This window comes from Marinobacterium alkalitolerans (genome assembly GCF_017776525.1).
Taxonomy (GTDB): Bacteria; Pseudomonadota; Gammaproteobacteria; order Pseudomonadales; family Balneatricaceae; genus Marinobacterium; species Marinobacterium alkalitolerans.
Genome location: NZ_JACVEW010000015.1, coordinates 1 through 57,671, shown reverse-complemented (window position 1 = coordinate 57,671; position 57,671 = coordinate 1). Strand labels below are relative to the sequence as shown.

Here is a 57,671-nt window from a genome sequence, read left to right as displayed (position 1 = left end):
TTCAAGTACCTGAAGGCGTTGATGAAGCACAGATCCGCGCTCGATTGCTGGAGAACTACAACCTTGAGATTGGGGCCGGGCTCGGCGAGCTGGCCGGCAAGGTATGGCGCATCGGCCTGATGGGCAGCTCATGTACCCGTCGCCATGTCATGCTCTGCATCGACGCACTTGAAAACACACTGTCTGAAGCAGGTGTTTCACTTCCCTCGGGTGCAGCCGCTGCTGCAGCCGACGTCTATTATTCTGCGGAGGCATAACATGGCCAAGGTTGCATTCATTGGTTTGGGCGTCATGGGGTTTCCCATGGCTGGACACCTGGCGAGTGCCGGGCACGAGGTGTGCGTATATAACCGCACGGCAGCAAAAGCCGAGAACTGGTGCAAACAGCACGCCGGTCGCCACGCCGCCACACCGGCAGAAGCCGCAAAGGGGGCCGATGTCGTCTTTACCTGTGTTGGCAATGACGACGATCTGCGCCAGGTTACGCTGGGGCAGGATGGTGCGCTGAGCGGCATGTCGGCAGGCAGCATCCTGGTCGATCACACCACGGCATCTGCTGATGTGGCGCGAGAACTGGCACATGAGGCCCAGGCTCGCAATATCGACTTTCTGGATGCACCGGTCTCCGGCGGCCAGGCTGGTGCCGAAAATGGCCGCCTCAGCGTGATGCTCGGTGGCGAGCAGGCAACCTATGACCAGGCCAGCAAGGTATTTGACTGTTATGCCGCCTCTCACCGCCTGCTGGGCCCGGCCGGATCTGGTCAGCTGGCCAAAATGGTCAACCAGATCGCGATTGCAGGACTGGTACAGGGACTTTCTGAAGCCGTGCATTTTGTCAAACAGTCCGGTCTTGATGGCGAGGCCGTGTTTGATGTGATCCAGCACGGCGCTGCAGGCTCCTGGCAGATGGTGAACCGTCACAAGACCATGCTGGAAGGGGAATACGATTTCGGCTTTGCCGTTGACTGGATGCGCAAGGACTTGAATATCGCGCTCAATGAGGCCCGTAAAAACGGCGCCCAACTGCCGGTAACCGCACTGGTTGACCAGTTTTATGCCGACGTTCAGGCCGGCGGCGGTGGGCGGCTGGATACTTCAAGCCTGCTCAAAAGGCTTGAGAAGGGGCAGTAAAGCCCCGATAATGCCCGGCCTGAGGCCTCCGGCATATTATGACTATAAAGGTACAGTTCTATGTTCAATATTGATAAATACAGCCTGATCTCTTTTGCTCCCAGCATCATGATTGTTGCTGCCATGCTGGTGATCACCTTCTTTGGCGTACGCTTCATGAAGCGCGAAATGGCAAAGGACGCTCGCAAGGCAGGTGAAAACTGATCACCGCTGATTCAGTCAGGGCCGGTGATACCGGCCCTCAATTCATCTGAAAACAGGACCGTCATGAGCCGCAAAAATACTCGCACACAACAGGTAGAACGCCGACAGGACCCTGAGCGCCACCCTCTGCTGTCCGACACGGATATCAACAAGATCCTGGTGAACGGTGCCCAGATCTCGCTCAGCAAGCTGAAGCGTGCGCGCTCTTTCGATGCACGGCTCTATTATTACGCCGAAATTGGCGTATATCTTGAAGTATCCCTGTCTCGTGGCGCAGGCATTCTGGACTCCACCCGGGAGCAGCTTGAAGCTATCCATACCGAGGCAACACACATCCACATGGATGCCAACAAGACTCTGAATACGGTTTCCTGAGCCAGCAGGATGCATCATTGACGGTGACTAGCGGTTTTGACAGCAAGGCTTTTCTGAAAAACCTGACACGCCGCCCCGGCGTGTATCAGATGTTCGATACAGAGGGTGCAATCCTCTATGTCGGAAAGGCCAAAAACCTGAAAAATCGCGTCAGCAGCTATTTCCGAACATCAGGGCTCTCTCCCAAAACGCAATCTCTGGTGGGCCGAATAGCTCATATTGAGGTGACGGTTACCGGCAGCGAAACGGAAGCCTTGCTGCTGGAACAAAATCTGATCAAGCAGCAGCGCCCTCCTTACAACATTCTGTTGAGGGATGATAAATCCTACCCCTACATCTTCGTGTCAGACCGTGACAGCTATCCGGCAATTCGGTTTCGTCGCGGTTCGGGTCGACAGAAGGGGCGCTATTTCGGGCCTTATCCCAGTTCCAATGCCGTCAAGGAAAGTCTTAACCTGCTGCAAAAGGTCTTCCGAATTCGGCAGTGTGAGGACAGCTTTTTCCGCAACCGTTCACGCCCCTGCCTTCAGTATCAAATAAAGCGCTGTACTGCCCCTTGCGTCGGCATGATTTCGGAACAGGAATATCGTCAGGACGTGAAGCACGCAATGCTGTTCCTGGAAGGGCGCAACCACGAAATCATGCAGCGCCTTGCCGAAGAGATGGATGCCGCATCGCGCGCGCTGGACTTTGAGCGCGCCGCCCAACTGCGCGATCAGATATCAGCGCTACAGCAGGTACAGGAACGTCAATACGTCAGCAGTCAGGAAGGCGATGCGGACATCTTCGGCTGTGCCGTGCAGCCGGGCGGTGTCTCCATCCATGCACTGTTTGTCCGGGGCGGGCGTGTTATTGGCAGCAAGGCCTACCACCCGCGAGTTTCAGTGGAAGATGGCATTGGCGATATCCTGTCATCCTTCATTGCCCAATTCTACCTGACAGGTCCGCGCGAAATTCCGGCTCTGGTCATCACGCCGGAACTGCTGCCCGATCAGGACTGCCTGCAAGAGGCGCTGGTACAGAAGCGGGGCCGCAAGGTTGCCATTCAGCACAGCGTTCGAGGTGACAGAGCAGGGTGGCAAAGGCTGGCCCAGACCAATGCGGAACATCAGTTGAGCAGCCACCTGGCCAGCAAGCAGAATATCTACAACCGCTTTCTGGCCTTACAGGAAGTGCTGGGCCTTGATCAGCCCCCGCAGCGACTTGAATGCTTCGATATCAGCCATAGCTCTGGTGAAGCTACGGTTGCCTCCTGCGTAGTCTTTGACCGTGAAGGGCCCAAGAAATCTGATTACCGCCGCTTCAATATTGAAGATGTGACGGCCGGTGATGACTATGCCGCCATGCATCAGGCGCTCCTGAAACGCTACACCAAGGTCAGGAAAGGGGAAGGCGTCTTGCCTGACCTGCTGGTAATCGACGGCGGCAAGGGCCAGGTGAAGCAGGCCATGCAGGTACTGGAGGAGCTCCAGCTTCAGGACATCATGGTGATCGGTATCGCCAAGGGGCCAACCCGTAAGGCCGGCTTTGAAGTGCTGGTTTCGGGCGATACCGGTGAAGAAGAGGTGCTGGCGTCTGACTCGCCTGCACTGCACCTTTTACAGCATATACGGGATGAGTCGCACCGATTTGCGATCGTCGGCCATCGAGCCAAAAGGGGCAAGGCGAGACGCCAGTCAAAGCTGGAAGACATCCCCGGCATTGGCCCCAAGCGCCGCCGTGAATTGCTGAAGTACTTTGGCGGCCTGAAAGAGGTCGAGCGCGCCAGTGTTGAAGAAATCGCAAAAGTCTCTAGTATTAGCCGGGCGCTTGCACAGGACATATATGCAGCCCTTCACCCCGATTCATAAGTGGACATAACGGGACACCCCATTGCGAACTATCAAGATTCCCAACCTGCTGACGCTGATACGCATCATCCTGATTCCTGTATTCATTCTGGTGTACTACATGCCGTACAGCTGGTCACCCTGGGCAGCCTCCGCCATTTTCGGGCTGGCGGCGATAACGGACTGGTTTGACGGCTACCTGGCGCGCAAGCTCGACCAAAGCTCCCCCTTTGGTGCCTTTCTGGACCCGGTGGCTGACAAGCTGATGGTAGCCGCAGCTCTGGTCATTCTGGTTGAGAGCTTTGCATCTCCCTGGGTGACCATTCCGGCAGTCGTGATTATCGGGCGCGAGATCGTCATTTCGGCGCTGCGTGAATGGATGGCAGAAGTAGGGCAGAGAGCCAGCGTTGCCGTTTCAATGATCGGCAAGATCAAAACCACGCTTCAGATGGCTTCAATTCTGGTGATGCTTGCCTTTCCGCTCTACTCACCACTGTCGTGGGCAGGGATTGTCGCGCTATACGGTGCCGCCGTACTGACGCTCTGGTCCATGTTTATTTACCTTCGCGCCGCCTGGCCCCATCTGAGCGAAGATATTTAAGTAAGTGGTTAATTTTTAAGCAATTTTTTTAAATATTTTTTTGTAATTATGTTGACACCCAACCAGATCTCTCTATAATACGCACCAACATTGAGACGCGGGAATAGCTCAGTTGGTAGAGCACAACCTTGCCAAGGTTGGGGTCGCGAGTTCGAGTCTCGTTTCCCGCTCCAACTCAATGTTAAGGCTGGATGGCAGAGTGGTTATGCAGCGGACTGCAACTCCGTGTACGCCGGTTCGATTCCGACTCCAGCCTCCATTTTATTGAGCATTTTCAAAGTGCTCAATAAAATGGAAAACACCTCCTCGCTTCATCCCTACACGCAAGCACATCCCATACTTTCATATAGAAGCTCATAAAAAGCGTTGGGCGCCAACTACACGTCAGCACCCGTAACAGACTACTTCCATTGCTGCGGTGAATAGCTGAATGTCGGCAATGACAGGCGCCAGTAAATGGCACAGACCCGCAGCAGAATACCGGCACCAAACGAAACTGCCAGATTGATATCCGCGTGTACGCCCAGGCGTTCAAGCTGCAGATAGAGCACACCTACCAGCAACGATACGCTGGCATAGAGCTCATGCCTGAATACCACCGGCAGTCTTTGGCAAAGAATGTCTCGCAACACCCCGCCACAGATACCTGTAATCATCCCGGCCATCAGTACTACGACAGTAGGGTAGTCAAGGCGCAGCGCCACGCTGCATCCAATGATGGTAAAGGCAACCAGCCCCATGGCATCAAGCAGGAGGAATACACGGTGCAGGTGATGCATGAATCGAGACAGGATCACGGTCAAAAGACCGGCCGATACCGTAAGATAGATATACTCAGGATGCTGGGTCCAGGTCACCGGGAAGTTGCCCAGCAAAATGTCGCGAATGGTGCCGCCGCCCAGTGCGGTAATAAACGCAATCACACAGACACCAAAAATATCCATGTTACGACGTCCTGCCGCAAGGGCGCCTGACATGGCTTCAGCTGAAATGGCGATAAGGTAAATGTAGAGAAGCACGGTTCAACCCTCCTGAAAGAGTTATTTCCGTCTCTCCCTCTGTCCGGTTACCTGAGAGTTTACGCAGGATTCTGCGCTGCCCCTTCGGTGGGTCTGTAAGACCGCTCTCCAGTCGACGATTAGGTTTGGCGTCACAGTACACTTGCCTGAGCGATTATGGGAGTTTGCGCCTTCGGCGGGGTATTGCACCCTCTCTCCTGTGACAGCTGGCATTATAATGCCAAGCGGATACTTGTCCAGAACTATCAGGAGCGGCGCTTGATATCCTTCATCAGCCCCGTGAGATCAAGCCCTGCACTTTCGGCCATGGAGTCAAGGTCAGTAAAAACAGGTGGAAAGCTGGGCTTATGGCGCTTTTCAGCTTTCTGCTGTTCTGCACGCACCTGTAAATCCTGGGTGATCTGATCCAGCTGGGTTAATTCCAGCTCCATTAAAAAAGCGGACACATCGGTGTCTGACATATAAGCCAACCCGGCGAAAGCCTGTTAGAAAGCTAAAACGACACATCAAATAAAAAGGTGGGGGAACGCATAATACGTAAACAATTGGTGCCCGGAACCGGACTCGAACCGGTACAGCCAAAGGCCGAGGGATTTTAAATCCCTTGTGTCTACCAATTTCACCATCCGGGCTTTTACGCGATTACATTAAAAGGAATTGCAACCTTTTTAATCAATGCGTTAGGAGGGCGTATTTTCCCGTTGAAACCATGAAAAGTCAAACAGGAAAACGCCCAGAGCCATCAAATACGCGCCATACAGGCCGCTGTATCCAGCATCCGATTTGAAAAGGCCCACTCATTGTCATACCAGGCAAATACTTTAACCATTCGACCGAGAACTTGAGTTTGAAGGCTGTCAAAAACACAGGACGCACTATGGTGATTGAAGTCGATCGACACCAGTGGTGTGGCATTGAATTCTATAATATCGCGCAGTCGTCCGTTTGCAGCCTCTTCAAGCGCTGCATTAATTTGCTCAACTGACGTCTCTTTCAATGCCGTAAATGTCAGATCCACCAGAGAAACATTGGCGGTGGGAACGCGCACGGCCAGACCGGACAGTTTTCCGTTAAGCTCAGGCAACACCAGACCGACCGCACTGGCAGCACCGGTTTTGGTAGGAATCATGGATAACGCGGCTGCGCGGGCACGGTACAGGTCGGCATGGTATACATCGGTCAGGTGCTGATCGTTGGTATAGGCATGGATGGTCGTCATCAGCCCTTCTTCAATACCGACCGCCTGATGCAGCACCTGCGCAAGAGGGGCCAGACAGTTGGTGGTGCATGAGGCATTCGACACCAGTCGGTCGTCTGCAGTGAGCTGCGCATGGTTGACACCAAAAACCACGGTGGCATCCATCTCCTTGCCGGGCGCAGACAGCAAAACCTTCCCGGCACCCTGATCAATGTGCTGCTGCGCCTTGCTGCGCTCTGTCATCTTGCCAGTGCATTCAAGCACGATATCAACACCCAGATCCTTCCAGGGCAGGGCAGAGGGGTCTGCCTCCCTGAGCATGGGAATACGGTATTCGCCCACCACCAGCACATCACCGTCGACTGCAACTGGCCACTGAAAGCGGCCATGAACCGAGTCGTACTGTGTCAGATGCGCACTGACTGCGGCGTCGCCCAGGTCATTGATCGCGACAACTTCAAATTCTCCCTGCCGACCCGACTCAAACAGCGCACGTAGAATATTGCGCCCAATACGACCGTATCCGTTGATGGCAATTCTGATGGGCATGAGATCACTCCTTTGCTGAAACCACTCACCTTGATACTAGATGAAAAAACCGGGCAGGTAACCTTGATTCAGCTTGTCTTCAAGGAGTTATGGGCATACATTAGGCTTTAATACATATTAACAATACGTATCCAGTATCAAATGGCCAAAAAACAAGACACCCACAGCCGCGCCATGGCGATCGCCGATGAGCTTCTGGAAGAAGGCATTCGACCGACACAGCAAAACGTTCGCGAACGACTGGGAAGCGGAAGCCTGACAACCATCAATCGCGCACTGAACGACTGGTGGCATACTCTGTCGGAGCGCGTTCAGCGCCGAAACCAGCACCCCGAGCTGCCTGAGCCGGTTGCCAAGCTGGCCAGCCAAACCTGGGATCGCGCACTGGCCTATGCCGAAAACCGCTTTGAAGCGCAGCGCCAGGCGATTGAGCAGGAGCACAAGCGCCTGATCGAGCAGGCTGAATCCAGCCGGTCCGGAGGCGAGCAGGCGCTGTTTGAATCTCATCAACAAAATGCCCGCCTGTTGGAGCGCTGCGAGCAACTGGCAGACGAGAAGCGCGCACTGGAGCGACAGGTACTGGAGCTTGAAGAGACCAATATGCGACTGAGCAGCGAGCGCGACAACCTGAAGCGCGAAGTCAAGCAGCTGCAGCATATCGGACAGGAAGGCAACGCCCACTCGGAAGCGATGATTGAGCTTCGCGTACGAAGCCGTGTCCAGGAAGAAGAGCTCAAGCGGTTGCGCGAGCAAAACCATAGTCTTGCAGGTGAAGTCGCTCGCCTGAGAGCAGACAAGAGTTAACGTTGTTCATTCAAACTAACGGTTAACCATTTGATAATGGAAATATATATTCCAAGTGAAACCAGCGTTCAGGACGTCACGGACCGCGTTCGAGCCTGCGAGCAGGGCGACATCCTGACCTGCTCCGACGAAGCGCTGTTCGAAGTCATCAAGGCCGTTATGGTGCGTGACAAGCTGGCGGGTTTGACCATACAACTACTTGATTCTGACCAGTACGTACGCCGTAGCATTACCAGCAAACGGCGCGGCACTACTCGCCCTGATCGCTTTACCGACCGACAGGAAGCCGTCCTGCGCGCACTGGAAAAGGTACTGGCACACTGCGAGAAAGAGGGGATAAACCTGATTGGATTCAGTGATGAACTGGTCGCAATTCCTTCTCACCTTGATGACGGCTCAGGCATATCGGCAGCAGCGCTGGACCTGGACACGTCCGGCGTATACCGTGGTGCCGATTCGCGTCAGGCTATACCAAAGATCTAGCCAGTCAGTCGCCGTGATTTGATACCCTGTACCGGTTTTCTGCTAAGGCCCCGTGTATGAGTTCCAAGATCCGCATTTTACTGGTTGATGACCATTCCATCGTCCGTGCAGGCTTCCAGCACATGCTACTGAAAGAAGCCGACATGGAGATTGTTGCCGAAGCCGAAAATGGCGGCGAGGCCGTGGAGATGTACCGCCAGATCAGACCCGATGTGGTCGTTATGGACTTGGCGATGCCGGCCGACCGGGAAAGCCAGGAAGCCTCATCGACAGCAGGCGGGCTGGATGCCATCAAGCGCATCATCGTGGAAGATCCGTCCGCCCGGATTCTGGTCCTGACCATCTGGGAAGCCTCGCCGTACCCGGCACGCGTTGCAGACGTGGGCGTTAAGGGCTACGTCACCAAGCGCTGCGCACAGAACGAGCTGGTTCATGCCGTGCGAGAAGTGTATGCCGGCCGATCCTACTTCTCATCCGCCGTTCGCGGTCAGATCACACAGGACGGGGAGGCTGGAGCAGAAAGCTCTCCGCTGTCACAACTGACACGCCGCGAACTGGAAATCTTCACCATGCTGGCAGAAGGCCGCAGCGTAAACACCATTGCGGAATCCATCTTCCTGAGCCCCAAAACCGTCCACGCACATCGAGCCAACATCCTGCGCAAACTGAACCTCAGCAACGGGTCGGAACTGATTCACCTGGCTCTGCGCAGCGGCATTATTCAAACCTGAGTTGCGAAGACTACCGAATGAGGCGCCAAGCGCCTCACGTCCGTCCATAGTATATTTAACATAATATACATTATGCGAAGTTTAATATTGCGTAAGAATGGCGTATTCAGGATCAACAAGTGCTTACCAACAAGCTTCAGATTGCTCTCGCCGTTTTACGCATTCAGTGCCGATAACCTGATTTATCGGCACCAGCCTTAATGGCCAACCGTCACGTCCTGGAATCCGGTTTTTAGACACACACTTGATAGCCGCTGGAATCAAATTACCGGACTTCCTGCGTCCACCATTTGGTTGCGTTACTGGTTCAGCGTGCCGACCGTTCGGACCTGCGTGTTAGTAACGCCTGCAACCTCGGGTCGCTTTCAGCACGACTCGAGATTCGCGACGCCTCTATTCACAGAGGCATCAAGCCGTTTCTTGAGTACGGTCGCGATCATACCGGGCTTTCACGCCGTGCTGCTCGACCACTAAATCAGCCTAAAAACAATCAAAACAATCATTTAAATCCAATAATTTCAAACCACTTCAACTCAAACCGGAACAACAAAACACCTGACTGCTTCAGGCTATATCATTTGCAGTCACCAGATGACGCCCGTTATCGAGCCCATTTCAGGTCGTCATTGATACTTGCTTACAAGTCTTCACCACTCACCATTAACCGATCCAGCTTCTTGCCGGTCGCAGATTCATGGCGTTCGATCTGACTGGTATGAAGGTAACGGGATGTGGTATCGATGCTGTCGTGCCCGGCATCAGCTTGTACGTGCGACAGTGGCCGCCCATTGAGATTGATATCGTGCGTGATCCCGGTATGACGGATACTGTGCGCTGTCATGTTCCGCATTTCGGCCGCATCTTCACCGAACCCGTCTGCCATCGCTTCATCGGCAGCGGCCTGGATCAGCTCATCAATCAAATCACGAATCTGTCGAATACCCAGGTTGGCATTAACCATCCCGGCGCTGCGTCCGCGCGTTCCGGCACGCTGCCTGACGAACAGTGGCGTTTCTTCCCCGGGCGACGGCAAGAGGCTCAACCCAAGATGTTTGCGGTAGCGCTTCAGCGCACCCAGTAACGCTTTGGATACGGCAACAGTACGTGATTTCCCGCCTTTGCTTCTGGGCACCAGATAGCTCCAGATACCGGTACGACTGTCACGCCTGAACTGCCCCATCACTGGCGAGAAGCCCGGCCTTGCCGCCACTTCTGAAATTCGCAGATAACAGGCATACATGAGACTGACCAGAAACAGGGTCCGCTCATGCTCACCAGAGGCTTCGGCACGCGCCCTGGCGGTTGACATGACATAGGACCACTGCAGCTCCGAAAACGCCTTAACGGGCTCAAACCCTTCCTGTTCACGTGCCGCCGTCATTGAGGATCTTAGCGACCCACTCCTTAGCACCTGCCGTGCCGGATTACGTTCCGTCAACTCCTCGTCAATCAGGTAGCTGTAAAATGCGGACAATACGGACAGCTTGGTTTTCAGCGCCGTATCGCTGATCTGATAGGCCAGCACCTGCCCTCCTTCCTTCTTGCCAAGAAAAGGCTTCCAGTTCGGGTTTGGCAGACGCTCACCGCTGTGCCTGTCTTCACGAAATTGCGGTGTATTGAAGTAGCCAATCAGCTCTTCAGGGGGAGATTCACAAAAGGCGATATACTGAAAAAGCTCACGCCGTTTTACCTCCAGCGGGCTGACCTTCTGTATTTCAAAGCACCAATACAGATAGGTGGTCAGTTCGCTGCGATAGGTTTTGTAGTTATTGCTGTTGTTACGGTGTTCCAGTAACCAGGCGCAGGCATATTCATACACCAGCGCGGCATCGGTTACCTGATGCAATGTAACCCGGGTCAGGTAGCTTGTGACCGTGTCATTCCCGAGCTCCAGAAAGTCTGGGGCATCGAATAGCGGAATAGGCATTTACATTTATTCTCAATGTCTTAAATGATATTCCTATAAATTACATTAACCTTTGGCTGCTGTCAGATCTTTTCCGATCACAAGATATGAATTAATATATTAGAAATCGTTAATTCAGGAGTGTTTGATGAACATCATCAATTTCACGCCCCTTCCAGCGCTCGCTGGCGGCGCATTAATTGGACTGGCAGCCGCACTATTGCTGCTCGCCAAAGGCCGTATCGCCGGTATTTCAGGTATCGCCGGCGGGCTGTTTTTTGCCGAGCAGAAGCATGACTGGGGCTGGCGTGTCTGCTTCCTGGTCGGCCTGGTGCTGGGTGGCCTTGTATACCAATGGTCAGGTCTGGGCGTCGGCGTTTCTCATATCAGCGCCGTCGTCGATACCCCCTTTCTGGTTGCCGGCGGCTTGCTGGTGGGTATCGGAACTCAAATAGGCACCGGTTGCACCAGTGGACATGGCATTTGCGGGCTGGCACGCAGAAGTCCTCGCTCTCTGGTGGCCACGCTCTGCTTCATGGGAAGTGCGATCGTAACGGTCTACATTATCCGCCACCTGCTGGAGGTATCCTCATGAGTCCGTTTCTGCGACTGGGATCTGCCCTGCTGGCGGGCATTCTGTTTGGATTGGGCTTGTCGGTAGCCCAGATGATCGATCCGGCCAAGGTGATCAATTTTCTGAACATTCTCGGAGACTGGGACCCGTCTCTGGCCTTCGTGATGGCTGGCGGCCTGGCCGTGAATGCCGCGATCACCCCGCTTATTCTCAAGCGGAAACGCCCCTTGCTGGCCGAGCACTTTCGTCTGCCCGAGAAGCAGGAAATTGATGGTCGTATTATCGTGGGCGGTATTATTTTTGGTGCCGGCTGGGGAATCGCGGGCTACTGCCCAGGCCCAATGATTACCTCCCTGAGCTTCGCCAACGCGGATATTCTGACAGTCGTAGCCGCTTTTCTGGTGGGCACGGTGGGAACCCGAGCCTTTCTTGCTTACAAGGGCTAATTCGGAACGAGGGATGCAGCCGCCACGCAAATCCGGTTGCGCCCCTCGCTTTTGGCTTGATAAACGGCCTTGTCAGCCCTTAAAAGCGGTGCATCCGTTGCCTGATCTTCTGCCGTAAGGGTGCTGACGCCAATACTGGCAGTTACATGGATGTCCGGGTATTCATCCAGCAACATCAGCTCGACAGCAACCCTGATCCGCTCAGCCAAAATGCAACTGCCCTCTTCATCCGTCCCCGGCAGCAGCAAGGCAAATTCCTCACCACCGATGCGGCCCAGAATATCTATCTGCCGCAACTGCTGACTGGCCACCCTGGCAAAGGATCTGAGCACCTCGTCACCCGCCGCATGGCCGAATTTGTCATTCACCTGCTTGAAGTGGTCCAGGTCAATCATCAACAGCCCGCACACACTGCCAAAACGCTTAACCCGTCCATGCTCCTGCTCAAGGCGCTGCATGAAGTGACGCCGGCTTGCCAGCCCGGTCAGCATATCCCGCGTAGCCAGCCTGTGAAGCTCCTGCTCACGGATCTTCTGTGGGGTGATATCCTGAATCATGCCTGTCGCGAGCAGCACACCGGAATCATCGTGCTGGAAGTCAGCAACCGTGCGCACCCAGCGCTCCTCGCCATGCACCAGCAGACGGTGCTCGATATCGTACTTGTCACCATTCATGCCCGCATGCCAGGCATTTTCAACCTGATCTCGATCATCAGGATGTACACAACTGATAAAGAGCGCGTAATCGGCCTCGACATCGTCCGGCAACCCCATGATTCGGCGCGCCTCACTGGACAGGGTCATCATGCGGTCAGCAAAGTGGTACTCCCAGCTGCCCACGTGACCGATGGCCTGAGCACGCCTGAGGGTCCTCTCACTTGCTGCCAGCGCAGACTCTGCATTCTGCTGCGCACTGATATCCACGAGCGCGCCATGCAGAATCTGTCGTCCGTCATCCAACTCAACCACGCGACAGCGATCTTCAATCCAGACCCAGCGGCCCGAACGGTGACGCAGACGGTACCGACGGCGCTGAACGTCACCCAGGGGCACATTGAATTGATCGTCTTCCTGCATGCGCTGATAATCCTGAGGGTGCAGGTTGTCCACCCACCAGTTTTCAATACCAACGATTTCGTCAGCAGCATACCCTGTCAATTCATGACAATTGGGTGACATATAATCTGTCGTAGTCCCGGGCAAAGTGACGCTGTAGGTCACCACAGGCGAATCTTTCAGCACGGCCAGCAACTGCAGGTTGGCTTTTTGTGCATCAGACGTGGCGCGATCAATACGCCTTTGCATCAAGTTTCTCAACCGATGCAACAGCAGCAGCAACAACATCTGAATCAGGATATAACTGCCGAACAGCATCCATTCCAGCTGAGCAATACCCTGCTGGTGCTCGGACCATGCGCCCGTGATGTCATGCCAGCTGATAACAGAGCCAGCAGGCTGGCCGTTTTGTTTACCAACATAGTCGTACAGCGGAATGCGAACCAGCATATACCGGCGTTGATCGTAAGCGAACGTGGACACCTCGGTTTTATCCGATTCTATCGGTTTCAGGTCGATCACACCGGCATGGAGCCATTCGGCCAGCAACGGGCTGGTTGCGCTTTCAAAATAACACTTGCAGCCTGACGCCATCGCTGGCTTGTAGTTATCCCAGACCACTCCCTCTACCCGGGCACTGTTAAGCATCACGGCCAGTTCGCCACCGATCAGGTCGGACAGATCATTCAGCATGGTCCCGAGCGCGATGCCCGCTTCCAGCGATCCTATGTAGTCCTGAGTACCATCCTGACGGGTATACCACACCGGCACAACGCCCCTGATGCCTGAATAGATGCGGCCGATCTCAAACCCGGACAGCGGCTTTCGAATACGGTTGGCATCGACAATGATTTGCCGAATGGGGCTCAGGTCATCGCCATATTTTTCCGGCGCATGCACACGCAAGAATGAGGTGGCGGGCGGGATATGGAAATGCAGCTGTCTCAAGTCATGTGAGGCCTGCATCTGCTGCCAGGATGCAGCCACTTCACGAAACAGCGCCAGCCGAAGGCGTTCGGTTTCGTCACCGGTACTGTCAGCCTCCACTTTCATCATCCGGGCACCATAGTTGAACAGCTCCTGAACCTCAGGATCTGCTGCAACAAAGCTGGCCAGCAACTGCATCTGGCTCTCCTGCTCCTGCAGTGCCACGGTGAAGCTGCGCCGAGTGGTTTCGGCCTGACTGTTTAGCTGCTGCTCGAACAACCTGTCCTCCTGTGCACGCTGAGACAGCGCAACACCCAGAAACACGAGCGCAAGCAGAATACTGGAAAGAGCAACGAGTGTACGAAAGCTGATAGTCGCTAACCTGATACAAGATGAATGTCTTTAGGCAAGTGTAACCTGATCTCAAGGCAAAGGCAGCCTGTTAGCGCTCCTCTTTCGTCTATAAAAAAGCGGCCGAGGGTTACCCGTCGGCCGCTTCGTCGAGTCACACCATTATTAACGGCTGACCAGACCGCGCTGATCCATCAGCTCTTCAATCTCGGACAGACTGCTCGGATCGTCGATGGTAGATGGAACGGCGTAGTCCTGTCCGTCCGCAATCTGGCGCATCAATTTGCGCAAAATCTTGCCCGAGCGCGTTTTCGGCAGGCGCTGCACCACCAGAGCCCGGTTGAAACAGGCAATGGGACCGATCTCCTTGCGGACCATCGCTACCAGCTCTTTTTCCAGCGCCTCTTCTTCAACGTCAGCACCATCCTTCAGCAGAACCAGCCCGATGGGAACCTGTCCCTTGAGATTGTCGTTAATCCCGATCACCGCACACTCAGCAACCGCCGGATGGTCAGCCACGATCTCTTCCATCTCGCCGGTAGAAAGACGGTGGCCCGCTACGTTGATCACGTCATCTGTACGCCCCATGATGAACACATAGCCTTCTTCATCCTTGTAGCCACCGTCACCGGAGGTGTAATAGCCCGGCAGTTCAGACAGATAGCCGGACTTGAAGCGCTCATGGTTGTTCCAGATGGTCGGCAGGCAGCTCGGCGGCAGCGGCAGTTTGATGGCAATGGCACCCTGCTCACCCGCCGGCAGTTCATTGCCTTCAGGGTCCAGAATCTGGACGTTGAAGCCCGGTACCGGCAGTGTTGCAGAACCGGGTTTGGGCGCCTTGGGTTCGATACCCATCAGGTTGCCGCAAATCGCCCAACCGGTTTCGGTCTGCCACCAGTGGTCGATCACGGGCTTGCCGGTTTTTTCGACGGTCCAGTGATAGGTTGGCGGATCCAGGCGCTCACCGGCCATGAAAATGATTTCAAGGCTGGACAGGTCATACTTGCCGATCTGCGTACCTTCCGGATCTTCCTTCTTGATCGCACGGAAGGCCGTGGGCGCCGCAAACAGTCCCTTGATCTTGTACTCTTCACACAGACGCCAGAACGCACCGGCATCAGGGGTACGTACAGGCTTGCCTTCGTACACAATGGTAGTAGCACCCGCCAGCAGCGGTGCATATACGATGTAGGAATGCCCTACGACCCAGCCCACATCAGACGCGGCCAGGAATACATCCCCCGCCTCGATGTTATAGATCGCCTTCATGGAATAGTTCAGCGCTGTCGCATGTCCGCCGTTGTCGCGGACCACACCCTTGGGCTTGCCCGTCGTACCCGAGGTATACAGAATGTACAGAGGATCGGTGCCCTTCACCGGGACACAGTCTGCAGGCTCGGCACTGGCAACAGCCTCGGCCCAATCCAGGTCCCGCCCCGGGATCAGTTCCGCTTTCGCCTGCGGGCGCTGCAGCACGACACAGGCATCCGGCTTGTGCGCAGACTGCTCGATGGCCTCGTCCAGCATCGGCTTGTATTCGATGACTTTGGCAACCTCAACACCACAGGAAGCGGTTACAATCACCTTCGGCTCGGCATCTTCGATGCGCACAGCCAGCTCGTGCGGCGCAAAACCACCGAATACAACGGAGTGGATCGCACCCAGTCGTGCTACGGCGTACATGGCGACCAGCGCTTCAGGCACCATCGGCATGTAGATGACAACACGGTCACCCTTTTGCACACCCTGGGCCTTCAGCACGCCCGCAAATGCCGCCACCTGGTCACGCATCTCACGGTAGGTCAGAACACGCTTGGAGTCGGTTACGGGCGAGTCGTAAATCACGGCCGGCTGATCCGCACGGCCATTCTCGACATGGTGATCCAGTGCCATGTAGGCCGTGTTCATCTCACCATCGGCAAACCACCGGTCGATCCCGTTTTCGTCTTTGGAAAGAATCTGCTCCGGTTTCTTGAACCAGGGTAGTTCGGCTGCCTTTTCGGCCCAGAATGCCTCAGGGGCTTCAACAGACCGCGTGTACTCTGCGTGGTAGCTCATTGCAACGTCCTCTAACTCTCGGATTGTAGCAGTCATTGCTTTATTTATTGTCGACACTTCGTGTCTTTAGGAGTGCACTCTAACGAAAGTTAATCCCGAACGAACTAAGACAAAAGGATGAAAGGCGCTTAATAATGCTGCCAGATAGCCTTTTCAGGCCTCTATACAGCTCTTTTTTCAGACTTTGGTATAATGAACGGCAGGAATCAAAACACCAGGTTGTCGACACAAGCCCTTTTTAATAGGGGAACATACTAGACCCGAATTCACCGACATCGCTCTGGCGGGAATACGCTTTTCTCATCTTTTCAGGCCAATTTGAACGAGCTATTCACAGTCAGCATCAAATAATTTCAATACACTATGACTACCCCTCAGGCAGAGAGCCTGCTGTTTGGACTACAATAGCCATCCTCAAACTCGGTCACTGCAATGGAAGTACACGTGAAAAACAATTCTCTGCATGCGCACCTCAGCCAGACTCTGAACCAACGCATCCTGATGCTCGATGGCGGCATGGGCACCATGATCCAGCAGCGCCAGCTATCCGAGGAGCAGTTCCGTGGTGACCGATTCGCCGGCTGGCATCTTGATGTCAAAGGCAACAACGACCTGCTGGTGCTGACACAACCGGACCTGATTCGCGAGCTGCATGTCGCCTATCTGGAAGGCGGCGCCGATATCATCGAGACCAACACGTTTAATGCCACGCGCATCGCGATGGCCGATTATGAAATGGAAGCCCTGTCTCGCGAAATCAACGTGGCGGCTGCCCGCCTGGCGCGCGAAGCGGCCGACCAGGTCTCGCGTCAGACACCGGAGCGCCCGCGCTATGTTGCCGGCGTACTGGGCCCGACCAACCGCACCGCGTCGATCTCGCCGGACGTCAACGATCCCGGTTATCGCAATGTGACCTTCGATGAGCTGTTCGAGGCTTACACGGAAGCAATTGACGGGCTGGTAGAAGGTGACGTCGACCTCATCCTGATCGAAACCATCTTCGACACCCTGAACGCCAAGGCCGCCATCTATGCGCTCGAGGATTACTTCGAGCAGAACAACCTGCGCCTGCCGGTCATGATTTCAGGCACCATTACCGATGCTTCAGGCCGCACCCTGTCCGGGCAGACCACTGAAGCCTTCTGGAACTCCGTACGCCACGCCCGCCCGATCAGCATCGGTCTTAACTGTGCACTGGGGCCCAAGGAGCTGCGCCAGTATGTCGAAGAGCTGTCGCGCGTCGCCGATACCTTCGTCTCCGTTCATCCCAACGCCGGCCTGCCCAACGCATTCGGCGAATATGACGAAACCCCTGAGCAGATGGCGGAAGAGATCCGCGAATGGGCGCAATCCGGTTTCGTGAATATCGTGGGCGGCTGCTGCGGCACCACACCCGAGCATATTCGCGTCATTCGCGAGGCCCTGCTCGACCAGGCTCCGCGCAAGATTCCGGAACTGCCCGTCGAGTGCCGTCTCTCCGGCCTGGAGCCGATGAACATCGGCGCCGAAACCCTGTTCGTCAACGTAGGTGAACGTACCAACGTGACCGGCTCCGCCCGTTTCCGCCGTCTGATCAAGGAAGGCGACTACGAAACCGCGCTGGAAGTGGCGCGTCAGCAGGTCGAGAACGGCGCCCAGATCATCGACATCAACATGGATGAAGGGATGCTGGATGCCGAAGCGGCGATGATCCGTTTCCTGAACCTGATCGCCTCTGAGCCGGACATCTCCCGCGTCCCGATCATGCTCGACTCCTCCAAGTGGGATGTGATGGAAGAAGGCCTGAAGCGCATTCAGGGCAAAGGCGTCGTCAACTCGATCAGTCTCAAGGAAGGCGAAGAGAGCTTTATTCGCCAGGCGCGCAAGATCCTGCACTACGGTGCAGCCGTGGTGGTTATGGCCTTCGATGAAACCGGTCAGGCCGATACGTACGAGCGCAAAATCGAAATCTGCGAGCGCTCCTACCGGGTGCTGGTCGAAAAAGTCGGCTTCCCGCCTGAAGACATCATCTTCGACCCGAACATCTTCGCCATCGCCACGGGTATCGAAGAGCACGACAACTACGCCAACGACTTCATTCAGGCCACCGGCTGGATCAAGAAACACCTGCCTCATGCCAAGGTATCGGGCGGCGTTTCCAATGTCTCCTTCTCCTTCCGCGGCAACGACAAGGTGCGGGAGGCGATCCACTGTGTCTTCCTCTACCACGCCATCAAGCAAGGCATGGACATGGGTATCGTTAACGCCGGCCAGCTGGCGATCTATGATGACCTGCCGGACGACCTGCGTGAACATGTAGAAGATATCGTGCTCAACCGACGCGAAGACGGCACCGAGCGCATGCTGGAGCTGGCAGAAAAATACCGCGGCGGCGCCTCCGAATCGTCCGTGAAGCAGGACCTTGAATGGCGCACCTGGGATGTCAACAAGCGTCTGGCACACGCACTGGTCAAAGGCATTGCCGACTACGTGGATGAAGATGTGGAAGAGTGCCGACACCTGTACGACCGTCCGCTGCAGGTCATTGAGGGCCCGCTGATGGATGGCATGGGGATCGTGGGTGACCTCTTTGGCGCCGGCAAGATGTTCCTGCCACAGGTGGTCAAGTCCGCTCGCGTAATGAAGAAAGCGGTTGCCTACCTGATGCCCTTCATTGAGGAAGAAAAAGCCGACAATGCCAGCAGCTCAGCCGGCAAGGTCATCATGGCGACAGTAAAAGGCGATGTGCACGATATCGGCAAGAACATCGTGGGGGTCGTGCTCCAGTGCAACAACTTCGAGATCGTTGACCTGGGCGTCATGGTACCGGCTGAAAAGATCCTGCAGACGGCACGTGATGAGAATGCCGACATCATCGGCCTGTCCGGCCTGATCACCCCGTCTCTCGACGAGATGGTCCATGTGGCCAAAGAGATGCAGCGTCAGGGCTTTGATATTCCGCTTCTGATCGGCGGCGCGACCACGTCCAAGGCACACACGGCCGTCAAGATCGAGCCCAACTATCACAACAACCAGGTGGTGCATGTGACCAATGCATCACGCTCGGTCGGCGTCGCATCAGCCCTGCTTTCTGAAAGCAAGAAAGACAACTATATCAAAGAGATAAAAGAGGAATATCAGGCAGTACGCGAACGCCATGCTGCGCGTCAGAATGACCAGCGCCGTGTCACGCTGGATGCCGCCCGCGCCAACAAGCAGCCGATCGACTGGCAGTCCTATCAGCCACCCGCGCCCGTTAAACCCGGCATCCACGTATTTGATGATTACGATCTGGAAGAGCTGAGCCAGTGCATCGACTGGACCCCCTTCTTCCAGTCCTGGGAACTGGCTGGCCGTTTCCCGCGCATTCTGGATGATGAAGTGGTGGGAACCGAAGCACGCAAGCTGTACCAAGACGCCAAGCTGATGTTGCGCGACATTATCGACAACAAGAAGCTGCGTGCCCGCGGCGTGATCGGCCTATTCCCGGCCAACAGCGTTGGTGATGACGATATCGAGCTGTACACCGACGACAGCCGTGAACAGGTACGCATGAAGGTGCATCATCTGCGCCAGCAGACCCAGAAAGTCGAGGGTCGCTACAATCATTGCTTGAGCGACTACGTGGCACCGAAGGAAACCGGCGTGCAGGATTACGTTGGCGCCTTTGCGGTCACCGCCGGCATCGGTATCGACAAGCTGGTGGAGCAGTACGAGGCAGATCACGATGATTACAACAGCATCATGGTCAAGGCCCTGGCCGACCGCCTGGCCGAAGCCTTCGCTGAGCGCATGCACCAGCGCGTGCGTACCGAGTTCTGGGGCTATGCGGCGGACGAGGATCTGGACAACGATGCCCTGATCCGCGAGCAGTATCAGGGGATCCGTCCGGCACCGGGATATCCGGCCTGCCCGGACCACACCGAAAAGGCGCTGCTGTGGGAACTGCTGGACGTTGAGCACAATGCCGGCATGCGCCTGACGGACAGCTTCGCCATGCTGCCCACTGCTGCCGTCAGCGGCTGGTATTTCAGCCACCCGGATGCGCGCTATTTCGGTGTCGCCAAAATCAGTGAAGATCAGGTGGAAAGCTATGCCCATCGCAAGGGGATGAGCATGGAGGAAGCCGAACGCTGGCTCGCGCCCAACCTGGGTTATGAGCCGGAACAGGGCTAAAGCCTGCCGGGGCGCCCCTCTGGCGCCCCGCTCTATTTCCCGCCACACCATTCGATGTCGCGTTACAACACCTTCTTAGCCGCCACTTAGGCCAAAGGTCGCGATACTTAGCCCTAAGTCGATACTCTCCGGGTATGAAATCGCCCCCTCAGGCTTTATAATTTGTAGCCGATTTACAAGCGCCAGGCTCTATCTGGACAGCGCAGGGTGATTATCCATCGCCCGAACGAGCCCTTGGCAATCCAGCCATAAATCATTTCGGGGAAAAACATGCCTACAAAATCAAAAATCATCTATACCCTTACTGATGAAGCACCGGCACTCGCGACCGCGTCGCTGCTGCCGATCGTTCGTACCTTCGCTTCCTCAGCCGATATTGAAGTTGATCTGAGCGACATCTCTCTGGCTGGCCGTATCCTGGCTGCCTTCCCCGAGCGCCTGACTGAAGAACAGCGCGTTGAAGACGGTCTGGCTGCTCTGGGTGAGCTGACCAAGGACCCGCACGCCAACATCATCAAGCTGCCGAACATCAGTGCTTCTGTTCCCCAGCTGCGTGCCGCCATCAAGGAACTCCAGGGTCAGGGATACGATGTTCCCGAATACGTAGAAAACCCGAAAACCGAAGAAGAGAAAGACGCCAACGCCCGTTACGCCAAGATTCTGGGCAGTGCGGTAAACCCGGTTCTGCGTCAGGGCAACTCTGACCGTCGTGCGCCGGCGGCCGTTAAAGCCTTTGCGCGCAAGTACCCGCACTCCATGGGCGAATGGAGCAAGTCTTCCCGCTCCCACGCCGACTACATGCGCGGCGGTGACTTCTTCTCCAGCGAACAGTCCATCACCATGCCGGAAGCCGGCAAGGTTCGCATCGAGTTCACCCCCAAGGGCGGCCAGACTGAAGTCAAGAAGGAGCTGGACCTTGAGAAAGGTGAAGTTCTGGACAGCATGTTCATGAGCGCCAAGGCGCTGGACGCCTTCTTCGAAGACACGCTGCAGGATTGTAAAGAAGCCGGCGTCATGTGGTCTCTGCACGTGAAAGCGACCATGATGAAGGTCTCTCACCCGATCGTTTTCGGTCACGCTGTACGCGTCTTCTACCGCGAAGTATTCGAGAAGTACGGCGAGCTGTTCGACGAGCTGGGTGTTAACCCGAACAACGGCATGAGCAGCGTCTACGAGAAGATCAAGACTCTGCCGCAGTCCAAGCAGGACGAGATCGAAGAAGCGATCCACGCTTGCTACGAGCACCGCCCGGAAATGGCGATGGTCGACTCCGTCAAAGGCATCACCAACCTGCACGTACCCAGCGATGTAATCGTGGATGCGTCCATGCCGGCCATGATCCGCAACTCCGGCAAAATGTGGGGCCGCGACGGCAAGACCAAGGACACCAAGGCCGTTATGCCTGAGTCCACCTATGCCCGTATCTACCAGGAGATGATCAACTTCTGTAAGACCAACGGCGCCTTCGACCCGACCACCATGGGCAGCGTACCGAACGTTGGCCTGATGGCCATGAAAGCTGAAGAGTACGGTTCTCACGACAAGACCTACGAAATTCAGCAGGACGGCACCATGCGTGTTGTTGATGCCAACGGCAACGTTCTGATGCAGCACGACGTTGAGAAAGGCGACATCTGGCGCGCATGCCAGACCAAAGACGCGGCTATCCGCGACTGGGTCAAGCTGGCCGTTACCCGCTCTCGCCAGTCCAACACTCCGGCCGTTTTCTGGCTGGATCAGGAGCGTGCGCACGACCTGGAGCTGACCAAGAAGGTCGAAGAGTACCTCAAGGAGCACGACACCGAAGGTCTGGACATCCGCATCATGTCCTACAACGAAGCGATTCGCTTCTCCATGGAGCGCATGATCCGTGGTCAGGACACCATCTCCGTGACCGGTAACGTACTGCGTGACTACCTGACCGACCTGTTCCCGATCATGGAACTGGGTACCTCTGCCAAGATGCTGTCCATCGTTCCGATGCTGGCCGGCGGCGGCATGTACGAAACCGGTGCCGGTGGTTCTGCGCCCAAGCACGTACAGCAGGTTGAGCAGGAAAACCACCTGCGCTGGGACTCACTGGGTGAATTCCTGGCGCTGGGCGTTTCTCTGGACGAGCTGGGCATCAAGGAAGGCAACGCACGTGCTCAGGTGCTGGCTCAGGCTCTGGACAAGGCAACCGAACGTCTGCTGGAAAACGGCAAGTCTCCGTCCCGCAAGGTTGGCGAGCTGGACAACCGTGGCAGCCACTTCTACCTGGCCATGTACTGGGCACAGGAAGTTGCTGCACAGACCGAAGATGCCGAGCTGGCTGCCGAGTTCAAGCCGCTGGCTGACGCTCTGACCCAGAACGAGCAGGCCATCGTTGATGAACTGAACGCGGTTCAGGGCAAGCCGGCCGAGCTGGATGGCTACTACCACGCCAACCTGGACACCATCTTCAAGGTGATGTGCCCGAGCGCAACCTTCAACAAGATTCTGGATGACTTCAAGAAGTAATCCACTTCCCTTGTGATGGTATTAAAAAACCCGGGCATCGCCCGGGTTTTTTTGTTTAGCCTGCCCTGGCTTTTGCCTGCCCTCTCAATGTCAGCATGCCACCCAGCACAACCAGCGCCATCCCGCCCAGGGTCAGCCAGCCAAGCGACTCATCCCAGATCAGCCAGCCCGCCAGCGCCGCAAAGGGAATGGATGCATAGGTGAAGGGCCCCAATACACCCGCCCCTGCCAGACCATAGGCACGGCTCAATAACAGCTGCGCCAGCGTTGAAGCCGCTGCAAGTGCCAGCAGCCACAGCCAGTCAGTCGCACCCGGCATGACCCAACTGTTCCAGGCCGGTATGGCCGCAAAGAGCGACCCGAAGAGCGCAAAATAGAACACGATCTGCTGAGGTGATTCAGTGGAACGCATGGCACGAATACACACCTTGGCCGTAGCCCCCAGTGCCGCCCCCACCAGCGCCACCACAACGGCCAGACTGAATGACGCCGTGCCGGGCTGCAGAATCAGCATCACGCCCATGAAACCGACCAGAATGGCCCAGCGCACTGCCGCATTGATCCGCTCCTGCAGCCAGAAAAAGGCGATGATCGGGACGAAAAACGGCGATGTCTGCTTCAACAACGCCGCCTGCGCCAGCGTCAGGTTTGCCCAGGCGTAGTAGAGGCAGGACATGGCCGTCACACCGACCAGTGCACGCAGCAGGTGCAGATGCAGGCGTTGTGTGGGCAATCCGCGTCGCCCCTTCCGAATCATCCAGGGCAGCATCCAGAGAAGGCCAAGACTGTTGCGCAGAAACACCAGCACTTCGGTGGGCAAATGATCACTGAGTTGGCGAATAATGATGCCGCTGGCTACCAGTGCCCATTCGGACAACAGTATCAACAGCGCTCCCTGCACCAGAGGAGTGGTCATCACATCTGATTCTCCACAAACAAAAAGGCCACCCGCAGGTGGCCCCAGACAAGGTGACGCCGATTATACGTCAATACGCTGCAATGTATCCGGCAGTGATTCGGCTGTCTTGGCATTGGTCACGACCGCGATGCTGGCCATTTCCGGCTTCAGATAGGTTTTTGCAACACGCTTGAGGTCATCCAGCGTGACCGACAGGATCTGCTGTCGGAACGCACGGCGTACGTCCGGTGTACGCCCGAACAGCGAGCTGTGATAGGTGGACTTGGCTTCGCCAGCCGGAGATCCCGGCTTGTCCATCGAGCTGATGACTCCGAGGATAGCTTCCTGCAGGCGCTGCTCCTCGTTCTCGCAATCGAGCAGCCAGTCAACCGACTTCACAAAGTCAGACAGGGTTCCTTCGACCCGCGGGTCACGATAGGAGAAGAAGCGGAACACGCCATCGCCATTATCCTGACCGGCCCCGGCACCGTAGGCGCCCCCCTGCTCCCGGATGGCACGGTGGAGATATCCATTACGCAGGAAATCACCCAGTACCGTCAGCGCGGCGGCATCCGGATGCGAGGTGGTCACGGTCGGGAAGGCCGTGGCACAGAAATTCACCTGAGTATTGGTCAGCCACAACTGCCCGACAGACTGACGGGTTCTGGGAAGCGCCAGCGGTGCAAAATCAGCCGATTCAGGCATTGACCAGTACTGTTCTACCTGTGACAGAACGGCCGCCTCATGATCTTCCTCCGCGACCAGCAGGAAACGCCGCGGAGCCGCTTTCATGCGCTCATGCAGCGCCGCCAGCTCATGCCCCAGCGCCTTGAGCGCTTCTTCAGACTGAATGCGCTTGTCCAGCGCCTTGGCCCGACGCACGCCTTCAAGGCCTCGGGTACGATGGCTGAAGCTGGCAACCGGCGCCAGATTGGCACTGGCCGCCATCATGGCCAGCGCATGTCCGGAGCCGGTAATCCCCTGCTCACGCCGTGCACGCTGCTGAGCGACAATCTCACGGATACGGCCGGTTTCATCAAAACGCGCCTGCTCCATGGTTTCAGCCATCAGCGAGGTCAGCTTTTCGCTGTTCACACTCAACGCCTTGCCGGACATCACCAGGTAGCCGGAGACGGACTGTTCATCATCAATTTGACCACGCAGGCTGGTGTAGGCGTGCAGACCGCCGGTCACCTGGCTTTGATAAGCCTGGTTGGCACGGTAATCACGTTCACCACAGCCCAGCTCGGTCAGACAGTAGGTATAGAGCGGCAACAGGGCCTGTTCGGATTCATCCAGATCCGGCAGGTCCACAATGACCTGCTGATACACCAGCCCGTTGGTGCCCGCGTTGAACAGCGTTGTATTAGCGGGCCCCGAGGCCAGCTCGGTTGCGGTCGGCAGATTCAGCTCCGCCGGTACATCCTCCAGCGTGACACAGGGCAGCACACTGTCATCATCGATCTGGGCCTGACGGGCTTCCAGAGCCGCCGCACGGTCAATAATTGCCTGCTTCTCGGTATCAGTGAGGCCGGACTTGATCTGAGCCAGACGGGCCGCCTCCGCAGCTTCGCGGCGGTCCGCCATCTCGGCATCCGGACGCAATGTCAGGCGTACGCGATGCGGGTTGTCGAGCAGCCAGCGGCGAATCAGGCCCGGAATGAAGTTTTCGTCCTTGATCAGCTCACGCAGTTTCTCCAGTGCCGGGTCAATGTCCAACACGCCAACCGGGTTGCCACGGTGAATGGCAGCCGGCATGGAAGCAAGGATCAACTGCAGCCCGAAGGGATAGCCATCACCCGTGATCTCACGCTGCGCCAGCTCCAGCTGGTGCAACTGGGCCTCAACCATCTCCATCGGCACGCCCTCCCGGGCCACCTGCTCAAGCGTGTCCAGCACCAGTGTTTCGAAGGCCGCCGCGTGTTCGGGCTCACTGCCCTCCAGCCCGCACAGGAAGCTCATCTCGCGGTTGGAATCTTCCAGCCCGCACAGAGGCGATGGTGCACTGCCCAGATCGGTTGATTCCAGTGCTGCACGCAGGGGCGAGCTGGAGTTGTCCAGCAGCACGCGCGTCAACAGATGAGCCTGCATCAATTCGTCCAGATCGATAGAGCGCGGCAGCAACCAGCCCATTACATGGTGGGTGGACTGGCTGATATCGTCCTGCGTGAGGGCATAGGCCTCTTCCACACGGACCGGCGCGAAGTAGCGCTTCTCGTCCTCGACGGCAATCTGCTCGTCACGGCGCTCGAAACGCGCCAGCGCATTTTCTTCAAAGCGTCGATGCAGCTCTTCGACCGGAATGTCACCAAAGGTCATGAAGACCGCATTGCTGGGGTGGTAGTGACTGCGATAGAACTCGCACAGATCCTCATAGGTCAGATCCGGAATGCAGTCAGGATCACCGCCACTGTTGTGGTGGTACGTCGTGGTCGGGAACAGGTACTTGGTCAGGGTTTGCCAGAGGGTGGCCACCGGCGAACTCATTGCCCCTTTCATCTCGTTGTAGACCACGCCCTTGTACACCAGATCCGACTCGGGGTTATCCGCTTCGGCAAATTCAACCCGATGCCCTTCCTGTGCAAAATCCAGAGGATCAAGACGCGAGAAAAAGGCCGCATCCAGATACACGTCCAGCAGGTTGAAATAGTCTTTGCGGTTCTGGCTTGCAAAGGGGTAGGCCGTCCAGTCGCTGCTGGTAAAGGCGTTCATGAAGGTATTCAGCGAGCGGCGGGTCATCATGAAAAACGGATCCCGCACAGGGTAACGCTCACTGCCACACAGTGCAGTGTGCTCCAGGATGTGTGCGATACCGCGTGAGTCTTCGGGCACGGTACGGAAGGCAACCAGAAACACGTTTTCATCATGGTCGGTTGCGATGTGGTAATGACGGGCACCGGTTGCCTTGTGCTCGAACTCGGCCACTTCCACGTTCAGGGCATCAATCTGTGTATTGCCGAGAAAATGAAATGCGGGATGACAATTGTCTTGTTGCATGAAAGGCCTATCCACTTTAACGAATTCTCTGGGTTTTACTGCATTGTAACCATTACCGATCATCATTGCAGTGCACTTGCCGGGCAGCACTTGCCACGCCCTGAATCTTTTTTGTGCGGCGCACAAAAAAGTGCTTGACTGGCCAAATTCTGTTCACTAGAGTGACGTTATGTTGCATTGCACAAAACAGCAATGGCAGTTAATCACAATGAGAGGTGATGAAGATGTACGACAAAATGAAAGAATCCATGCAGCCGATGGTCGATATGGCCGAAATCAACAAGAAGACCACTGAGAAGCTGATTGCTCTGCAGTCCTCTTACGTGTCTGACTTCGTCAACGCCAGCCTGACACAGATGAAAACTCTGTCCGAGGTTCGCGAACCCAAGGCGGCTCTGGAACTCCAGGTCAAGTACCTGAAAGAGATCGAAGCCAAGCTGACCGACGTTGCCGAGAAGGAAATGGCTGCTCTGGTAGAAGCCAAGGAACAGCTGACCGGCCTGGTTGAAAAAAGCGTTGCCGAAATGGGCGACATGAAAGACCTCAAGGACATGCCGTTCATGGCTGAGCTTGAGAAGTTCATGAAGCCGATGGACATCACTGCCAAGAAATAATGGATCGGGTGGCGTTTGCCACCCCTCCACTTTCGGCACCCGATCTGCTGCAGCGCAGCAACCGACAGGGAACGTTCACATTCGCATCAATAGTTTCAAGGTGACAAGCATGTACGACGTATTCAAGGAAATGCAGGAAAAAATGAAGCCGGTCACCCAGCTGACCGAAGCCAACCAGAAAGCGGTCGAGACCATTTTCGCACTGCAGTCTGAGTATTTCACCAACTGCCTGAACGCTGGCCTGGCTCAGGTTAAGGCGCTGGCTGAGGTCAAGGAACCCAAGGAAGCGATTCAGCTGCAGATGAGCTACCTGAAAGATCAGGAAGCCAAATGGACTGAAGTAGCCGAGAAAGAGCTGGCTGCTCTGACTGAAGTACGCGAACAGATGTCTGCGCTGGTTGAAGACAGCCTGATGTCTCTGGGTGATGCCCCCTACTTCGACCCCAAACAGTTTGAAATGCCTGCCATGGACATGTCAGCTTTCGATCTGAGCAAGTTCATGCCGAACGTGGATACCACTGCTGCACAGCCGAAGAAACCGGCTGCCAGCAAGCCGGCCGCCCGCAAGGCGAGCTCGGCATCTGCATCTGCCTCTTGATACCTGCTGACTGCAGGTTGATCTGAATGACCGCCTTCGGGCGGTCTTTCTTATTCAGGCCTCAGTTACTGAGCCAGCTTCGGCAGGCGCCCCTTGAGCCCCATCGCAAACGCCATGACCTGATTACGTGCCGGTGGCAAGTGCCCGGCAATGCCCAGCCCCGCATTACGCAGCAGCTTCAATGGCGCAAAATCGTTGCTGAACACACGGTAGAAGCCATCCATCACCTGCATCATCAGCAGGTTGTGCTGGCGACGCTGCTTTTCGTAGCCCCGCAATACCGCCAATTCACCCGGTGAACGCCCTTCAGCGTGCGCCTGCAAAACCGTTTCGGCCAGCGCTGCCGCATCCAAAAGCCCGATATTAACGCCCTGACCGGCCAACGGGTGAATCATGTGCGCGGCATCCCCTGCCAGCGCCAGACCTTCCATCACATACTGCTGAGCATGCTGACGGCGCAGGGCGAAGCTGCCCCGCCCCTGAAGTTCGGTCAGCTGGCCCAGCTCTGTCGGAAAGGTCTGATGCATCTGGTCAAGAAAACGATCATCCGGCAGGGCCAGCAGGCGTTTGACCTCATTCGGGGTGTTATACCAGACCATAGAGGCGTTATGGCCACTCAACGGAAGAAACGCCAGTGGTCCGGTGGGTGTGAATTGCTGCCAGGTAATATCCTGCTGCGGGTAGGCCGTGGATACACCGGCGACCAGTGCGTGCTGGTCATAGTCCCACTGGGTCACGCCTATGCCTGCCGCCTGACGCACTTGAGAGTCACCGCCATCCGCCGCCACAACGAGTCGACCGACCACTTGTTCGCCCGACTCCAGCTCAACCAGCGTGGCGCCCGGTGAATAATCAATTCGGGCGGTTTTCGCCGGGGTAATGAGATCGATATTATCAAAGGCTTTCAGCCGCTCCAGCAGTGCCAACTGGATAATGCGGTTCTCGACGATATGCCCCAGGTGATCATGGCCGATGGCAGTGGCATCAAACTCGGTTGCGGCGCGCCTGGCGTCCTGCTCCCAGACCTTCATGCGTCGATAGGGGCAGCTGCGCCGGGTCTGAATGCCCTCCCAGGCACCCAGGTTCTGCAGAAAACGCTCGGATGCAACGCTCAGGGCCGAGACCCTGAGATCATGCGGCTGCTCTGGCGAAAACGCCGGGGGAAGGCTGCGCTCAAGTACGGCAACGGAGAGCCCGCTGTCACCCAGGGCACAGGCCAGTGAGGACCCGACCATACCACCGCCCACTATCAGAACATCGTAACGCGTTTTCATGCTGGCGCTCCTTAAAACCGATGATGCTGCCAATTTCGCGCCAGTATACCCGATGGGTTTCATCACGGCTTGCGCGAGGTCAGAAACGGAACGAAAAAGCCCCGCAAGTGCGGGGCTTTTGGCAGGGAAGCCGACTGACTCAGAGTTCGGTCACGCCGCCCATGTAAGGCTGCAGTGCTTCGGGGATACGCACCTTGCCGTCTGCCGTCTGATAGTTTTCAAGCACGGCTACCAGCGCACGCCCTACCGCCAGGCCAGAGCCGTTCAGGGTATGCAGCAGCTCAGGCTTGCCGGTCTCCGGGTTACGCCAGCGGGCCTTCATCCGGCGCGCCTGGAAGTCACCCATATTGGAGCAGGATGAGATCTCGCGGTATTTGCCCTGACCCGGCAGCCAGACTTCAATGTCGTAGGTCTTGGCGGCGCTGAAGCCCAGGTCACCACCGCAGAGAATTACCACGCGGTAAGGCAGTTCAAGCTTCTGCAGAATTGCCTCGGCGTGGCGGGTCAGTGCTTCCAGTGCATCCCAGGACTTGGTCGGCTCGACCACCTGAACCAGCTCAACCTTGTCGAACTGGTGCTGACGAATCATGCCGCGAGTATCACGGCCGGATGCGCCCGCCTCGGAACGGAAACACGGCGTATGACAGGTGTATTGCAGGGGCAGGCTGGCCGCATCGACGATTTCGTCACGCACCGTATTGGTCACCGGCACTTCGGAGGTCGGGATCAGATAGTAGTCACGCTCCCCGAACGGAATGCGAAACAGATCCTCTTCAAACTTGGGCAGCTGACCGGTGCCCTGCAGCGAGTCCGCGTTCACCATGTAGGGAACGTAGATCTCTTCGTAACCGTGCTCGCTGATATGGGTATCCAGCATCATCTGCGTCAGCGCGCGATGCAGACGTGCCACCTTTCCCTTCATGACGGCAAAACGGGAACCGGTCAGCTTGGCAGCCGTTTCAAAATCCAGTTCACCGTTCTTTTCACCCAGAGCAACATGGTCCAGCGGCTCGAAATCAAATTCTTTCGGTGTACCCCAGGTACGCACTTCGACGTTGTCGTCTTCGTCGTCACCTTCCGGCACGGATTCGTGAGGAATGTTGGGCACACCCAGCAGCAGGTCATCCAGCTGTGCCTGGACCGCGTTCAGGCGCTCCTTGGCCGCATCCAGCTGGTCACCCAGATTTTGCACTTCGGCCAGCAGCGGCTGAATATCTTCGCCGGCCGCCTTGGCCTTGCCGATACTTTTCGATCGGGTGTTACGCTCGTTCTGCAGGGTCTCGGTTTCGGTCTGAATAACCTTGCGCTGATTATCCAGCTCGACAAACTGCTCCACCGGAAACGCGTAGCCCTTCTTCTTCAGCAGATTGGCCACCTCTTCCGGGTTGGCACGTACAAATTTGGGATCCAGCATGAGATCAAACTTACCTTGTTGTCAGAACAAACGGGTCAACCACAATCCGGCACCAAGTGCCGCGATGCACAATAAAACACTCAATGATATATAAATCAGCGCCGACATGACATGCCCTTCACCGATCATGGCCACGGTTTCCAGCGAAAACGTGGAAAAGGTCGTGAAGGCCCCAAGGAACCCTACCATGATGAGCGGACGCAGCTCCGGTGACAGGCGGGCCTTTTCCAGTACCAGCACGAACATGACGCCCATCAGGAAAGAGCCGAGCACATTGACGGTCAGCGTGCCCAGCGGAAGCGGATGCTCAGCGTTGTTAAGCCAGCCACTGACCCAGTAGCGCCCCAGTGCGCCCAGGGCGCCTCCCAGTGCAACCGCCAACAGATGCATCATCTCCGACTCCTGTAACGCTGTTTGGGGCTGTTCTGGTCCTGTTGCCTCAGCCGCTGCAGCTTTTCACGGATCTTGATTTCCAGTCCGCGGGGCTCCGGCTCATACCAGCGCCGATCCGCGATGGCTTCCGGCAGATAGTTTTCACCGGCAGCGTAGGCATCCGGCTCGTCATGCGCATAGCGGTACTCCGCGCCGTAACCCAGGTCTTTCATCAGACTGGTCGGCGCATTGCGCAGGTGCTCAGGCACGGGGTGAGAACCTTCCTTGCGAACGTCCGCAAGGCACTGGTTAAAGGCCCGGTACAGGGCATTACTTTTGGGGGCGCAGGCACAGTAGACCGCCGCCTGAGCAATGGCGCGCTCTCCTTCGGCCGGGCCGACCCGCTCGAACGCATCCCAGGCCGACAGTGCCACCTGCATGGCACGCGGATCGGCATTGCCGATATCCTCTGAAGCGATGGCCACCAGTCGGCGTGCCACATACAGCGGGTCCGCGCCGCCATCGAGCATGCGGCAATACCAGTACAACGCGCCGTCAGGCGACGAGCCGCGCACCGATTTATGGAACGCCGAGATCATGTCATAGAAGTGGTCACCGCCCTTGTCGAAACGACGACCACCGGCCTGCAACACTTCTTTCAGCACCTCTGGCGTGACCTGACGCGAACCATCCGGCTGCTCCTGGGCCAGATCACTGGCGATCTCCAGCAGATTCAGCGCCGTACGGGCATCGCCATCGGCAGCCAGCGCCAGCTGTTCACGCATGTCCAGAGGGATCTGCAAGGGCTGTGCACCCAGCCCCTGCTGCGCATCTTCCAGTGCCTGCTCAATCACCTGCAGCAGCTCTTCCTGAGTGAGGGAGCGCAGCAGATATACACGGGCACGGGAGAGCAGCGCGTTATTCAGTTCAAACGAGGGGTTTTCAGTGGTAGCACCAATGAAAATGACAGTGCCATCTTCCACGTAGGGCAGAAAGGCATCCTGCTGCGATTTGTTGAAACGGTGCACTTCATCCACGAACAGAATGGTCTTGCGCCCGCTCTGCGCTTTCACCTGCCGCGCCTCATCCACGGCCTGACGAATCTCTTTTACGCCGGCAAGGACAGCCGACACTGTCATGAAGTGCGCGTCAACCTGATGGGCCACCAGTTGCGCCAGCGTGGTCTTGCCCACCCCCGGCGGCCCCCACAGGATCATCGAGTGGATAGCTCCCTGCTCCAGCGCCTGGCGCAGTGGCTTGCCGGGGGCCAGCAGATGGCTTTGGCCGATGTAACGCTCCAGCTGTGTGGGGCGCATGCGCGCCGCCAGCGGCTGGTAGCCCCGTCCCGGTTGATCAAACAGGTCCTGCATCAGAACCCCTGATCCAGAATGACATCCACCCCTTCAGGCGGAACGAAATCAAACACGCCATCGGGCAGTTCCGGATCATACTCCAGCCCGTCCAGCACCAGCATGCTGCGCTGACCCAGACTGTCCTGCATGGACAGCTCGGTAATACGTCCCTGCTCGAAAAGAAGGCGAATACGGGTAAAGGTGCTGTTTTCCGGCTCACGCGGGACCAGCTCAAACAGGGCAACACCGGAGGCGTCTTCGTCGATCTTGCTGATGGCAAAATCCTTGCCCAGAGTCTGAATCTGCCCATTCAGAATCATGGCAGGGGCACTGTTACCCTGCTGGTCAGCCGGTTTTCGGGTGACCTGCTCCAGGTCGGGGTCGTACACCCAGATATACTGACCATCACTGATAATCTGCTGCTCAAACGGCGTTTCGGTCACCCAGCGAAAACGGTTGGGCCGCTGCACCACGAAGTGCCCATTGGACTCTTCGGCACGGTTACCGCCTTCATTGAGCGAAAACTGCACAAAATCAGCCTGCGCAGACTCATGCCCGGACAGCAGCATCTCCAGCTCCTCAACCGGGCCTGCTTGCAGCGAGAGCGGCAACATGAGCGCACAGGCGCTGATCAGTTTCTTCAACATCATCATCAATCCCTCGGGGGTGGCGGTGCCAGCACTTCGCGCTGGCCATTACTGCCCGCTTCGGAGACAACACCGGCCGCTTCCATCGATTCGATCATGCGCGCCGCTCGGTTATAGCCGATCTTGAGTTTGCGCTGAACGCTGGAGATGGACGCCTTGCGTGATTCGGTCACAAAGGCCACGGCTTCGTCGTAGAGCGGGTCCTGTTCGTCATCAAACAGATTACCGGCAGTGCCGGCATCACTGCCGCCATCGGACAGAATTTCTTCGATATAGTTCGGGGTGCCCAACAGCTTCCACTGTTCGACCACGCGGTGCACCTCATCATCGCTGACAAAGGCACCATGCACGCGGTTGGGAATGCTGGTGCCGGCCGGCACATAGAGCATGTCGCCGTAACCCAGCAGGCTCTCCGCGCCGCCCTGATCCAGAATGGTGCGGGAATCGATCTTGGACGAGACCTGGAACGCGATTCGGGTCGGAATATTGGCCTTTATCAGGCCCGTAATCACGTCCACGGACGGGCGCTGGGTAGCCAGAATCAGGTGGATGCCGGCCGCACGCGCCTTCTGGGCTATGCGCGCGATCAGTTCTTCAACCTTTTTGCCCACCATCATCATCATGTCAGCGAACTCGTCGATCACCACCACGATGTAGGGCAGGGCTTCCAGAGCCGGTGCCGGCTCGCCCTCGGGGTAGCCGTGCTCCTCCGGCTTCCAGAGCGGGTCGGGGATCGGCTCTCCCCTCTCCTGAGCGGCCACCACCTTGTCGTTAAAGCCACTGATATTGCGTACGCCCATCTTGGCCATCAGCCGGTAGCGACGCTCCATCTCGGCCACACACCAGCGCAGGCCACCCGCGGCCTCTTTCATATCGGTGATCACGGGTGTCAGCAGGTGCGGGATCCCCTCATAAATGGAGAGTTCCAGCATTTTCGGGTCTACCAGTATCAGGCGCACCTCTTCCGGCGTTGCCTTCAACAGCAGGCTCAGCAGCATGGCGTTGACGCCCACGGACTTACCGGAGCCGGTGGTACCCGCTACCAGCAGGTGCGGCATCTTGGCCAGGTTGGCCACGACCGGATTGCCCGCTATATCGTTACCCAAGGCCAAAGTGAGCCGCGAGGACGCTTCCAGATAGGGCTTCGCATTGAGCACCTCACTGAGCTGAACGGTCTGGCGTACTTCGTTGGGAATTTCCACCCCAACGACCGATTTGCCAGGGATGACCTCAACCACGCGCACGCTGGTGACGGCCATGGAGCGCGCCAGATCCCGCGAGAGGTTGGAAATCTTGCTCGCTTTCACACCGGGCGCCGGCTGCAGCTCAAAGCGGGTGATGACCGGACCCGGGTTGACCTCAACCACCTCGGCCTTGACGCCGAAATCGTTCAGTTTGACTTCCAGCAGGCGTGACATCTGCTCAAGATCGTCCTCACTGTACCCCGGCTCCTGCTGCAGTGAAGGCGGGTCCAGCAACTCAAGTGACGGCAGCTTGGGCAACTGCTGGCGCTTATGCGTCGGTTCAGGCTCATTCTCCTCTGCCAGCGGCTGATGCGTCTGGGACAGCGGCACGATCTTGAGGCTCTTGCGTGCCTCAGGTGTCAGTGGAGGCTCATCACTCGATGCCTGCTTTTCGAATTTGACCTCAGGGCGGGGCCTTTCAGCCTCAACCGTGCCGGAGGCAGCAGTTTCAGACGCCTCGGCCAGCGCCTGATCAAACCGCTCGGCCTCTGCCGGGGCTGACGCAACGTCAAAGCTGACCGGCTGATCACTGTCTGTGACCGGTGTATCGCTGAGGGTCGGCTCCCGTTTGGTGAACAGTTCCGGTTCAGGCTCATCCACCGGGGCGTCCTGCCAGGTGTCCGTTGCCGGTTCGGTCTGCACGCGTGGAGTTCGCTGAACCCGCTCGGTCAAGGCCTCATAGCCCTTGAGAATACCGGCACCAATCCGCTCCAGCGCATCGCGCCAGGAGACTTCAAGGAACAGCGTCAGCCCCAGCAGCAGAGTGGTCCAGAGCAGCACACTGCTGCCCGCCACACTGAACCAGCTGACGCTCCAGTCGGACAGCGCCTCCCCTACCAGGCCACCCACGGTAAAGGGATAGTGCAGGCCTTCGTTCGACAGATGAATGGAGGCCAGTGCACACAGGCTGAACAATGTCAGCACGGCCCCGAGCGTACGCAGCATGGCGAAGGGCACACCGTCCAGCAATCCCACCTGGCAGCGGCGAATAAAGCGCCAGATCGGGACCACCAGAAAGGGCGGCAACAGGTATGCACCGATGCCCAGTGCCGAAATGGCACCATCTGCCAGCCAGGCGCCGGCAGCACCGGTAAAATTCTGAATATCGGGCTGATAGGCCAGATGAGACCAGCCCGGATCCCTCGGGTCATAGCCCAGCAACGCCAGCAACAGAAACAGGTTGGCGCCCACAAGTACAATCAACGAGCCTTCTCTGGCGATGTTCATCAACTGATCAGCCAGTGGAGCGGCTTTGGGGGGGCGTTTCTCACTCAATACGACAATCCTTACACTTGACGATGCTCAACCGTAAAAAATACCACATTAGTGGGCAGGACAACGAGTTCCAACGTAGAACGGCTGCGTTGGACAATCGAGTTGTTCAGGTTTAGAGTCACCTGCATTCAGTTTACCTGACACTATAATTGTCTCAGCTTACGATCATCTTAATCTGGATACCCGACATTCATGAGCGAAGTACAACACCATCGTTTGATCATTCTGGGCTCCGGTCCTGCCGGCTACACCGCGGCTGTTTATGCCGCTCGTGCCAACCTCGAACCGGTTGTCATCACCGGCATGCAGGCTGGTGGCCAGCTTACAACCACGACTGACGTGGACAACTGGCCGGGTGACGCCGACGGCGTTCAGGGTCCGGAACTGATGCAACGCATGCAGGCTCATGCCGAACGCTTCAATACCAATATCATCTTTGACCATATCCACACGACCGAGCTGCAGCAGCGCCCCTTCCGCCTCAAGGGTGATATGGGCGAGTACACCTGCGACGCGCTGATCATCGCGACCGGTGCATCGGCTCAGTACCTGGGCCTCGAATCCGAAGAAGCCTTTATGGGCAAGGGCGTCAGTGCCTGTGCGACCTGCGACGGTTTCTTCTATCGTGGCCAGAAGGTTGCTGTTGTCGGTGGTGGCAACACGGCGGTTGAAGAGGCGCTCTACCTGTCCAACATCGCTGAAGAGGTTACCCTCATTCACCGCCGTGACAGCCTGCGTGCCGAGAAGATCCTGCAGGACAAGATCCTTGATCGTGCCGAGAACGGCAACATCAACATCCTGTGGAACCACCAGCTGGATGAGGTACTGGGTGACGACTCAGGGGTCACCGGCCTGCGTCTGCGCAGCACTCAGGATGACAGCACTCAGGAACTTGCGGTTGCGGGCGTGTTCATTGCCATTGGCCACAAGCCCAACACCGACCTGTTCAAGGGCCAGCTGGACATGACTGACGGCTACCTGAAGATTCAGTCCGGTCTTGAAGGCAATGCCACTCAAACCAGTATCAAAGGCGTGTTTGCCGCAGGCGATGTCTGCGACCACATCTACCGCCAGGCCATCACCTCGGCCGGCTTTGGCTGTATGGCGGCGCTGGATGCTGAAAAATATCTGGATGACCTCGATAGCTGATGATTCCATGGCTGGCTGACGACAGCCACGACTTCCCCCCGCTCGAGCAGGCTCTGGATGAGCCCAACGGCCTGCTTGCAGCCGGCGGGGACCTGTCACTGGAGCGCCTCATCAAGGCGTATCGCAGCGGCATCTTTCCTTGGTACAACCCGGGCGAACCCATCCTCTGGTGGAGCCCTGATCCACGCTGCGTGCTCTGGCCGGAAGATCTCCATATCTCCCGCAGTCTGCGCAAACGGCTGCGCAAGCAGGACTACCGTGTCACCTTTGACACCGCGTTTCACCGCGTCATTTCGGCCTGTGCTTCCCCTCGCCCCAACCAGGATGGTACCTGGATCAGTAACGATATCTTCTGCGCCTACCTGAACCTGCATCATCAGGGGTATGCACACTCTGTTGAGGTCTGGATTGATGACGAGCTGGTCGGCGGACTCTACGGCCTGGCACTGGGAAAGATGTTCTTTGGAGAATCCATGTTCTCGCGCCAGCGTGACTGCTCCAAAATTGCCTTTGCCTGGCTGACCCGACAGCTGCAATACTGGGGATATGAGCTGATCGACTGCCAGGTGTACAACAACCATCTGGCCAGTCTTGGGGCTACCGAGATAGCCCGCCCTGATTTCATATCAGAGCTGAACCGGCTTTGCCGTCAGGCCAACGCGCATGACTGGCGGTTTGATATCGATCCTGAGGTGTTTAACGGAGAACGGCATGAGTAGCCTGCGAACACTCAAGTTCTATGCCACCCCCGTCCATGACTGCAGTTATCTGCCGGATATGCAGGCACGCACACTGTTCGTCGATCCGCGTGCCAACGTCAGCAAACATCTGTACAGCCAACTCTCCGACCTTGGCTTCCGTCGCAGCGGCAGTCACATCTACCGCCCCCACTGCGAGCATTGTCAGGCCTGTATCTCGGTCCGTATCCCCGTCGATGCGTTCAAGCCCTCCAAGACCCAAAAGCGTATCGAGAACCGCAACCGCGACCTGCTGGTTCGCTCTGTCCCCTGCCAGCTAACGGCCGAGTACTACGCCCTGTACGAGCGCTATATCTGCCAGCGCCACAAGGACGGCGACATGTACCCGCCGACGCCGGAGCAGTTCGTCAATTTTCTGATTGAAGGCAGTCAGGACAGCTGCTTTTATGAGTTTCGTGCTCCGGACGGTCAACTGGTGGCTATTTCGGTGTGCGACCGGCTTGAGCAGGGCCTGTCGGCTCTGTATACCTTTTTTGACCCCGACCTTGACCGCAGAAGCCTGGGTGTCAACGCCGTCCTCTGGCTGATCCGGGAAGCACAACACGCCAACCTGCCCTACCTGTATCTGGGATACTGGGTCAGAAATTGCCGCAAAATGAATTACAAGACCGCCTACCGCCCGCTTGAAATGCTGCTGGACGGGGAATGGCAGCGCATGCACAGCGCCCCTGGGCACGATTAGATTTTGAATTCAGCGCCGGAATCAGGCAAAATATTGCGCTTTCCAACAGGCAACCAAGCCTTAAAGGTAGGTAGTGAATGGCTAAAGAAGATTCTTTTGAGATGGAAGGGACGGTCATCGATACCCTCCCGAACACCATGTTCCGTGTCGAGCTGGAAAACGGCCACGTCGTAACCGCTCATATCTCCGGTAAAATGCGCAAAAACTACATCCGCATTCTGACTGGTGACAAGGTCAAGGTTGAGTTGACGCCTTACGACCTGAGCAAAGGCCGTATCGTATACCGCGCCCGCTAATCAACCGGCGCGGCACCGGACGGATGGCAGCCCTCAGGCTGCCACCGTTGCCACCTCCAGCGACAACTTTCCGTCTTCTCCAACACCGATTTCCACGTCGCCACCCGATTCTGCTAGGTCTCCGAACAGAATCATCTCGGCCAGCGGCTTCTTGAGCTGATCCTGAATCAGGCGCTGCATCGGGCGAGCCCCCATCTTCTCATCGTACCCGTTTTCGGCCAGCCACTGGCGAGCTTCTTCGTCCACATGCAGTACGACATGCTTCTCATCCAGCTGCGCCTGCAACTCGGTAAGGAACTTGTCGACTACACCCTTGACGATATCCAGTGTCAGCGGCTTGAACTGAATCACGGCATCCAGACGGTTGCGGAATTCAGGGGTAAACAATCGCTTCAGCGCTTCCATGGCATCGGTACTGTGATCCTGAGTGGTGAAACCGATAGAGGGACGGCTGTGCGCTTCAGCCCCGGCATTGGTGGTCATCACCAGAATCACGTTGCGGAAGTCTGCCTTGCGGCCGTTATTATCGGTCAGCGTGCCGTTATCCATTACCTGCAGCAGCAGGTTGAACACTTCCGGATGCGCCTTTTCGATCTCGTCCAGCAGCAGCACACAGTGCGGCGATTTGGTAATGGCCTCGGTCAGCAAGCCACCCTGGTCAAACCCTACATAGCCCGGAGGTGCGCCAATCAGACGTGAAACCGTGTGGCGCTCCATGTACTCGGACATATCAAAGCGCACCAGCTCAATGCCCAGAATGCGGGCCAGCTGCTGGGTAACCTCGGTTTTACCGACCCCTGTCGGACCGGCGAAGAGGAAACTGCCGACCGGCTTGTTGGGCTCCTTGAGACCTGCGCGTGAAAGCTTGATCGCAGACGCCAGCGAGTCGATCGCCTCATCCTGCCCCAGCACCACCATCTTCAGATTGGTTTCAAGCTTGCGCAACTGCTCCTTGTCGGAGGTCGATACGCTCTTCGGCGGAATTCGCGCAATCTTGGCCACAACCGATTCCACATCGTGCACATCGATAATCGTCTTGCGCTGCTCTTCCGGCATCAGGCGCTGATAGGCACCGGCCTCATCGATCACATCGATCGCCTTGTCAGGCATGTGCTTGTCATTGATATAGCGGTCTGCCAGCTCGGATGCCGCACGCAGCGCCTCGTCGGTGTACTCCACGTCATGGTGCTCTTCAAAGCGGGACTTGAGCCCGCGCAGAATGCGATGTGTGTCGTCCACCGTGGGTTCAAGCACATCAATTTTCTGGAAGCGACGTGCCAGCGCCCGATCTTTCTCGAAAATGCCACGGAACTCCTGGAAGGTGGTCGACCCAATGCAGCGAATCTCACCTGAGCTCAGCAGTGGCTTGAGCAGGTTGGACGCATCCATGGAGCCACCTGAAGCAGCACCGGCACCGATGATGGTATGGATTTCATCGATAAACAGAATAGCCTTGGGCTGCTGTTTGATTTCATTCAGCAACGCCTTGAGGCGTTTCTCGAAATCGCCACGGTACTTGGTACCTGCCAGCAAAGCCCCCAGATCCAGCGCGTACACCACACTGTCGGCGATGATCTCGGGCACCTTGTCTTCAATGATCAGCTTGGCCAGACCTTCTGCAATCGCCGTTTTACCCACCCCGGCTTCACCGACCAGCAGCGGGTTGTTTTTGCGCCGGCGCGACAGAATCTGGACCACACGCTCTACTTCAGAGTCGCGCCCCACCAGCGGGTCCACACGCCCCTGCGCAGCCTGCTGGTTCAGGTTCACGGCATACTGCGCCAGCGCGCTCTTGCCGCTTTCGCCTCCGTCTTCACCTTCTGCCAGGCCCTCGACGTCCTCGGACTCATTCTCGTTGATACGGGAAATGCCGTGCGAGATGTAGTTCACCACATCCACCCGCTCTATGCCCTGCTGCTGCAGCACAAAGACCGCATGGCTCTCCTGCTCGCTGAAGATGGCAACCAGCACGTTGGCTCCGCTCACCTCCGTTTTGCCGGAGGACTGCACGTGGAATACCGCACGCTGCAGCACCCGCTGAAAACCCAGCGTCGGCTGTGTTTCCATATTGGGAATATTGTCCGGCAGCAATGGCGTCGTTTCGTCGATAAAGGACGAAAGCTGGTTGCGCAGCCTGTCCATATCGGCTCCACAGGCATTCAGCACTTCGGCTGCCTGACGGTTATCCAGCAGTGCCAGCAACAGGTGCTCCACCGTCATGAATTCATGGCGCTTGTCCCGGGCGGACCGGAAAGCAACGCTCAGGGTGTCTTCCAATTCTCGATTCAGCATGGCATGCGCCTCCGTCAGACCGACTCTACTTCACACAGCAGCGGATGCTTGTTCTCGCGGGCGTACTGATTGACCTGTGCGGCTTTGGTCTCCGCAACGTCCCGGGTATATACCCCGCATACGCCCTTACCCTGAGTATGGACCGCAAGCATCACTTGTGTCGCCTTTTCCTGGTCCATTCCGAAAAAAATCATCAAAACTTCCACCACAAAGTCCATTGGGGTGTAGTCGTCGTTCATCAATACCACCCGGTACATCGGGGGACGCTTGAGTTGGGGCTTGGCCTTGGCAGTCGCCAGCTGGCCATCCCCATGATCATGGTCATCGTGGTGCTCTTCACTCGCCCGCGGTTCGGAACTCATCAGCCTCGACTCTTGAACCTGTTGCAGCAACATCTCCACCTTCGATATTAGTCTAAAAACCTTGAGGAAAAACCTGACATTATCTAGTGTCATACACTGCAAATGCTATACTCGGCTTTGCAAGGAGAGGTTAAAGGCAGCCTGCCGAGAAGTCTACGCTCGTCGTAAGTCGCATTCTGCCACCTGCAGTCCCTGAATAACTTTAAATGGAAGATGCCGCCAGCTGTGTGGCCGTTGTCATGACAAAGAGCCGTGCTCTGATGTCGCAGGGGGAGTAGTGATGCAGATAGGGACAGTGAAGTGGTTCAACAACGCCAAAGGCTATGGATTTATCCTGTCAGACGAGTGTGACGAAGAACTTTTCGCTCATTTCTCAGCCATCATCATGGACGGCTATAAAAGCCTGAAAGCAGGCCAGGCTGTAAAATTCGAGATCAAACAGGGCCCCAAGGGGCTGCATGCGATCAACATACAACCCACGGATAACTGAATCACCGAATGTCACGCGTCTTGCTGTTCAACAAACCTTATCGAGTGCTCACGCAATTTACGGATAAGGAGGGACGCGCGACGCTGGCCGACTACATAAAGATTCCAAGCATTTATGCAGCCGGGCGGCTTGATTACGATTCAGAAGGGTTACTGCTGCTGACGGATGACGGCCGGCTTCAACACCAGCTGGCCAACCCGGCCTTCAAAATGCCCAAGACCTACCTCGCGCAGGTCGACGGAGAGATCAGCGAGGAAGCACTGGAACGCCTGAGAAAGGGCGTTGTGCTCAAGGACGGCCCAACCCGCCCCGCCAATGCCAAACAGATTCCGGCCCCCGACTGGCTCTGGCCCCGCAACCCTCCGGTACGTTTTCGCAAGAACCAGCCCACCAGCTGGATCGAACTGACCCTGACCGAAGGGCGTAACCGCCAGGTGCGCCGCATGACCGCCGAGGTGGGATTTCCGACCCTGCGCCTGATTCGCTGGTCGATTGGCAACTGGACTCTGGCGCAGCTGGCCCCCGGTGAGTACCGGGAAGAACAGGTTCACCTGCCCGCCCCCAAACCAAAAGCACGCTCACCCCAAAACAAGCGCCGCCCCAATCGAAAACTGAACAGGGCAAACGCCCGCTAGTTGCCAGGCGACTGCCAGCGTTTCACCGCTTCACGATCGCTCCCCTTCTGCTCAACCCAGCGTTCTTCGCCACTGAGCCGCTCCTTTTTCCAGAAGGGCGCATCCTGTTTCAGGTAGTCCATGATGAATGCCGCCGCCGCAAAGGCTTCTGCGCGGTGCGCTGAGGCAACGCCCAGCAACACGATATTTTCGTCCGGCTGCAGCCAGCCAACCCGGTGGTGTATCAGCACACGCCCCAACTGCCAACGCTGACGGGCTCGTGCAATGATGTCCTCCAGTGCACGTTCGGTCATGCCCGGGTAGTGCTCCAGGTAAAGCCCTTTCAGACCGCCTTCTGCCAGATCCCGCACGATACCGGTAAAGGTGACAACCGCCCCACAGGGCTCACTGCCCTGCCTGAGCCAGGTGTGCGCATCATTGATGTTAAAATCCTGTTGATTCACCTGCACATTATTCAAACCCATGCACCCCGCGCTTTGACAGACAACTGGCTGGCTGAGCTGTTATTATGGGCATCTGCATCAGAGAAGTACAAACGGAGACGGAATGCGCTGGACACCCCATGCAACAGTCGCATGCATTGTGGAACGCGAAGGTCGTTTTTTGCTGGTTGAAGAGATGGCCAATGGCGAACGTGTCTACAACCAGCCCGCAGGCCATCTTGAAGAGGGCGAGACCTTTATCGACGCCGCCCGGCGCGAAGCGCTGGAAGAAACCGGCTGGATCGTCGAACCGGAAGCGCTGCTTGGCCTGTATACCTATTACGCGCCTGCCAATGGCGTAACCTATCACCGTTTCTGCTTCGTGGCGCGCGCCATCCGTGAAGTGCCCAATGCCAAGCTGGATGATGGCATCATTGCGGCCCACTGGCTGACACGTGATGAAATTGAAACTCTGAAACCCCGGTTGCGCAGCAAGCTGGTCACCGACTGTATCGATGATTACCTGCGCGGCACCCGTTACCCACTGGACGTTATTCAGGAAACTGCTTGATGACTGCACCCAAGCCCAACAATCAGACCAAAGTCATTGTCGGCATGTCGGGAGGCGTGGACTCCTCCGTCTCGGCCCTGTTGCTGCTGCAGCAGGGCTATCAGGTCGAAGGCCTGTTCATGAAAAACTGGGACGAGGACGACGGTACGGAATACTGCACCGCCAAGGAAGACATGGCCGATGCTCAGGCAGTATGTGACAAACTGGGCATCCCCCTGCATGGCGCCAACTTTGCTGCCGAGTATTGGGATAATGTGTTCGAGCACTTTCTGGAAGAGTACAAGGCAGGCCGCACCCCTAACCCGGATATCCTCTGCAACCGTGAGATCAAGTTCAAGGCGTTCCTTGAGTACGCCCAGATGCTGGGGGCCGACCTGATCGCTACGGGTCATTATGTTCGTCGCGGCGAGCGCGATGGACACACGGTGCTGCTGAAAGGGCTGGATACCAACAAGGACCAAAGCTATTTCCTGCACCAGGTTGGCGAAAGCGAACTCAAGCTCAGCCTGTTCCCGGTGGGTGAACTGGAGAAACCGGAAGTACGGCGACTGGCCGAAGAGCACGGTCTGGTCACGCACGACAAGAAGGACAGCACCGGCATCTGTTTTATCGGTGAGCGTCGCTTCACCGATTTCCTGAAGCAGTACCTGCCCGCGCAGCCGGGCAAGATCGAAACGCCTGATGGGGACGTGATCGGTGAACACCAGGGACTGATGTACTACACCATCGGGCAGCGTCAGGGGCTGGGTATTGGCGGACTGAAGGATTACCCGGAGGAACCCTGGTTCGCCGCCGCCAAGGACCTTGATCGTAACGTTCTGGTCGCCGTTCAGGGTCAACACCCCCTGCTCTACTCGGACTGGTTGCACGCCGGCGATATTTTCTGGATCAACGGGGAACCACCCGAGCTGCCATTGCGCTGCAAGGCCAAGGTTCGGTACCGCCAGTCTGATCAGGACTGCGTGGTCGAAGCTGCCCCAGAAGGCGGTTATCGCGTTATTTTCGATACGCCACAGCGTGCCGTAACACCGGGTCAGTCAGTTGTGCTTTACCGCGATGACGTCTGCTTGGGTGGCGGCGTTATCGAATCCACCTCTCGCCACTCAACGGCCGCTTCAGCCAAGGAGGCCTGATGTCACGTCAACACGATGAGCAGACAATCGCCCTGGCCGGCATGTTTCAGGCTGCCAGCCTGGTGGACCAGATCGCAAACCGGGGCATGGTGCCGCAGAACAGCTATGAAACCAGTATTTCCAGCCTGTTTGTTACCGACCCTAAACTGACTGAAGATGTGTATGGTGGCGTACAGGAGGTGCCATATGGGCTCAGCCTTGGTTTGCGCCATCTGCAGGACATGGTGGAAAAGAACGAGAGTGCTCAGAACAAGCGCATCGTGCAGTACGTGCTCGGGATGATCATGCTCGAACGACAGCTCGACAAGCACCCGGATGTGATGGCACAAGTGGGTGAAGGTATCGACAACATTGCGTCCAAGGCGCGCTATTTCAACGATCAGGAGCGGGACAGCGAAGCACCGCTTGAGCCCGTTGCCTACACCCACCGCAACGTCATCGCCGCGCTGGATAACCTGTATCAGGAGACAATCAGCCACTTCAGCTTTCGGATTCAGGTGGGCGGTGATCCGCGCCACCTGCAAAACACGGAAAACGCAGGCCGGATACGCGCACTGCTGTTGGCCGGTATCCGGGCTGCGTTGTTGTGGCGCCAGGTCGGTGGCAAACGCTGGCACATGCTGTTTTTCCGCTCTCGTCTGAAGCCGTCCCTGCGCCGGATTATGGGCAGCCAGAGCAGTACCTGAGCCGCCCAGCCGACATCAGGAGCTCGTCGCTTCAGCCTTGTACGGATTGACCGGCATCAACTCTCGGGGTAACGGCTCACGCCGTGCCCCTTCCTTGACGCCATAGTGGGTCGACAGGTAATCCAGTATCGTTTCTTCCGTTTTGGGGTCGAATTGCCACAGGTTCTGAGTATCCTGCATCCAGCGGATCAGCCCCAGCCAGTGGTTACGTGAGCCACTGTTCTGAGTCACAAGCCCTGCAGAGTGACAGGCCGTACAATTATTGCGAACGGTCTCCCACCCCTCCGCAACAATCAGGCCGGTTTGCGGGTCTTTTTCGGCTGCCGGCGCATGCAAAGGGATCAGCAGCGCCAGCGCCAGCCCCGCCAAGGGTAAGGTCTTCATATGCCCCCCTATGCCACTTGGACCGCAATGCGGTGGCAGGCATTGTTCAGATAACCACGCGGGTTCCAGCCCGGCACAACCATTGGCTGAGAGTGGCCTTCACTGTCTACGGCCCGCGCCCAGATTTCGTAGTAGCCAATTTCCGGGAACTCTATTTCGGCTGACCAGTACTGCCAGGCCAGACGGTTGGCCGGTTTTTTCAGGTCTGCCTTCTGCCAGGTTGCCCCAAAGTCGATGGAAACGTACACCTCTTTGACAGACAAGTCTCCCGCCCAGGCATGCCCCCGGACCGCAAGCTTCTTGCCCATCGTATGTGTCAGCCCCGACTTGGGCGAGGTCACGATGGATTTGACCGGCATGGACCCGATAATCTCCATATCCGGTTTGGGCACATCAGTACCCGGGGCAACCGGATTCTTGGGCACCGAGTAGGACGGCGGAGACATCTTGGCGCCATCATGGACCTTGTTTCGAATCACGATGCGCTTGAGCCACTTGCCCGACACCGACCCCGGCCAGCCACCGCAGACCAATCGAAGTGGATATCCGTTAAGCCAGGGAATGGCCTCCCCGTTCATGGCCCAGGCGATCAGCGACTCATCCTCCATCGCCTTGCTCATGGGCACCCCGCGCGAGATGGCTTCCTTGGACGGGTCCCGACTCAGGTGCTGATCCGCCCCGTAATACCCGATATACACCGCATCCGATTTAACGCCGCAGGCTTCCAGCACATCGCGCACTCGCACCCCAGTAAACTCGGGACACGCCACCGCACCTGTGGTCCACTGGTTACCACTGGCTGAGGGAACAAATTCGGAACGGCCATTACCGCCGCACTCTATCTGCAGCTGGTAGGTATGGTGCTTGAATTTCTTCTTGAGCTCCGCAACGGTGAAAGTCATGGGCTTTTCACAGGACTCCCCTGCAATTTCCAGGGTCCAGCTTTCCGGATCAATGCCCTCCATCTCCGGTGGCAAACCGTTGTTACGCACAAACATGCGACTGCCGGGTGTGACCATGTCATCCAGCAGGTGCGCCGGCGTCTCGGCGTTGATAGGACGGTCATTGAGCACCGTCAGGCCATCCTTGCCCTTGAGCATGAAAGGCTCGTGAGTGTCAGCCAGTGCCGCCGGAATAAGGCCTCCCGGCATTTTACTGGCGAACGGAATAGCGCCCGCGCCCAATGCTGATGCCATCGCCAGCAGGCTGGAGCGTTTCAGGAACCCGCGCCTGGATTCCGGATCGACTTCACGTCCCCACAGGCGGCGATCCGCTTGTGCCGGATCCTCGGCGTACAATTCGTGAATCCCTTTCGTGCTCTTCTGCTCCGGAGATTCAGGTGTTTTCTTGCTCATCACGCACTCCCGATGCCAGCAGGCAGCCGCACCTCTCACACCGCTACGAGGATCACACTGCCAGGCAATTTTTATGGTTATTAAACTCAGACCAGCGCTTGGCACTGGCCCGGGCAGAGCTTCATTTCTGAGATTAGCAGCTTTTCCGAAACAGGCTATTTTTTATACACACATTCCAAACGCTGCTGAATACAACCAATCTGATGCTGTTCTTCATGCGTAAACACCTCCAATTACATCGAATACGTCCCCGATTGCCATGAGCTTCAGAACCCGATTACACCGCTCAACATCCACCCTTCGCCTGCTGTCAGCGGCACTACTGCTGCCCCTCTTGGCGGCCTGTTCCACCGGGGATGGCTGGAGAACGGCCAGCCGCGAGCCCGCAGGGATTGCCCCTGAACCGGAATCCACTCCGGAAGCCGTGATACAGGTATACGGTGCCGATGCCTGGGGTTGGCGCGGCTTCTTCGCCATTCATACCTGGATTGCCGTGAAGCCCAGCAACGCGGAAAGCTATACAGTCTATGAAGTGATCGGCTGGCGTGAACGACGTGGCCTGCCCGTGCTGCGCATTTCACGCGACGAACCTGATCGCCACTGGTACGGCTCTCGTCCCGAGTTATTGCTCGACCGCCGCGGTCCCGGCGTGGATGAACTGATTCAGCAGATAGATTCTGCCGCCAAGCGCTACCCCTGGCGCGAGGAATACCGTGTGTTCCCGGGCCCCAACAGCAATACCTTTCCTGCCTGGGTTGCCAATCAGGTGCCGGAGCTTGGACTGGAACTGCCGTTCCGTGCCATCGGCAGCAGCTGGGCCGATTGATCACGGCACTTCGTTACACACTTTCCCTGAGCTGCGTAATTCGTGCCGCCACTGGCATACCCAGTGGCGGCCATTTTCCGTATAATTGCGGCTTTATTGTCACAAGCTGATAAGTGAGACTGTGTAACATGGAGCTTTCTGCCCTTACCGCCGTATCCCCGGTCGATGGCCGCTATGGCAGCAAAACAGCTGACCTGCGTGCCGTATTCAGTGAATTCGGACTGATCCGTTTCCGCGTACAGGTTGAAATCCGCTGGCTGCAACAGCTGGCCGCTCACCCGCAGATCCAGGAAGTGCCCGCACTGAGCGCAGAAGCCAATGCCCTGCTGGACAACCTGGTCGACAACTTCAGCGTCGAGCATGCCCAGCGCATCAAGGAGATCGAGCGCACGACCAACCACGACGTTAAGGCCGTGGAATACTTCATCAAGGAGCAGATCGCGGACAACGCCGAACTGATGGCGGTTAACGAGTTTGTCCACTTTGCCTGCACCTCTGAAGACATCAATAACCTGTCTCACGCACTGATGCTGCGCCATGGCGTAGAAGTGGCCCGTAACCAGATGCAGCAGGTGACCGATGCCATCGCCAAGCTGGGTCGTGAACACGCGGATCAGCCGATGCTGTGCCGCACCCATGGCCAGACCGCCTCTCCCAGCACCATGGGCAAGGAGATGGCCAACGTTGCCTACCGTCTGCAGCGTCAGCTCAAGCAGCTGGATCAGATCGAATATCTGGGCAAGATCAATGGCGCCGTCGGTAACTACAACGCCCACCTGTCCGCTTACGCCGATATTGACTGGGAAGCCAATGCCAAGTCCTTCATTGAAGGCCTGGGCCTGACCTGGAACCCCTACACCACCCAGATCGAGCCGCACGACTACATCGCCGAGCTGTTTGACGCGGTGTGCCGCTTCAACACCATCCTGATCGACTTCGATCGTGATGTCTGGGGTTACATCTCACTGGGCTACTTCAAGCAGAAGACCGTTGCCGGCGAAGTGGGCTCCTCCACCATGCCGCACAAGGTTAACCCGATCGACTTCGAGAACTCCGAAGGCAACCTGGGCATCGCCAACGCCATCATGCAGCACCTGGCAGCCAAACTGCCGATCTCACGCTGGCAGCGTGACCTGACCGACTCAACGGTACTGCGCAACCTGGGTGTCGGCTTCGGTCACAGCCTGATCGCCTACCAGGCCACCCTGAAAGGCATCGGCAAACTGGAAATCAACGCCGCACGCCTAGGTGAAGATCTGAATAATGCCTGGGAAGTCCTGGCCGAACCGATTCAGACTGTCATGCGTCGCTATGGCATCGAAAAGCCGTATGAAAAGCTTAAAGACCTGACCCGCGGCAAGGAGATGAATCAGGAAACGATTCAGAACTTCATCGATACCCTGGATATGCCGGATGCAGCCAAGGCCGAACTCAAGGCCCTGACCCCATCCCTGTATATCGGGAACGCGGCCGATCAGGCCAAGCGCATCTAAGTGATTGGACGGGGCCTTCTGGCCCCGTTTTCATGTCTGACCCGGAGTAGCACGTATGGAGACCCTGCTCAGTTCCGATCAACACCCCATTCGTTATGTCAGCCTGGGCCGTGGCCAGGCCATTATTTTCCTGCATGGCTGGACCTCAGGTGCGCGCGAATGGCTGCCCTTTGCAACCGAACTCAGCGATGCGCACAACACCTTCTGCTGGGATGCACGCGGCCACGGACAGCACGCGCCCCCGCCGCTCGAAAGCATGCAAATCAGTCAGATGGCGGATGATCTTGAACAACTTCTGGAGCATCACGGCATTCAGGATGCGGTACTCGTCGGACACTCCATGGGAGCGCTGATCAGCTGGGAATATATCCGCAATTATGGCGTGAGGCGTCTGGCAGGGCTCTGCATCGTCGATCAGTCGCCCAAGCTGGTGACAGATGAAAGCTGGCATCTGGGTATCTATGGGGATTTTGATTACGCGCGCAATCAGGCCTTCATCAAGCGGCTCGATGAGGATTTTGCGGAGGGCGTACTGGAACTGGCAGCCAACGGGCTCAACACGCGCAGCCGCGAGAATTACGAACAGAACAGCCGTGGCTTCCAGCAGATGCGTGACTATCTGCGCCACCTCAATGGCTCGGCCCTTACCCGCTGCTGGGACTCCCTGACGCAGCAGGATTACCGAGACCTTTTACCCCGTATCGACCGCCCCGTACTCATGGTGTACGGCGATACCAGCCAGTTCTACCCCCATGAGGTACCCGAGTGGATTGAGGCCCAGCTTCCCTGGCCGGAGCTGCATATCTATCCAAGGGCCGACCATTCTCCCCACCTCTGGCACAAGGAGCAGTTTGCCCACCATCTGCGCCAGTGGATACAGCGGCTGTAAGCCCGGCAGGACACTTCCCTGTTGGGCGCCGCCCATTACCACTACTTCAGAACACACCTGCTTGCCAGCATTCGCTGGCACCCTATAATGCGGCCATTCCAACCGATGAGGCCGCTATGCTCGACAACATTCGTATCATCATGATCAACACCTTCCACCCCGGCAATATCGGCGCCGCTGCGCGTGCGTTGAAAAATATGGGGCTGAGCCAGCTGTGGCTGGTTGATCCGCGCGAGTTTCCGCATGAAGAAGCCGATTCACGCGCTGCAGGCGCAAAAGACCTGCTCGACAGCGCGGTGGTTGTGAACAGCGTTGAAGAAGCCATTGCCGACTGTCAGCTGGTGATCGGTACCAGCGCCCGCCAGCGCAGCTTTGACCAGCCACTGCTGGACGCCGAACAGGCCGCTGGCCTGATGGTCGATGAAGCGCGAGGGGGAACCGTTGGCATCCTGTTCGGACGGGAAACCATGGGCCTGACAAACGAAGAGATGATGCTCTGCCACCGTCATTTGTTCATCGATGCCAACGAGGATTACCCGGTCCTGAACATTGCACAGGCGATCCAGCTGGTCTGCTATGAGCTGCGGCGCGCCTCCAAAAACACCTCAGCACTGCCCGAGCCCGCACCTTACCCGCGCCAGCAGGAGATGGTGCTGTTCTTTGAGCATCTGGAAAAGGTGCTGCGCCGAACAGGCTTTATCATCCCGCAGCACGAAGGCCGCGTCATGGACAAGCTGCGCCGCTATTTCAACCGTACACGGCCTGAAAAAGCAGAGCTGGGCATGCTCCGAGGCATTCTGACCTCGGTGGAAGAGGTGCTGGCCCGAGAAGTCGACAACAACAAAAGTTGACTGGCCAGACATGCATGCCGCCCGATAGAGTAGAAGCACACCCCTTATCCGTTGCAGGAGACACCATGAGCCACGCCAATTCACTCAATGAGCTTGCCTCCCAGGCAGAAGCCCTGCGGGACAGTCTGCGTCAGACAGCCAAGGACTTTGAGCAGTTTGAGTTCAATGTCAGCGGCGTCCATGACTGCATGGCCCGTATCCAGAAATGTGTTCGCATGGTGGGCAATGACCGCAAGGCCGCCCTCTCCCACCGAGACAGCCGTAAAGTCATGGCCGAGCTGGAAGACGCCGTAAACGAAATGGCGGAGTTACTCAACGTTGATCACTGAAATCAATTGGGGTGACCTGACCCCTGAGCGTTTTCTGAGCGAATACTGGCAGAAAAAGCCGTTGCTGATTCGCAATGCCTTTCCCGATTTCACCCCCTGCATCAGTGCTGACGAACTGGCAGGGCTTGCCTGCGAAGAAGACGTTGAGTCACGCCTGATCGAAAATGATACGGCTACCGGCCACTGGGCACTCTCTCAGGGTCCCTTTGAGCCGGAACGCTTTGCCGAATTGGGTGACCACCCCTGGACCCTGCTCGTTCAGGCCGTCGATCACTGGGTGCCGGATGTACAGCCGCTGATGCAGGCCTTCGACTTCATCCCGGCCTGGCGCCGAGATGACCTGATGATCAGCTATGCCAGCGATGGCGGTGGCGTTGGGCCTCACTACGACAACTACGATGTCTTTCTGCTGCAGGCCGAAGGTGTGCGCCGCTGGGAGGTGGGCGGGCTGTTTGGCGAGGACTCCCCGCGCCGAACCGACACACCGGTCATGATCCTGCCGGAATGGCACCCCGAAACCAGCTGGGAGCTGCACCCCGGTGATATGCTCTACCTGCCCCCTCGTGTCGGCCACAACGGCGTAGGCGTAGGTGATGGCTGCATGACCTGGTCTATTGGCTTCAGAGCCCCCTCACACGGAGAAATACTGCAGGGCATGGCGGCCCACCTGTCGGACAAGCTGAGTACCGACCTGCGCTATCAGGACCCGGACCTCCAGCCGCCTGAAAACCCCGGTGAAATTGATCAGGCAGCCGTTCAGCGCGTGCAGTCCATTCTGCAGCAGTATCTATCTGACCCGTCTCTGCTGGCCGGCTGGCTGGGCAGTTTCATGACAGAACCCAAGTACCCGGAACTGAGTGGCGCGGATGAGCATCTTGATAGCGACAGCCTTGAAGCTGCGCTTGAAAGGGGCGCAGAGCTGTATGTCACGGAAGGTGCCCGTCTGGCCTATTACCGTGAAGGCCCTTCAGAGCTGACGCTCTTTGCCGACGGCAAAAAACATCTGCTTTTCGCACCTGCAGCAATCGAACTGGCCCAGGCTATTTGTGCAGGCAGTATCGACACCGCCCCCCAGGATCCGGCCTCTCGTGACCTGCTGGTACAGCTCCTGAATCAGGGTACTCTCTACCTCGACGACTGACTCAGAGACTGAACGAGATTCCCAAAAACCGCTCACTTCCGAGCGGTTTTTTAATATCCGCTCGACTTTCGTCGTAAGCCTTTCCTCTATAACCTCTTGAAATTGATAATTTTTCGAAAAATGTAGTCAAGCCATTATAGATTTTTATAGAATATAAATACTTATTTTAATAACCATAAATTTTTGTAAACAGCGTCAAAATACCCCTATACCAAAGTGGCTAAACCTTTGGTTTTAGTCCCTCGATGCTGCATGGTTTCTGGCCTGTACCGATTTTGTCTGCCATTCATCGGTGTAGTGATTTTACAGTTCTGTCACAACCGCGAGTGTAGTCTGACTACATCTTTTTTGCTCTGCACAAAATCGCTTTGACTCCTAAATTCGGGAGGATCATCATTCTTTTCAACACATCGGGGCTGCCCCAAACAGCCTCGGTGCCAGATCAGGGGAAGACGCCAAACGCCGGCCCCGACATTACCTAAACACAAACACTGTGAAGGAATGACCATGTCAGCATACAAAACCGAGATCGACGCAATCTCCACCGCTCGCGCTGCTGCAGGTGACGCCTGGGAAGCGATCAACCCTGAATACGCCGCCCGCATGCGCCTGCAGAACCGTTTCAAAACCGGTCTGGACATCGCGCGTTACACCGCCAAGATCATGCGCCAGGACATGGCTGAATATGACGCCGACACCTCTCAGTACACTCAGTCCCTGGGGTGCTGGCATGGCTTTATCGGTCAGCAGAAACTGATCGCCATCAAAAAGCACTTCGGTAACACCAACAAGCGTTACCTGTACCTGTCCGGCTGGATGATCGCTGCCCTGCGCTCCGAGTTCGGTCCGCTGCCCGACCAGTCCATGCACGAGAAGACCTCTGTGCCGGCTCTGATCGAAGAGCTGTACACCTTCCTGCGTCAGGCTGACGCACGTGAACTGGGCGGCCTATTCCGTCAGCTGGACGACGCTCGCGAAGCTGGCGATGCTGCCAAGGAAGCTGACGTTCAGAATCAGATCGACAACTTCCAGACGCACGTTGTGCCGATCATCGCTGACATCGACGCCGGTTTCGGTAACGAAGAAGCCACTTACCTGCTGGCTAAGAAAATGATCGAAGCCGGTGCCTGCGCGATCCAGATCGAAAACCAGGTATCTGACGAGAAGCAGTGTGGCCACCAGGACGGTAAGGTAACCGTTCCGCACGCTGACTTCCTGGCCAAGATCCGCGCCGTACGCTACGCGTTCCTGGAACTGGGTGTTGAAGACGGTGTTATCGTTGCCCGTACCGACTCCCTGGGTGCTGGCCTGACCAAGCAGATCGCCGTTACCAACGAGCCGGGCGACCTGGGCGATCAGTACAACAGCTTCCTGGACGGCGACTACATCGAAAGCGCTGCCGACATCGACAACGGTGACGTGGTTGTGAAGGCGAATGGCAAGCTGCTGAAGCCGAAGCGTCTGGCCTCTGGCCTGTTCCAGTTCAAGAAAGGTTCCGGTGAAGACCGTGTTGTTCTGGACTGCATCACTTCCCTGCAGAACGGCGCCGACCTGCTGTGGATCGAAACCGAGAAGCCGCACGTTGGCCAGATCGCCGGCATGGTTAACCGCATCCGTGAAGCAGTGCCGAATGCCAAACTGGTCTACAACAACAGCCCGTCCTTCAACTGGACACTGAACTTCCGTCAGCAGGTATTCGATGCCTGGGCTGAAGCAGGCAAGGACGTATCAGCTTACGACCGCGCCAACCTGATGTCTGCCGAGTACGATGACTCCGAACTGGCTGCCGCTGCAGACGAGAAGATCCGTACCTTCCAGGCTGACGCTTCCCGTGAAGCAGGCATCTTCCACCACCTGATCACGCTGCCGACTTACCACACCGCGGCCCTGTCTACCGACAACCTGGCCAAGGAATACTTCGGCGAAGCGGGCATGCTGGGCTACGTGGCTGGCGTACAGCGCAAGGAAATCCGTCAGGGCATCGCCTGCGTCAAGCACCAGAACATGGCTGGTTCCGACATGGGCGACGATCACAAAGAGTACTTCTCTGGTGACGCTGCACTGAAGGCTTCCGGTAAAGACAATACCATGAACCAGTTCTAAGGACCGGTTCCCGGGAGCTCGCTCCCGGCACATCTTGAAAACCGCGCTATTCTTCCCCGAGATAGCGCGGTTTTTTATGCCCATCCCTTTTAGTTTCCTGCCACCCCCTTTTCAGCGCCCGATTTGCTAGAATCCTCCCTTGTTTTGGCGACTGTATCGGTTGCCGTATTCAGAGTGACGCCGCGTGCTCAACGCGTTCGATTAAAGGCAGGCTATGACCGTTCTTCTCATGACCCCTCCCATGACCCAATTGAATACGCCCTACCCGGCAACTGCGTATTTGACCGGTTTTTTACGCTCGCGCGGTTACGAGGCGGTCCAGCGGGATCCTGCGATTGAGTTGTTCCTGGAAATGATGACGGCACCCGCGCTGGAGGTCATTCGCCAGCATGTGGAAACCAATTACGAGCACTTTGAAGACGACGAGCTGCCGGACGTCATCTTCACGTTTCTGGCCGAGTTTGACCGCTATCAGCAAGCTGTTGAACCTGCCATTCGCTTTCTGCAGAGCAAAGACCCCGGCCTTGCCCTGCGCATCAACTCGCGCCGCTTCCTGCCCGAAGGACCTGCGTTTGACGCCATTGCCCAGATGGAAGCCGTCTCAGGGGATGTGTTGACGACCGCGTTTGGCAACCTGGGCGTGCAGGACAAGGCCAAATACCTGGCCACGCTCTTCATCAATGACCTCTCGGCCGTGATCACCCAGGGCGTTGACCCCTACTTTGAAGTAAGCCGCTATGGCGAGCAGCTGGCAGCCGCCAATCCGAGCTTTGACAGCCTGTATGACACGCTTATGGGCGAACCAAGCTTCAGCTCGGAGATACTGGAGCAGTTGATCGAGCAGTACCTTGAAGAAACGAACCCCAGCGTGGTCGCACTGACGGTGCCTTTCCCCGGTAACATGCTCGGTGCCCTGCGCATTGCGCAAACCTGCAAGGCGATCAACCCCGACCTGCCGGTCGTTCTGGGTGGCGGCTTCGTAAATACCGAGCTGCGGGCCCTTAAAGACCCGCGGGTGTTTGAGTTTGTCGATTTCATCTGTCTGGATGACGGCGAGCGCCCCCTGATGACGCTGCTGGAGTACCTGGATGGGCAGCGTGAGATAGACGAACTGGTACGCACCTACTTTCTGGCCGAACGTGAAGACGGCGAGGTGTACGTCCACTTCAACGAAAACACGGCGCTGCACGACATACCCCAGTCTGATGTGGGCGCGCCGATCTACGATGGCCTGCCGCTGGATGAGTACCTGTCCCTGTGCGAAATGCTCAACCCCATGCATCGCATCTGGAGTGACGGTCGCTGGAACAAGCTGACCGTGGCCCATGGTTGCTATTGGCGCAAGTGCAGTTTCTGTGACGTCAGCCTCGATTACATCGACCGTTACGATGCCGCCAGCGCTGATGCACTGGTCGACAGGATCGAGCAGCTTATCGAAGAAACCGGCCAGTCCGGCTTCCATTTCGTGGATGAAGCCTTGCCGCCGAAGTTGCTGTTTGCCCTCGCACAGCGGCTGATTGAGCGCAATGTCGTGATCAGCTGGTGGGGCAATATCCGCTTCGAGAAGACCTTTACCCCCGAGCGTTGCCAACTGCTGGCCGACTCCGGTTGCATCGCCGTCAGTGGTGGACTTGAAGTGGCGTCAGATCGCCTGCTGAAACTGATGAAGAAAGGGGTCAGCGTTGAGCAGGTGGCGCGCGTCACCAAGGCCTTCAGTGATGCCGGCATTCTGGTCCACGCCTATCTCATGTACGGATTTCCCACTCAAACCGAGCAGGAAACCGTGGACTCTCTGGAAATGGTCCGACAGATGATGCAGCAGGGCTGTTTCCAGTCAGCCTACTGGCACCGTTTTGCGGCAACGGTTCACAGCCCGATTGGCATGTACCCCGAGCAATATGGCATTCGCCTGGTCGAACGCCCCACTCCCTTGTTTGCAGAGAATGACGTCGAGTTCATCGACCCCACCGGCACCGACCATGAGATGCTGGGTGAAGGGCTCAGAAAAGCGCTTTACAACTTCATGCACGGCATCGGCTTTGAACAGCCGATGAGCTTCTGGTTCAACCAGCCAGTGCCGCCTCCGCAGATTAAACCGGCCTTTATTGCAGATGCCATCACCAGCCTGATCACCCGCAGCGGATAAGGCCTATCACGCAGCGGGTTCAGGTGTCAGACGTTATTGCTCGATCGGCAGGTCCGGATCAGCGCCCCACTCTGACCAGGAGCCGTCATACAGGCTCAGGTTTTGATAGCCGGCAATCTCGGCCGCCAGCAGAATGATGCACGCCGTAATCCCCGAGCCGCAGCTGAAGGCACTGGGTTTGGCCGCCTCAATCGGCAACTGCTCGAAAAGCGCCACCAGCTCGTCCTGGGGCTTGTATTCGATATCATTCAGCACTTCGGCAAAGGGCAGACTGATGGCACCCGGGATATGCCCGGATCGCAGCCCGGGCCGTGGCTCGGGTGCCTGTCCCCGGAAGCGCTCCCGTGAGCGGGCATCCAGTATATTCAGGCTGCGACTGCCCAGCTGCTGCAACAGGTCGCCGGAATCGCAAATATTGTCCGGCCTGTAACGGGTGGCAGGCGCCTGTACTGATGATACAGGCATGACCGGTTCAGACACCACAGGCCGACCCTCCGCCAACCACTTTGGCAACCCGCCATCCAGCACGAATACCTGCTGAAACCCCATCGTCTTGAAGATCCACCAGGCGCGCGGAGCCGAGTAGATACCCTGGTTGTCGTATATCACCAGCGTCGAGTCCGCATCGATACCCTGCCTTTGCATTTCACGGGCAAATTGCGCCGGCGCAGGAAAAGCATGCACCTGTGCCGAGGTCATATCGCACAACTCCCGTTCCAGATTGATCACCTGACTACCCGGTATATACACCGGCCCATCATAGACAAGCGGCTCCTTGCCAATAACCGTGCTCATGCTGGCATCCAGAATCGTCAAGCCTGACTGATCCAGGTGCTCATGCAGCCATTGTGTTGTAACGAGAGGTGATGTCATGGGGCAGCGTCCGATTAAGCCTGTGACTGTTACGCCTACACTAGCGTATCGCGCCCGGCGGGTGAACCGGTTCGTTTTGAACCCCATTATTGCCTCCTCGGTATGATCATCAGTCGTCAAAGCGATATAATACTGTTTATTTATGGCCCTTCACCCGTTACTGTGGGTTGGCTCCATCACCAGTCCTCCAAAGTGAAACAGGATCGCACGCTTGAAGCGTTCCTT

At 57.0% G+C, this 57,671-nt stretch carries 52 protein-coding genes, 3 tRNA genes and 2 riboswitches (1 of these 57 running past the window's edge); of the genes, 34 read left to right on the top strand and 21 right to left on the bottom strand.

What is annotated here, in order from left to right; translation table 11 throughout:
• The 8 genes from H9C73_RS10680 to H9C73_RS10645 form a co-directional block, all read left to right on the top strand.
• Window positions 1-257: the 3' portion of a pyridoxal-phosphate-dependent aminotransferase family protein gene (locus tag H9C73_RS10680; protein WP_209287815.1), read on the top strand. 928 nt of this gene lie to the left of the window's left edge; 257 of the gene's 1,185 nt are visible here — the last part of the coding sequence; its start codon lies beyond the left edge, outside the window; the stop codon is at window positions 255-257.
• Between the two features lies 1 nt (window position 258).
• On the top strand, window positions 259-1,131 hold the full coding sequence (locus H9C73_RS10675) for an NAD(P)-dependent oxidoreductase (RefSeq protein ID WP_209287814.1): 873 nt from the start codon (window positions 259-261) through the stop codon (window positions 1,129-1,131).
• 60 nt (window positions 1,132-1,191) lie between these two features.
• Complete coding sequence (locus tag H9C73_RS10670) at window positions 1,192-1,335, top strand: hypothetical protein (RefSeq protein WP_209287813.1); 144 nt, start codon at window positions 1,192-1,194, stop codon at window positions 1,333-1,335.
• A 63-nt stretch (window positions 1,336-1,398) separates the two neighbouring features.
• Window positions 1,399-1,710 carry an excinuclease ABC subunit C gene (locus H9C73_RS10665; RefSeq protein WP_209287812.1) on the top strand — a complete coding sequence of 104 codons (312 nt, stop codon included), beginning with the start codon at window positions 1,399-1,401 and terminating at the stop codon, window positions 1,708-1,710.
• Between the two features lie 23 nt (window positions 1,711-1,733).
• Window positions 1,734-3,560, top strand: coding sequence for an excinuclease ABC subunit UvrC (gene uvrC, locus H9C73_RS10660; RefSeq protein ID WP_209287850.1), 1,827 nt, complete (start codon window positions 1,734-1,736; stop codon window positions 3,558-3,560).
• Window positions 3,561-3,591: 31 nt separating this feature from the next.
• Window positions 3,592-4,140: a CDP-diacylglycerol--glycerol-3-phosphate 3-phosphatidyltransferase gene (pgsA, locus tag H9C73_RS10655; RefSeq protein WP_209287849.1), complete on the top strand. Its 549-nt coding sequence runs from the start codon at window positions 3,592-3,594 to the stop codon at window positions 4,138-4,140.
• 97 nt (window positions 4,141-4,237) lie between these two features.
• Window positions 4,238-4,313, top strand: a tRNA-Gly gene (locus H9C73_RS10650).
• Between the two features lie 12 nt (window positions 4,314-4,325).
• Window positions 4,326-4,399 (top strand) — tRNA-Cys (locus tag H9C73_RS10645).
• A 142-nt stretch (window positions 4,400-4,541) separates the two neighbouring features.
• Here the strand turns inward: H9C73_RS10645 and H9C73_RS16360 are convergent.
• The 4 genes from H9C73_RS16360 to gap all read right to left on the bottom strand — a co-directional run bounded on the left by H9C73_RS16360 (window position 4,542) and on the right by gap (window position 6,906).
• Window positions 4,542-5,159, bottom strand: a complete 618-nt coding sequence (locus H9C73_RS16360; protein ID WP_209287811.1) for a trimeric intracellular cation channel family protein — start codon at window positions 5,157-5,159, stop codon at window positions 4,542-4,544.
• Window positions 5,160-5,188: 29 nt separating this feature from the next.
• Window positions 5,189-5,281, bottom strand: a riboswitch (glycine riboswitch).
• 2 nt (window positions 5,282-5,283) lie between these two features.
• Window positions 5,284-5,369, bottom strand: a riboswitch (glycine riboswitch).
• Between the two features lie 35 nt (window positions 5,370-5,404).
• Window positions 5,405-5,620, bottom strand: a complete 216-nt coding sequence (locus H9C73_RS10635; protein WP_209287810.1) for a hypothetical protein — start codon at window positions 5,618-5,620, stop codon at window positions 5,405-5,407.
• 85 nt (window positions 5,621-5,705) lie between these two features.
• Window positions 5,706-5,791: transfer RNA gene (locus H9C73_RS10630), tRNA-Leu, on the bottom strand.
• 110 nt (window positions 5,792-5,901) lie between these two features.
• Window positions 5,902-6,906, bottom strand: coding sequence for a type I glyceraldehyde-3-phosphate dehydrogenase (gene gap, locus H9C73_RS10625; protein WP_209287809.1), 1,005 nt, complete (start codon window positions 6,904-6,906; stop codon window positions 5,902-5,904).
• Window positions 6,907-7,047: 141 nt separating this feature from the next.
• Here gap and H9C73_RS10620 point away from each other — a divergent pair, with 141 nt between their 5' ends.
• From H9C73_RS10620 to H9C73_RS10610, 3 genes are read left to right on the top strand one after another with little or no spacing between them, the layout of a single operon-like run.
• Window positions 7,048-7,710 carry a DNA-binding protein gene (locus H9C73_RS10620; protein WP_209287808.1) on the top strand — a complete coding sequence of 221 codons (663 nt, stop codon included), beginning with the start codon at window positions 7,048-7,050 and terminating at the stop codon, window positions 7,708-7,710.
• Window positions 7,711-7,746: 36 nt separating this feature from the next.
• Window positions 7,747-8,193 carry a response regulator gene (locus H9C73_RS10615; RefSeq protein ID WP_209287807.1) on the top strand — a complete coding sequence of 149 codons (447 nt, stop codon included), beginning with the start codon at window positions 7,747-7,749 and terminating at the stop codon, window positions 8,191-8,193.
• Window positions 8,194-8,249: 56 nt separating this feature from the next.
• Window positions 8,250-8,924, top strand: a complete 675-nt coding sequence (locus tag H9C73_RS10610) for a response regulator (protein ID WP_209287806.1) — start codon at window positions 8,250-8,252, stop codon at window positions 8,922-8,924.
• A gap of 637 nt (window positions 8,925-9,561) precedes the next feature.
• Here the strand turns inward: H9C73_RS10610 and H9C73_RS10605 are convergent.
• A complete protein-coding gene (locus H9C73_RS10605) occupies window positions 9,562-10,851 on the bottom strand; it encodes a tyrosine-type recombinase/integrase (RefSeq protein WP_209287805.1) in 1,290 nt (429 codons plus the stop codon).
• 127 nt (window positions 10,852-10,978) lie between these two features.
• Here H9C73_RS10605 and H9C73_RS10600 point away from each other — a divergent pair, with 127 nt between their 5' ends.
• Both H9C73_RS10600 and H9C73_RS10595 read left to right on the top strand, forming a co-directional pair.
• Window positions 10,979-11,425, top strand: a complete 447-nt coding sequence (locus H9C73_RS10600) for a YeeE/YedE family protein (protein ID WP_209287804.1) — start codon at window positions 10,979-10,981, stop codon at window positions 11,423-11,425.
• Window positions 11,422-11,850, top strand: a complete 429-nt coding sequence (locus tag H9C73_RS10595; RefSeq protein WP_209287803.1) for a DUF6691 family protein — start codon at window positions 11,422-11,424, stop codon at window positions 11,848-11,850. The genes H9C73_RS10600 and H9C73_RS10595 overlap by 4 nt, the downstream gene beginning before the upstream one ends.
• Here the strand turns inward: H9C73_RS10595 and H9C73_RS10590 are convergent.
• Both H9C73_RS10590 and H9C73_RS10585 read right to left on the bottom strand, forming a co-directional pair.
• Entirely contained in the window at window positions 11,847-14,111 is a 2,265-nt protein-coding gene (locus H9C73_RS10590; RefSeq protein ID WP_209287802.1) for a sensor domain-containing diguanylate cyclase, read from the bottom strand. The two genes, H9C73_RS10595 and H9C73_RS10590, sit on opposite strands and share 4 nt — an antisense overlap.
• Window positions 14,112-14,348: 237 nt before the next feature.
• On the bottom strand, window positions 14,349-16,241 hold the full coding sequence (locus H9C73_RS10585; RefSeq protein WP_209287801.1) for a propionyl-CoA synthetase: 1,893 nt from the start codon (window positions 16,239-16,241) through the stop codon (window positions 14,349-14,351).
• 501 nt (window positions 16,242-16,742) lie between these two features.
• On the opposite strand from H9C73_RS10585, the gene metH reads away from it, so the two are divergent.
• A complete protein-coding gene (gene metH / locus H9C73_RS10580; RefSeq protein WP_236014226.1) occupies window positions 16,743-20,396 on the top strand; it encodes a methionine synthase in 3,654 nt (1,217 codons plus the stop codon).
• 270 nt (window positions 20,397-20,666) lie between these two features.
• Complete coding sequence (locus H9C73_RS10575; protein ID WP_209287799.1) at window positions 20,667-22,895, top strand: NADP-dependent isocitrate dehydrogenase; 2,229 nt, start codon at window positions 20,667-20,669, stop codon at window positions 22,893-22,895.
• 55 nt (window positions 22,896-22,950) lie between these two features.
• Here the strand turns inward: H9C73_RS10575 and H9C73_RS10570 are convergent, their stop codons facing one another.
• Complete coding sequence (locus tag H9C73_RS10570; protein ID WP_236014222.1) at window positions 22,951-23,811, bottom strand: DMT family transporter; 861 nt, start codon at window positions 23,809-23,811, stop codon at window positions 22,951-22,953.
• A 63-nt stretch (window positions 23,812-23,874) separates the two neighbouring features.
• Window positions 23,875-26,790: an insulinase family protein gene (locus H9C73_RS10565; protein ID WP_236014221.1), complete on the bottom strand. Its 2,916-nt coding sequence runs from the start codon at window positions 26,788-26,790 to the stop codon at window positions 23,875-23,877.
• A gap of 218 nt (window positions 26,791-27,008) precedes the next feature.
• On the opposite strand from H9C73_RS10565, the gene H9C73_RS10560 reads away from it, so the two are divergent.
• Together H9C73_RS10560 and H9C73_RS10555 are read left to right on the top strand one after the other, a co-directional pair.
• Window positions 27,009-27,404: a phasin family protein gene (locus H9C73_RS10560; protein WP_209287796.1), complete on the top strand. Its 396-nt coding sequence runs from the start codon at window positions 27,009-27,011 to the stop codon at window positions 27,402-27,404.
• Window positions 27,405-27,513: 109 nt separating this feature from the next.
• Window positions 27,514-28,002 carry a phasin family protein gene (locus H9C73_RS10555; protein WP_209287795.1) on the top strand — a complete coding sequence of 163 codons (489 nt, stop codon included), beginning with the start codon at window positions 27,514-27,516 and terminating at the stop codon, window positions 28,000-28,002.
• A 65-nt stretch (window positions 28,003-28,067) separates the two neighbouring features.
• Here H9C73_RS10555 and H9C73_RS10550 read toward each other — a convergent pair whose 3' ends face one another.
• The 6 genes from H9C73_RS10550 to H9C73_RS10525 all read right to left on the bottom strand — a co-directional run bounded on the left by H9C73_RS10550 (window position 28,068) and on the right by H9C73_RS10525 (window position 35,580).
• Window positions 28,068-29,276 carry a UbiH/UbiF/VisC/COQ6 family ubiquinone biosynthesis hydroxylase gene (locus tag H9C73_RS10550; RefSeq protein WP_209287794.1) on the bottom strand — a complete coding sequence of 403 codons (1,209 nt, stop codon included), beginning with the start codon at window positions 29,274-29,276 and terminating at the stop codon, window positions 28,068-28,070.
• A gap of 139 nt (window positions 29,277-29,415) precedes the next feature.
• On the bottom strand, window positions 29,416-30,690 hold the full coding sequence (gene serS, locus H9C73_RS10545) for a serine--tRNA ligase (protein ID WP_209287793.1): 1,275 nt from the start codon (window positions 30,688-30,690) through the stop codon (window positions 29,416-29,418).
• 21 nt (window positions 30,691-30,711) lie between these two features.
• The gene (gene crcB, locus H9C73_RS10540) at window positions 30,712-31,083 is read right to left on the bottom strand and encodes a fluoride efflux transporter CrcB (RefSeq protein WP_209287792.1); all 372 of its coding nucleotides are present in this window, start codon (window positions 31,081-31,083) and stop codon (window positions 30,712-30,714) included.
• Window positions 31,080-32,432: a replication-associated recombination protein A gene (locus H9C73_RS10535; protein WP_209287791.1), complete on the bottom strand. Its 1,353-nt coding sequence runs from the start codon at window positions 32,430-32,432 to the stop codon at window positions 31,080-31,082. Before H9C73_RS10535 ends, crcB begins: the two co-directional genes overlap by 4 nt.
• Window positions 32,432-33,061 carry an outer membrane lipoprotein chaperone LolA gene (lolA, locus tag H9C73_RS10530; RefSeq protein ID WP_209287790.1) on the bottom strand — a complete coding sequence of 210 codons (630 nt, stop codon included), beginning with the start codon at window positions 33,059-33,061 and terminating at the stop codon, window positions 32,432-32,434. Before lolA ends, H9C73_RS10535 begins: the two co-directional genes overlap by 1 nt.
• Before the next feature lie 5 nt (window positions 33,062-33,066).
• Complete coding sequence (locus tag H9C73_RS10525; RefSeq protein WP_407944011.1) at window positions 33,067-35,580, bottom strand: DNA translocase FtsK; 2,514 nt, start codon at window positions 35,578-35,580, stop codon at window positions 33,067-33,069.
• A 192-nt stretch (window positions 35,581-35,772) separates the two neighbouring features.
• Here H9C73_RS10525 and trxB point away from each other — a divergent pair, with 192 nt between their 5' ends.
• From trxB to infA, 4 genes are all read left to right on the top strand, one after another.
• Window positions 35,773-36,729 (top strand): thioredoxin-disulfide reductase, encoded by a 957-nt coding sequence (trxB, locus tag H9C73_RS10520; RefSeq protein WP_209287789.1) that lies wholly within the window; start codon window positions 35,773-35,775, stop codon window positions 36,727-36,729.
• Window positions 36,729-37,448, top strand: coding sequence for a leucyl/phenylalanyl-tRNA--protein transferase (aat, locus tag H9C73_RS10515; protein ID WP_209287788.1), 720 nt, complete (start codon window positions 36,729-36,731; stop codon window positions 37,446-37,448). The genes trxB and aat overlap by 1 nt, the downstream gene beginning before the upstream one ends.
• Window positions 37,441-38,169 (top strand): arginyltransferase, encoded by a 729-nt coding sequence (locus tag H9C73_RS10510; protein ID WP_209287787.1) that lies wholly within the window; start codon window positions 37,441-37,443, stop codon window positions 38,167-38,169. Before aat ends, H9C73_RS10510 begins: the two co-directional genes overlap by 8 nt.
• A 77-nt stretch (window positions 38,170-38,246) precedes the next feature.
• Window positions 38,247-38,465, top strand: a complete 219-nt coding sequence (gene infA, locus H9C73_RS10505) for a translation initiation factor IF-1 (protein ID WP_091824146.1) — start codon at window positions 38,247-38,249, stop codon at window positions 38,463-38,465.
• A 33-nt stretch (window positions 38,466-38,498) separates the two neighbouring features.
• On the opposite strand, the gene clpA is transcribed toward infA, so the two are convergent.
• Window positions 38,499-40,757, bottom strand: a complete 2,259-nt coding sequence (clpA, locus tag H9C73_RS10500) for an ATP-dependent Clp protease ATP-binding subunit ClpA (RefSeq protein ID WP_209287786.1) — start codon at window positions 40,755-40,757, stop codon at window positions 38,499-38,501.
• 14 nt (window positions 40,758-40,771) lie between these two features.
• On the bottom strand, window positions 40,772-41,119 hold the full coding sequence (gene clpS / locus H9C73_RS10495) for an ATP-dependent Clp protease adapter ClpS (RefSeq protein ID WP_209287785.1): 348 nt from the start codon (window positions 41,117-41,119) through the stop codon (window positions 40,772-40,774).
• 280 nt (window positions 41,120-41,399) lie between these two features.
• On the opposite strand from clpS, the gene cspD reads away from it, so the two are divergent.
• Window positions 41,400-41,609, top strand: a complete 210-nt coding sequence (gene cspD, locus H9C73_RS10490) for a cold shock domain-containing protein CspD (protein ID WP_209287784.1) — start codon at window positions 41,400-41,402, stop codon at window positions 41,607-41,609.
• Window positions 41,610-41,617: 8 nt separating this feature from the next.
• Window positions 41,618-42,244 (top strand): rRNA large subunit pseudouridine synthase E, encoded by a 627-nt coding sequence (locus H9C73_RS10485; RefSeq protein WP_209287783.1) that lies wholly within the window; start codon window positions 41,618-41,620, stop codon window positions 42,242-42,244.
• Here H9C73_RS10485 and moaE read toward each other — a convergent pair.
• Window positions 42,241-42,708, bottom strand: a complete 468-nt coding sequence (moaE, locus tag H9C73_RS10480) for a molybdopterin synthase catalytic subunit MoaE (RefSeq protein ID WP_209287782.1) — start codon at window positions 42,706-42,708, stop codon at window positions 42,241-42,243. The genes H9C73_RS10485 and moaE overlap by 4 nt on opposite strands.
• An 82-nt stretch (window positions 42,709-42,790) precedes the next feature.
• Here moaE and H9C73_RS10475 point away from each other — a divergent pair, with 82 nt between their 5' ends.
• Genes H9C73_RS10475 through hflD form a run of 3 tightly spaced genes read left to right on the top strand, consistent with a single transcriptional unit; the run spans window position 42,791 to window position 45,056 of the window.
• Complete coding sequence (locus tag H9C73_RS10475; protein ID WP_209287781.1) at window positions 42,791-43,237, top strand: NUDIX hydrolase; 447 nt, start codon at window positions 42,791-42,793, stop codon at window positions 43,235-43,237.
• Window positions 43,237-44,370 carry a tRNA 2-thiouridine(34) synthase MnmA gene (mnmA, locus tag H9C73_RS10470; RefSeq protein WP_209287780.1) on the top strand — a complete coding sequence of 378 codons (1,134 nt, stop codon included), beginning with the start codon at window positions 43,237-43,239 and terminating at the stop codon, window positions 44,368-44,370. Before H9C73_RS10475 ends, mnmA begins: the two co-directional genes overlap by 1 nt.
• Window positions 44,370-45,056, top strand: a complete 687-nt coding sequence (gene hflD, locus H9C73_RS10465) for a high frequency lysogenization protein HflD (protein ID WP_209287779.1) — start codon at window positions 44,370-44,372, stop codon at window positions 45,054-45,056. The genes mnmA and hflD overlap by 1 nt, the downstream gene beginning before the upstream one ends.
• A gap of 15 nt (window positions 45,057-45,071) precedes the next feature.
• On the opposite strand, the gene H9C73_RS10460 is transcribed toward hflD, so the two are convergent.
• Both H9C73_RS10460 and H9C73_RS10455 read right to left on the bottom strand, forming a co-directional pair.
• A complete protein-coding gene (locus H9C73_RS10460; RefSeq protein WP_209287778.1) occupies window positions 45,072-45,440 on the bottom strand; it encodes a hypothetical protein in 369 nt (122 codons plus the stop codon).
• 8 nt (window positions 45,441-45,448) lie between these two features.
• Window positions 45,449-46,795 carry a sulfite oxidase gene (locus H9C73_RS10455; RefSeq protein ID WP_209287777.1) on the bottom strand — a complete coding sequence of 449 codons (1,347 nt, stop codon included), beginning with the start codon at window positions 46,793-46,795 and terminating at the stop codon, window positions 45,449-45,451.
• Window positions 46,796-47,054: 259 nt separating this feature from the next.
• On the opposite strand from H9C73_RS10455, the gene H9C73_RS10450 reads away from it, so the two are divergent.
• The 8 genes from H9C73_RS10450 (at window position 47,055) to H9C73_RS10415 (ending at window position 56,573) form a co-directional block, all read left to right on the top strand.
• Window positions 47,055-47,621 carry a DUF3750 domain-containing protein gene (locus H9C73_RS10450; protein WP_209287776.1) on the top strand — a complete coding sequence of 189 codons (567 nt, stop codon included), beginning with the start codon at window positions 47,055-47,057 and terminating at the stop codon, window positions 47,619-47,621.
• A 128-nt stretch (window positions 47,622-47,749) separates the two neighbouring features.
• Window positions 47,750-49,114 (top strand): adenylosuccinate lyase, encoded by a 1,365-nt coding sequence (gene purB / locus H9C73_RS10445; protein WP_209287775.1) that lies wholly within the window; start codon window positions 47,750-47,752, stop codon window positions 49,112-49,114.
• Between the two features lie 55 nt (window positions 49,115-49,169).
• Entirely contained in the window at window positions 49,170-50,003 is an 834-nt protein-coding gene (locus H9C73_RS10440; RefSeq protein WP_209287774.1) for an alpha/beta fold hydrolase, read from the top strand.
• Between the two features lie 116 nt (window positions 50,004-50,119).
• Window positions 50,120-50,854 (top strand): RNA methyltransferase, encoded by a 735-nt coding sequence (locus H9C73_RS10435; protein WP_209287773.1) that lies wholly within the window; start codon window positions 50,120-50,122, stop codon window positions 50,852-50,854.
• A gap of 65 nt (window positions 50,855-50,919) precedes the next feature.
• Window positions 50,920-51,183, top strand: a complete 264-nt coding sequence (locus H9C73_RS10430; RefSeq protein ID WP_209287772.1) for a hypothetical protein — start codon at window positions 50,920-50,922, stop codon at window positions 51,181-51,183.
• Window positions 51,173-52,324, top strand: a complete 1,152-nt coding sequence (locus H9C73_RS10425; protein ID WP_209287771.1) for a ribosomal protein uL16 3-hydroxylase — start codon at window positions 51,173-51,175, stop codon at window positions 52,322-52,324. Before H9C73_RS10430 ends, H9C73_RS10425 begins: the two co-directional genes overlap by 11 nt.
• Window positions 52,325-52,831: 507 nt before the next feature.
• On the top strand, window positions 52,832-54,427 hold the full coding sequence (locus tag H9C73_RS10420) for an isocitrate lyase (RefSeq protein ID WP_209287770.1): 1,596 nt from the start codon (window positions 52,832-52,834) through the stop codon (window positions 54,425-54,427).
• Window positions 54,428-54,668: 241 nt separating this feature from the next.
• Window positions 54,669-56,573: a radical SAM protein gene (locus H9C73_RS10415; RefSeq protein ID WP_209287769.1), complete on the top strand. Its 1,905-nt coding sequence runs from the start codon at window positions 54,669-54,671 to the stop codon at window positions 56,571-56,573.
• A gap of 33 nt (window positions 56,574-56,606) precedes the next feature.
• Here the strand turns inward: H9C73_RS10415 and H9C73_RS10410 are convergent, their stop codons facing one another.
• Window positions 56,607-57,446: a sulfurtransferase gene (locus H9C73_RS10410; RefSeq protein ID WP_209287768.1), complete on the bottom strand. Its 840-nt coding sequence runs from the start codon at window positions 57,444-57,446 to the stop codon at window positions 56,607-56,609.
• Between the last annotated feature and the right edge of the window lie 225 nt (window positions 57,447-57,671).

Bases quoted from the DNA above. Each gene is read 5' to 3' on its own strand.
- H9C73_RS10615 (WP_209287807.1), top strand. From the start codon at position 7,747: ATGGAAATATATATTCCAAGTGAAACCAGCGTTCAGGACGTCACGGAC.
- H9C73_RS10510 (WP_209287787.1), top strand. From the start codon at position 37,441: ATGAGTAGCCTGCGAACACTCAAGTTCTATGCCACCCCCGTCCATGAC.
- H9C73_RS10565 (WP_236014221.1), bottom strand. From the start codon at position 26,790: ATGCAACAAGACAATTGTCATCCCGCATTTCATTTTCTCGGCAATACA.
- clpA (WP_209287786.1), bottom strand. From the start codon at position 40,757: ATGCTGAATCGAGAATTGGAAGACACCCTGAGCGTTGCTTTCCGGTCC.
- mnmA (WP_209287780.1), top strand. From the start codon at position 43,237: ATGACTGCACCCAAGCCCAACAATCAGACCAAAGTCATTGTCGGCATG.
- H9C73_RS10560 (WP_209287796.1), top strand. From the start codon at position 27,009: ATGAAGATGTACGACAAAATGAAAGAATCCATGCAGCCGATGGTCGAT.
- H9C73_RS10575 (WP_209287799.1), top strand. From the start codon at position 20,667: ATGCCTACAAAATCAAAAATCATCTATACCCTTACTGATGAAGCACCG.
- clpS (WP_209287785.1), bottom strand. From the start codon at position 41,119: ATGAGTTCCGAACCGCGGGCGAGTGAAGAGCACCACGATGACCATGAT.
- purB (WP_209287775.1), top strand. From the start codon at position 47,750: ATGGAGCTTTCTGCCCTTACCGCCGTATCCCCGGTCGATGGCCGCTAT.
- H9C73_RS10450 (WP_209287776.1), top strand. From the start codon at position 47,055: ATGAGCTTCAGAACCCGATTACACCGCTCAACATCCACCCTTCGCCTG.
- H9C73_RS10670 (WP_209287813.1), top strand. From the start codon at position 1,192: ATGTTCAATATTGATAAATACAGCCTGATCTCTTTTGCTCCCAGCATC.
- hflD (WP_209287779.1), top strand. From the start codon at position 44,370: ATGTCACGTCAACACGATGAGCAGACAATCGCCCTGGCCGGCATGTTT.
- trxB (WP_209287789.1), top strand. From the start codon at position 35,773: ATGAGCGAAGTACAACACCATCGTTTGATCATTCTGGGCTCCGGTCCT.
- H9C73_RS10535 (WP_209287791.1), bottom strand. From the start codon at position 32,432: ATGCAGGACCTGTTTGATCAACCGGGACGGGGCTACCAGCCGCTGGCG.
- H9C73_RS10420 (WP_209287770.1), top strand. From the start codon at position 52,832: ATGTCAGCATACAAAACCGAGATCGACGCAATCTCCACCGCTCGCGCT.
- H9C73_RS10635 (WP_209287810.1), bottom strand. From the start codon at position 5,620: ATGTCAGACACCGATGTGTCCGCTTTTTTAATGGAGCTGGAATTAACC.
- aat (WP_209287788.1), top strand. From the start codon at position 36,729: ATGATTCCATGGCTGGCTGACGACAGCCACGACTTCCCCCCGCTCGAG.
- H9C73_RS10665 (WP_209287812.1), top strand. From the start codon at position 1,399: ATGAGCCGCAAAAATACTCGCACACAACAGGTAGAACGCCGACAGGAC.
- infA (WP_091824146.1), top strand. From the start codon at position 38,247: ATGGCTAAAGAAGATTCTTTTGAGATGGAAGGGACGGTCATCGATACC.
- cspD (WP_209287784.1), top strand. From the start codon at position 41,400: ATGCAGATAGGGACAGTGAAGTGGTTCAACAACGCCAAAGGCTATGGA.
- H9C73_RS10455 (WP_209287777.1), bottom strand. From the start codon at position 46,795: ATGAGCAAGAAAACACCTGAATCTCCGGAGCAGAAGAGCACGAAAGGG.
- serS (WP_209287793.1), bottom strand. From the start codon at position 30,690: ATGCTGGATCCCAAATTTGTACGTGCCAACCCGGAAGAGGTGGCCAAT.
- H9C73_RS10610 (WP_209287806.1), top strand. From the start codon at position 8,250: ATGAGTTCCAAGATCCGCATTTTACTGGTTGATGACCATTCCATCGTC.
- H9C73_RS10460 (WP_209287778.1), bottom strand. From the start codon at position 45,440: ATGAAGACCTTACCCTTGGCGGGGCTGGCGCTGGCGCTGCTGATCCCT.
- lolA (WP_209287790.1), bottom strand. From the start codon at position 33,061: ATGTTGAAGAAACTGATCAGCGCCTGTGCGCTCATGTTGCCGCTCTCG.
- moaE (WP_209287782.1), bottom strand. From the start codon at position 42,708: ATGGGTTTGAATAATGTGCAGGTGAATCAACAGGATTTTAACATCAAT.
- H9C73_RS10675 (WP_209287814.1), top strand. From the start codon at position 259: ATGGCCAAGGTTGCATTCATTGGTTTGGGCGTCATGGGGTTTCCCATG.
- H9C73_RS10550 (WP_209287794.1), bottom strand. From the start codon at position 29,276: ATGAAAACGCGTTACGATGTTCTGATAGTGGGCGGTGGTATGGTCGGG.
- crcB (WP_209287792.1), bottom strand. From the start codon at position 31,083: ATGATGCATCTGTTGGCGGTTGCACTGGGAGGCGCCCTGGGCGCACTG.
- H9C73_RS10600 (WP_209287804.1), top strand. From the start codon at position 10,979: ATGAACATCATCAATTTCACGCCCCTTCCAGCGCTCGCTGGCGGCGCA.
- H9C73_RS10410 (WP_209287768.1), bottom strand. From the start codon at position 57,446: ATGACATCACCTCTCGTTACAACACAATGGCTGCATGAGCACCTGGAT.
- H9C73_RS10475 (WP_209287781.1), top strand. From the start codon at position 42,791: ATGCGCTGGACACCCCATGCAACAGTCGCATGCATTGTGGAACGCGAA.
- metH (WP_236014226.1), top strand. From the start codon at position 16,743: ATGCTCGATGGCGGCATGGGCACCATGATCCAGCAGCGCCAGCTATCC.
- H9C73_RS10585 (WP_209287801.1), bottom strand. From the start codon at position 16,241: ATGAGCTACCACGCAGAGTACACGCGGTCTGTTGAAGCCCCTGAGGCA.
- H9C73_RS10440 (WP_209287774.1), top strand. From the start codon at position 49,170: ATGGAGACCCTGCTCAGTTCCGATCAACACCCCATTCGTTATGTCAGC.
- H9C73_RS10605 (WP_209287805.1), bottom strand. From the start codon at position 10,851: ATGCCTATTCCGCTATTCGATGCCCCAGACTTTCTGGAGCTCGGGAAT.
- H9C73_RS10415 (WP_209287769.1), top strand. From the start codon at position 54,669: ATGACCCAATTGAATACGCCCTACCCGGCAACTGCGTATTTGACCGGT.
- H9C73_RS10430 (WP_209287772.1), top strand. From the start codon at position 50,920: ATGAGCCACGCCAATTCACTCAATGAGCTTGCCTCCCAGGCAGAAGCC.
- H9C73_RS10595 (WP_209287803.1), top strand. From the start codon at position 11,422: ATGAGTCCGTTTCTGCGACTGGGATCTGCCCTGCTGGCGGGCATTCTG.
- H9C73_RS10570 (WP_236014222.1), bottom strand. From the start codon at position 23,811: ATGACCACTCCTCTGGTGCAGGGAGCGCTGTTGATACTGTTGTCCGAA.
- H9C73_RS10620 (WP_209287808.1), top strand. From the start codon at position 7,048: ATGGCCAAAAAACAAGACACCCACAGCCGCGCCATGGCGATCGCCGAT.
- H9C73_RS10485 (WP_209287783.1), top strand. From the start codon at position 41,618: ATGTCACGCGTCTTGCTGTTCAACAAACCTTATCGAGTGCTCACGCAA.
- gap (WP_209287809.1), bottom strand. From the start codon at position 6,906: ATGCCCATCAGAATTGCCATCAACGGATACGGTCGTATTGGGCGCAAT.
- H9C73_RS10435 (WP_209287773.1), top strand. From the start codon at position 50,120: ATGCTCGACAACATTCGTATCATCATGATCAACACCTTCCACCCCGGC.
- H9C73_RS10555 (WP_209287795.1), top strand. From the start codon at position 27,514: ATGTACGACGTATTCAAGGAAATGCAGGAAAAAATGAAGCCGGTCACC.